The following is a 41,040-nucleotide window of genomic DNA, read 5'->3' as shown; positions in this document are numbered from 1 at the left end:
TGACGATCGGCGGGAACAGCCGGACGAGCTGCGCGAACCACGGCGCGACGACCACCATGAAGACCCCGCACGCGATCGTCGCCCCGTAGACGGCGGTGATGCCGTGCTCGGTGCCGATCGCGATCATCGGGCCGACCGCGGCGAAGGTGACGCCCTGCACGAGCGGCAGCCGGACCCCGAACCGCCAGAAGCCCACGGACTGCACGATCGTCGCGAGGCCCGCGACGAACAGGTCCGCGCTGATGAGGAACGCCAGGTCGGCACTGTCGAAGCCGAGCGCACCGCCGACGATGAGCGGGACGGCGATCGCGCCCGCGTACATCGCGAGCACGTGCTGCAGGCCGAGCGGCAGGAGTCTCGCGAGTGGTGGGACGGAGTCCACTCCGCCGTCACTCCGGGTCGTGCGCGGTGTCTTCTCGGTCGTCATGGCGTCCCCTTCGAGCGGTGGTCTCCCTGTGCTCCGGACGCTATGCAGCCCGTGTTTCCCCGGGATGACGGACGTGGGTCGCGTCGGTCACCGGGCTCCGGCCCGAAACGCACGCCGAGACGGACGGGAGGCCCGTGGCGGATGCGCCACGGGCCTCCCGTTTCGAACGATGTCGCGTCTACCGACCGATGGTCGACATGTCGGGGTAGCGGTCACCGGTCGGGACCGGCAGCGCCGACAGGCGCGACAGCTGGTCCGCGGTGAGGGTCAGGTCGGCGGCGCCGACGTTCTCCTCGAGGCGCGACACGCGCTTCGTGCCGGGGATCGGCACGATGTCGTCGCCCTGGGCGAGCAGCCAGGCGAGCGACACCTGCGCCGGGGTCGCGTCGGCCTCGGTCGCGATCTCCTTGACCGCGTCGACGATCCGCATGTTCAGCGCGAACGCCTCTTCCTGGAAACGCGGGTTCGCCAGGCGGAAGTCGTCGGAGTCCAGGTCGGACGGCTTCGTGATCGCACCGGTCAGGAAGCCGCGGCCCAGCGGCGAGTACGGCACGAGGCCGATCCCGAGCTCACGCAGGGTGTCGAGCACGTCGCCCTCGGGGTCGCGCGTCCACAGCGAGTACTCGCTCTGCAGGGCGGTGATCGGGTGGACGGCGTGGGCCTTGCGGATGGTCTCGGCTCCGGCCTCGGACAGCCCGATGTGCCGGATCTTGCCCTCCTGCACGAAGCCGGCGAGCTGGCCGACGACGTCCTCGATCGGGACGGCCGGGTCGACGCGGTGCTGGTAGTACAGGTCGATGTGGTCGGTGCCGAGGCGGCGGAGGGAGCCCTCGAGCGCCTCGCGCACGGACTCCGGTGCGGAGCTGATGCCGCGGCCCCGGGCGGGCGTCTCCTCGCCGGCGGTGTGGGTGATCAGGCCGAACTTCGTCGCGATCACGACGTCGTCGCGGCGGTCGGCGAGGGCCCGGCGGAGCAGGTCCTCGTTCGTGTAGGGGCCGTACGCCTCGGCCGTGTCGAACAGGGTGACGCCCAGGTCGATCGCGCGGTGGATGGTGCGGAGCGACTCCGCGTCGTCGGTGCCGGCGCCCGTGTAGAAGGCGCTCATGCCCATGGTGCCGAGGCCGACGGGTCCGACCTCGAGGTCTGCGAGCTTGCGTGTCTGCATGCTGCAGGTCTACTCCGGGTGCGCCGCTCGGAGGAAGGCACTGCCGGTGCCGGTCAGACACGGGCACCGTTCGTGTGGATCCTCCAAGGTCCACGCGGGGCAGCGCGGCTGGTACCTGGAGCAGACGTTCGTCCGTCGCGGAGCCGTCGTCGCCCGTGCCGTCGTGCAGGCGCGGTTCCTGCGACGCTCCGGCGGGACCGTCCCGATGACGGACCTGCTCGACGCCGTGGGCGGAGCACCAGCTGACCGCGACCTGCCCGAGTGGGTGCACGGGTGGGCGGGCGCCGTCCGGATCAGCAGCACCGCCTGACGGTCACGGAACGGCGACAGATCCCGGCTCCGTTGGATGGCGTCGCACCGCCGGCGCTACGCTGCGAGCACGGGGTGGATGCCCCGGACGGAAGGGGAACGTCATGGTCGTCATGTGGATCGTCGTCGGAGTGGTCGTGGCCATCGCCGCGCTGCTCACCGTGCTCGAGGTGCAGAACCGCCGTCGTGCGAAGCGCCTCGCCCACCTCGAACCGGTCGACCCGACCCTCGGCGCCCGCTCCCTCGCCGACGCCGAGGCAGCGCACTCGATGACCGAGGGCCTCGCGAAGTCCGCACACCCCGGCATCACCGGTGCCGGCGGGGGACTCGCCGGCTCGTGAGCCGCACGTCGACCCGGCGCGCCCTGCTCGCCGGGGGCGTCGGACTCGGGCTCGCCGGGGTCCTGGCAGCGTGCACCCGGCCGGGTCCCGCTCCCTCGGGCTCGCCGCGCCCGACTGCCAGCGGCTCCGCCGAGCCGACGAGCACACCGACGCCCGGCGGCCCGGACTCGTGGGACGCCCTCGCCGCCGCGGTCTCCGGCACGCTGCTCCGGTCCGGGTCGAACGGGTGGGACGGCGCACGCGTGCTCGAGAACCCGCGCTACGACGACGCCGACCCGCAGGGGATCCTCCGGGTCGCGGGGGTCGCCGACGTGCAGGCCGGCCTCGCGTTCGCGCGCACGACCCACACGCCCGTCGCACTGCGAGCGGGCGGGCACTCGTACACGGGGTGGTCGGCCGGCGGCGCCCCGGGCACCGACGTCCCGCGGTCGCTCGTGATCAGCACGCAGGACCTCGACGACATCGAACTGCACGACGACGACACCGTCACGATCGGCCCGGGCGCGCAGCTCGGGGACGTCTACGCCGCGCTCGCGAAGGCCGGTCGGGCCATCGGCGCCGGCTCGTGCCCGACCGTCGGCATCGGCGGGCTCACCCTCGGCGGTGGGGTCGGCGTGCTCGTCCGCTCGTTCGGGCTGACCTGCGACCAGCTCACCGGCGTGACGCTCGTCACCCCGGACGGCTCCGTGCACGAGGTCTCGACGTCCCGCGAACCCGACCTGTTCTGGGCCTGCCGCGGTGGGGGCGGTGGAACCGTCGGCGTCGTGACCGCACTGACGTACCGGACGCAGGCCGCGCCTCCCGTCCTGCTCTTCACCATCACGTTCGCGTGGTCGGCCGCCGCTGCCGTGGTGCGCGCCTGGCAGGACTGGGCGCCCACCGCCGACCCCGAGCTGTGGTCGACGCTCAAGCTGCTGAACGGCAGTCGGCACACCGCGCCGACGATCACCGTGACCGGCGTGTGGACCGGTTCGAAGACCGGCGCCGACACCTCCGTCGACGGTTTCATCGCCGCCACGGGCGCGAAGCCGCTGGCGCACACCGGACAGGAACTGACCTACGGCGCCGCCATGTCCGCGTTGGCGGGCAAGCCCCAGCGGGTGTCCGAGGCGGCGACCTCGTCGATCGGATCGACGAAGCTCACCGACGCACAGATCGACGTGCTCGTCGCGCATGCGGCAGCGGCGGGCGACGTCGACGGCAACCTGGAGGGCGGGGTCGCCCTCGACGCCCTCGGCGGCGTCGTGGCGGACGTCGGCCGCACCGACTCGGCGTTCCCGTGGCGGTCCGCGCTCATGACCGTGCAGTACACGGCGGTGTTCGCGGACGGCGCGGACCCCGCACCGTTCGACGCGTACGTGCGGGGGTTCCGCCGGGCCATGCGTCCAGCGTGGGGCGACGCGGCGTACGCGAACTACTGCGACGCGGCCATCACGGACCCGTCGGCCTACTTCGGGGACAACACCTCGCGCCTGCACCGCATCGCGGAACAGGCGGACCCGACGGGCGTGCTGGACCAGCCGAACTGGGTCTGACGCACGCACGAGTCTCGGGCCGGCCGGCCGGCCGGCCGGGCCGGGCCGTCCTACGATGACCGCATGGACATCGTCGACCTGGTGCTGCCGGACGCCGCGGCCTGGCGGACCTGGCTGGACGAGCACGAGGGCGACACCGACGGGGTGTGGCTCGTGCTCGCGAAGAAGGGCACCTCGGAGCCGACGAGCCTGACGTACGACCAAGCCCTCGACGAAGCGCTCTGCTCCGGGTGGATCGACGGGCAGAAGCGCGGCCGCGACGAGGCGACGTTCCGGCAACGGTTCACCCCGCGGCGGAAGGCCTCGCTCTGGTCGCAGCGGAACATCGGGCTCGTCGCGACGCTCACCGCCGACGGCCGGATGCGCGAACGAGGGCAGGCCGAGATCGACCGCGCAAAGGGCGACGGTCGGTGGGACCGCGCCTACGCCGGAGCCGCGAGCGCCACCGTCCCGGAGGACCTGCAGGCGGCGCTCGACGCCTCGCCCGCGGCAGCCACCCTGTTCGCCGAGCTCGACGCGACGAACCGGTACGCCGTGCTGCACCGGATCACGACGGCGCCGAGCGCCACGGCCCGGACCAACCGGCTGACCAAGCTCGTCCAGGGGCTCGAGCGCGGCGAGACGCCGTACCCCCGCCCGGACCGGCCGTAGCACCCGGGGGACATCCGTCCAGGACGGTTCGACGGAGCAGGCGTAGACCGGGGACATGACCACTGGCACCGACACCACCAACCGTCCGGCCGCCGCCTCCGGCACCTTCCGCATCGGGGGCGACCTCGAGGTGCACCGCCTCGGCTACGGCACCATGCAGCTCACCGGCCCCGGCGTCTGGGGTCCGCCGAAGGACCACGACGAGGCGATCCGCGTCCTCAAGCGCGCCGTCGAGCTCGGCGTGGACTTCTTCGACACCGCCGACTCCTACGGCCCCTACGTCGCCGAGGACCTCCTGCACGAAGCGCTCCACCCCTACGGCGACGACGTCGTGATCGCGACGAAGGCCGGGCTCACCCGGACCGGCCCCAACGAGTGGCCGCCGGTCGGCCGTCCGGAGTACCTGCGGCAGGAGGCGGAGATGAGCCTCCGCCGTCTGGGCCTCGAGCGCATCGACCTGTTCCAGCTGCACCGCATCGACCCGAAGGTCCCGCTCGAGGACCAGGTCGGTGAGCTGAAGAAGCTGCAGGACGAGGGCAAGATCCGGCACATCGGCCTGTCCGAGGTGTCGGTCGACGACGTCAAGGCCGCGCAGGAGATCGCCACGATCGTGTCCGTCCAGAACCTGTACAACCTGCAGAAGCGCGACGCCGAGGAACTCCTCGACTGGTCGACCGAGCAGGGCATCGCGTTCATCCCGTGGTTCCCGCTCGCGACGGGCGGCCTGACCGGCGAGGACTCGCCGCTCACCGAGATCGCCGAGCGGAAGGGTGCGTCGCCGGCGCAGCTCGCACTCGCCTGGCTGCTCAAGCGCTCGCCGGTCGTCCTGCCGATCCCCGGCACGTCGAGCGTCTCGCACCTGGAGGACAACCTGCAGGGCGCGACCATCGAGCTCACCGACGAGGAGTTCGAGGAGCTGTCGAAGCTGGGTTCCTGACCCGGGGTCGCGGACGCGACCGAACGGCGGACTGGAGGCCCGTGGCGACACCGCCACGGGCCTCCAGTCCGTTTCCTGGTTGCGGATGCATACGCAGTATGGGCATACTCCGTATGTCCATGGTGGACGAGAGACGGGGAAGTGTCATGAGCGTACGGATGGGCGTACTCGCGCTGCTGGTGGGGGGACCCGGGTACGGGTACCAGCTCAGGGGGGAGTTCGAGCACCGCACCGGCGGGAGCTGGCCGCTGAACATCGGCCAGGTCTACACGACCCTCGACCGCCTGGAACGCGACGGCCTCGTGGCCCGCGGCGACACCGACGACGACGGCCACGTCGTCTACACGGTGACCGACGCGGGTCGCGGGGAAGTGGCGCGCTGGTTCAGTGAGCCGGTGCCCGCCAAGCGCGGACGCGACGAACTGGCGATCAAGCTGGCCCTCGCCGTCACCGTGCCGGGTGTGGACGTCACCCGCCTGGTGCAGGTGCAGCGGGCCGCAGCGATCCGGAACCTGCAGGACCTGACCCGGCTCAAGCGCACGACCGATCCCGCAACGGACCTGGCGTGGTCGCTCGTACTCGAGTCGATGGTGTTCCAGGCCGAGGCCGAGGTGCGCTGGCTCGACCACGTGGAATCGACCGTGGCGCGGTACCGGCCGGACGAGCACCCGGCGGCTGACGCCGGCTCCTCGAACCCGACCGCTGCCGACGTCGCGCGGAGCGCACGGTGAACGCCGCACCGCTCCTGCAGCTCGACGCTGTCAGCGTGCACTACGGCTCCGGCGCCAAGGCCGTCACGGCCCTGGCCGGCATCGACCTGGCCGTCCAGCGCGGCGAGATGGTCGCCGTGATGGGGACCTCGGGCTCCGGCAAGTCGACGCTGCTCGCCTGCGCCGGCACCCTGCTGCCGCCCACGAGCGGCGAGGTCCTGATCGACGGTGCGTTCGTGTCCGATCGGCCCGCCAAGGAACTCGCAGCCCTGCGCCGTCGCCTCATCGGGTTCGTGTTCCAGGACTTCAACCTGATCCCCTCGCTCACCGCCGTCGAGAACGTGGCGCTGCCGCTCGAACTCGACGGCTGGAAGGCATCGCAGGCCCGCCGCGCCGCGGAACTGGCGCTCAACAACGTCGAACTCGCACACCGCGCCGACGCCTACCCGGACGACCTGTCCGGCGGCCAGCAACAGCGCGTCGCGATCGCCCGGGGCGTGGTCGGCGAACGTCGGCTCGTGCTGGCCGACGAGCCGACCGGCGCACTCGACTCGCAGACCGGCGAGGTCGTGCTCCGCATGCTCCGACGACACGTGGACGCCGGAGCCGGAGCGCTCCTCGTCACCCACGACGCCCGGCACGCTGCCTGGGCGGACCGGATCGTCTTCCTGCGCGACGGTCGCGTGGTCGACGAGACCGTGTACTCGGGCGTCGAACTCGCCCTGGCGGACCGGAACGCGTCGTGAGCCGGCGTCGGCGTCGGGGGACCGGCCGGACGCCGTTCGCCCTCCGACCGGCGCTCCGCCTGGGGCGTCGACTGGCCTTCGCGAAGGCCGGTCGTGCGGCACTGATCATCGCGCTCATCGGCATCCCGACCGCCGGGTTCGCCGCAGTGGCGGTCGTCGTGCAGTCGACGCAACCCACGGTCGAGGAGTCACTGGACTACGACCTCGGCAAGGCGGCGGCGCAGATGCGGGTGTCCGGACCGGACCTGCCCGGCATGCGGCAGGACCCGGTGCAGTGGCAGTTCACCGACTCGAAGCGGGACAGCCCGGTCACGAAGGCCGACGAGGACGCCCCGTTCGCGAACGTCCTCGCCCACGTGCCGGACGGTGCCCTGTCGATCCCGGTCGGAAGCACCCCCGTCGTGGTGCAGGGTCCGCGTGGCCCGGTGGGTCTGGCCGCGGTGGAGGGCAGCGTCTGGGACCCGTCCCTCGAGGGGCACTGGCGCGTCCTCGACGGCTCGGCTCCGACCGCACGCAACCAGCTCATGGTCACGCCCGCGACCCTCGACCGGCTCGGTGCGCACATCGGTGACACCGTCGACCTCACCGACCCCGTCACGAAGCGGTTCACGATCACCGGGACGATGCGCGACCTCGGCTCGGCACCGAGCGAGCAGGGGGTGTTCCTGCCCTGGGGGACGACGCTGTCGACGACCGACACCACCGACGACGTCGGCCTGAGCGACGTCACCGTCTACCTGCCGTCGGACGCCCCGACCTGGTCGGAGATCCGGCAGCTCAACGCGCACGGCATCGTGGTGCAGTCACGCCCCGTGGTCCTCGACCCGCCGGACGCCCGCCTGCCCGGCGGCCAGATGAGCTCCTCGCTCCTGTGGTACCTCGGTGCGATGGCGCTGCTCGGTGTCTTCGCGATGTTCGAGGTCGCACTGCTCGCCGGGGCCGCGTTCCTGGTCGGGACCCGGGCGGACACCCGTTCGTACGCGATCGTGACGAGCGTCGGCGGGGACAAGCGGTTCGTCCGGACGATCGTCGCCGGCTCCGGCCTCGTGCTCGGGTCGATCGGCGCGGTCCTCGGCGTCGCGGCGGGCACCGGGCTCGGCGTCGTGGTGTTCCGCCTGATCGACAACGGCGACGTCGTGTCGTTCCCGGGCCTGCACGTGCCCCCGCTCCTGCTGCTCGTGGTCGCGGCCGCCGGCATCCTGGCCGGGCTGGTCTCCGCCCTCGTCGCCGCTCGGGCCGCCACGCGCATCAACGTGCTCGCAGCGCTGCGGGGTTCGCTCCGTCCCGCGCCCGTCGACCGTCCGGCCCGCCGTCGGCGCCGCGTCTGGGGGCCGGCGCTCGTCGTCGCCGGCGCCGTGATGACGCTGGCCTGCGGCGTCGGGGTGCTCATGCTCAACGACCGCCCGGTGCAGGACGACCACTGGGCCTGGGTGGCCGGGGCCGGGGTCGCGCTCGGACCGTGCCTGATGCAGCTCGGCATCGCGATCTGCTCGCCGTGGCTCCTCGCCCTCGTCACGCGGCTGTCGTCGCGCCTCGGGTTGTCGGCGCGTCTCGCCGCACGCGATGCACGGCGCAACCCGGTCCGGACGGTGCCGGTGCTCGCGAGCGTGATGAGCGTCGTGTTCGTCGCGTCGGTGGTGATCACGTGGAGTGCGTCGAGCCACGCCCAGTACGTCCGTGGGTACGAGTACCGCACGGCCGTCGGAGTGGCGACGACCGAGGTGCAGCTGTCCAGCGAGGACGGTGCCTCCAGCGGTCACGACGCGGCGTTGACGGCACACGCGGCGAAGGTCGTGGCCCGGGTGTTCGACCACGACCGGATCCGGGTGCTCGGCGTGGCCGAGGGCTGGGCGGGCGACACCCCGTCGTCCGTGACGCTGCCGCACCGGTGGACGGACTTCGACTGCCCCGCGAACGACACCACCGGCTGCGCGTACTACCTCGACACCGCTGACGCGAGTACGCCGCACATCTGGACGGGCACCGTCGACGACTACGCCGTGCTCACCGGCCACCGCCCGTCGGCTGCCGTGCGGGATGCGCTCGAGGGCGGCAAGGCGGTGTCCCTGTGGCCGGAGTACGCCCACGACGGCGCGGTCCGCATCGACACGTTCCACGACCGCACGTGGGAGAGCCCGACGATCACGACGAGGACGAAGCCGGACGCCAGCGTGTCCATCCCTGCGGTGCTCGACGTGCAGTCGCCGCGGATCCAGGTCGGCGTCTTCATGACGAAGGCGACCGCTGCGCAGTACGGGGTCCCGGCCGTCGACGGCATGCTCGTCACGACGCTGCCCGGGGACATCGCCCCCGAACAGTGGGACGAGCTGAGTTCCGCCTGGCAGAGCTTCGGCGGTGCGGACCGAGCCCGGTGGGACGGCCCGCAGTTCGCCTACGAGGCCGGTCCGGTCGACAACGGCGCGCTCATCCGCGCGATCGTGCTCGCGCTGGCCGCAGCCGTGACGATCGGTGCGACTGCGGTGGCCATCGGGCTCGCACGGTCCGACGGGCGCCGAGACGACGAGGTGCTCGACGCGATCGGTGCTGCACCACGACTCCGGCGGCGGGTGTCGACCTGGCAGGCGGCGATCCTGGCCTCGGTGGGCGCGGTGATCGGCACCCTGCTGGGGCTGCTGCCGATGCGGGCGCTCACCCTGCGGTTCACGGAGCCCGTGGTGGGGACGAACCACATGCCGTTCGTGCCGGACTGGTCGATGCTGGCCCTGCTGGCGATCGGGCTGCCGCTGGTCGTGACGGCGGGGGCGTGGCTCACCGCGCACGGCCGACGCCGGGTGGCGGTGCGGCGGGCGCACTGAGGCGGGGCGGCACAGTGCGTGCTGCTGCCGCGGTGCGGCCCGGTCAGGCGCCGGGCTGCACCACCATGAGCACGGCGACGACGACCCACACCAGGTTGAACGAACCGACCAGCGCCGCGAGCTTCCGCGGCGAGCGCTCCGTCCCGTTGCCGCGGAGGACCTGGCGCTGCTCCGGCAGGACCCCGAGCGCGAGGATCGCCGCAGCCACGGCGGTCAGACCGATCGACACGAGCAGCCAGGCCTCGTCGAGCGCCCCGACCTCGAACGCCAGCGCCGTGCCGAACGTCGGGACGGCGAGCGAGATGATCGAGTACACGTGGCAGATCCGGTGCAGGACCGTCGCGACGGCTCGAGCGGCCTGGTCGTCCGGATCGGCGACGAGCGCGCGTGCGGGCTTCGGGAACGTGCTCCCGGCGACCGCGACGGGCCCGAGGGTGAGCAGCGCCGCCACGACGTGCACGGTGAGGAGGACGCTGGACATCCCTTCCAGCCTAGGGCGCGGCACTTCGCGAGCAGAAATGGTCGGGTGGCCCGACGGGACCCGACCATTTCTGCTCACGAAGTGCTCGGCAGACCGCTCCCGGCGAACAGCGGGCCGACGGCCAGCGTGCCCACGAGCCAGGCGACCGCGATCGCGTCGACAGGCCATACGGGCCCAAGGGACAGGTCGGATCCCGGCGCCCCGCGGATCCGGCGACGGCACAGGACCACCGCCACGGCCAGGCAAAACCAACCCGCCACCACGATCGGCAATTCGATCAGGAGTGGCACGATCCCGAGACCGACGGCCCACCACATCGCTGGGAGTGCGGATGCGACCGCCATGGCCAGGTACGCCAGGACGACCAGGCGAGTCTCGCGTCGGTCGAGCCGGTCGTCGTGCAGCCGAGGACGGCGCAGCACCCACACCGTCGCCGCGACGGCGTTGACGCCGACACCGATCCGCCCGAGGCCGAGCCCGACGAACTGCCCGAAGTCCCACCAGTTCGATCCGGATCCGGTTTCCGGTGCTTCGTACCCGGTGTGCCCGGCGAAGTGCAGGAGCACGAGTCCGCCCGCGACGCCGAGTAGGTACAGCGACCACGTCCAGCGGGGGAGTCCGAGTCGCCGGAGCGCCGCGGCGACGAACAGCACCGACGTCGGCATGAGCAGCATCAGGGCTGCCCAGGCTGCTCCGTCGAAGGCTCGTGGTTCCACGGACCGACGCTAATGGGACCGTCGAGCAGCTCGTCGAGTTGTCATTGCGACTCCAACCGCAGACACATCCTTCCGCTCACACAGCCCGCGCACCAGGCGGTCCACATATTTGATTTGGTATTCCAAACGCTCGGATGCTTGGATGCTGTGATGCGCCGCGGCATCCTTTCATCCCTGTTCATTGCCGCCGTCCTCGGGCTCATCGTTTGCCTTGCGACGCCAGGAGCACCTCGCAGCGAATCCCCTCGACGATGGACCGTGGCTGTCGTCGACGGGGGCGTCGATCGCTCGCTCCGTCTGGGCGCCCACGAGACGCTCTCATGGGCGGCCAACCCCGCGTGGGTGGCGACCCGACCTGCTGATCACGGGGCACAGGTGGCGTCAGTTGCCTTGGGTTCCAGCGACGACGAGTTCACCCTGTCTGAGGACGCCCCCGACCTCATCGATGTTCGTGTGTCATCTGCGGCAACACCAGCCACCCCTCAATCGATCGCAAGCGGACTGACTCATGCAACTGTCCGAGGCGCCGACCTGATCGTCGTCGCTCTGAGCACGGGGGAGGACTCCCCGCTCCTCCGGCAAGCGGTGCAACACGCAGACACGGCCGGTGCTGTGGTGGTCAGCAGTTTGCGCAACGAACTGGTCGGCACGGTTTCCTACCCGGCGGACTACCCCACGGTGCTCGCCATCTCGAGCATCGATGCCGCTGCGCGCCGATCGATCACCTCCCCGCGAGACGGTGACCTGAGCGATCTCGGTGTGGACGTCCTCGCACAGACAGCGGACGGACGCTCCCAACTGACGTCGGGAACGAGCATCGCGACGGCCTCCGCGGCTCGATCGATCATGCAATGTGCTGATCCAGATCACTCGGCCGAGCAGATCCTCAAGCTCGCCGAGCGCTCGGGGCTCAAAGACGACCGCCACGTCCCTGTGCTGCGGTGTCCGGAAAGGAACAAACGATGAAGATGCCCAGGATGGCCGTACCGGTCGGGTTCGCTGTCAGTGCCGCACTCGTGATCGCAGGAGTCACACCCGCGCGAGCCTCCACTGCGACCCCCGACACGGGACCTGTGGAGGTGTCCGTGCTCCAGACGGGCTCGGTAGCCGGTGAAGCGGAGATCACCACCTCCGTCGATTCGGAGCTCGGCTTCATCGGCGAAGCCGAGGTCCACGTTGACGAGTACCTGCTGGATGAGGTCAGCGTCACTGCCGAAGTTGCCGGGGCCCCGCAGACAGACACGTACTCGATCAGCGGGCTGACGATCGTCGACGACGAGAACTTCACTGCGACGTTGACTTCGGAGACCACTGGGGAGTCCGAGTACATCGACACCACCTCAGTCGAACCGCAAGTGCTTCCCCTGATCCTCGCGGTGGTCGCTCGCGTCGGCATACAGATGGCGATCCGGCAGTTCTCCAAGGTGGCCATCCAGAACGCCGCACGTCAGTTCGCGCTGTCCCTGAACTCGACGAAGTGGGCGCACATCATGGCGTCGAAGCACAACTGGCGGTACCTCCGGGCCACGACTCGGCAGAAGGTCGCGGACCTCATGAGCAAGGCTGTCGCGAACGGCAGGGCGTCGAAAACTCGGAAGCACATTGACTACGTTTGGCGACACAACAACCGAACGATCACAGTTCGAACGTCCTTGAGCGGCCACATCAGCAACGGATGGGTGAGATGAGCGAGATTGCACGACTCGTCGATACCGGAGCGATCGAAGCCGCCGTCGCCGAAGCTCAGGGGCTGACTCCCGACCGGGTCGCCGACCTGCTCTTCGCCTCGGGCGGCTTCGCTGTGGACATGGCTCCGTACGACGCGTTCGTCCGTCGCTGGTACGAGCGCCTCGACAGCCCGTACCTGCGCGCGGCGGCGGCCGAACGATTCGGGGATGCCTACCTCACCGAACTCGCGGGGGTGCCCGGAGGCGAGGAGTTCGCGGCCGAGCTGACCGAGGCCGCGCTCCGAGCCGTGATCGCGCATACCGGTCGGATGATGCGCGGGCCGGCCATCACCGACTGGGCAGAACCGCACGTCGCGGTGATGAGCACCGCCCGCGCGCGCTCCTGGCGAGAAGCGTCCATGGAGCTCGCGAAGGTGCACTTGCCGGAGTAACAGCGGGAGGCCCGCGGCGGCGGCACCGCGGGCCTCCCGTCCGTTTCACGGTGAGCAGGACGGGTCAGGTCTCTCTGCCGGACTCGACCATTCCTGCTCGTGAAGCGGCGAGCGCCGCGCTCACGCAAAATCGGCCAGCACCCCGCGGTTCACCGCTGCTCGATCGGCCCACCCCTCGGCTGACCTCGAGGGGTCGGCGGCGGGTGGCGGTGCGACGGGCGCACCGAAGTGATCACACGTTCTCGATCGGCACCTCGGCCAGCACGACCTCGTCGTCCATCGGGATCGCCCCCCGGATCCGCGGGAGCCCGTCGACCCACTCGACCGTCACCCCCGCAGCCGCGAGCCCTGCGACGCTCACGTCGATCCGGAGCAGGGGCAGCGCGAGGTCGCCGTACCGCTCGGCGACGACCTCGGACACCCGGTCCGGCGTCGTCGCGCGGACGTACCCGTCGGGTTCGAGCGGCACCCCGCGGGTCGCGACCTCGTACTCGCCGAACCCGCGGCTCATCTCCCAGTCGTCGGCGATCGCCACGTGACAGACCACATCGGTCATGGACCCTCCTCGTCAATGAAACGGGAGCGTATCATTACGGGTAGGCTGGTCTCGTGAACAAGCGAGGACGTCCGACCGCCGACGAGCGAGCCGCCCGCGACGAGCGGATCCTCGACGTCGCGACCGACCTTTTCCTCGAGCACGGCTTCGCAGGAGTCGCGCTCGATCGCATCGCCGCCGAGGCCGGGGTCACGAAGCGCACGCTCTACACGGCGATCGGCGACAAGCCCGCACTGCTCCGCGCGGTCGTCCGACGACAGCACACGTACGCGGACGGGCCCACCCGCGGCCTCGAGTCCACCGCGGCGTCGATCGGCGGCGCGTTGCTCTCGGACCGCGCCGTCGCCCTGCACCGGCTCGTCATCGCGGAGTCGAGCCGGTCGCCCGAGCTCGCCCGCGAGTTCCACGAGGCCGGCCCGCTCGCCGCCCAGCAGGCCCTGATCCGTGCCGGAGCGACTCCGGGGACCGCCGCCGAACTCTTCACGCTGCTGCTCGGGGAGCTCCACCGCGAGCGCCTGCTCGGCCTGGCTCCGGCGCCGACGGCGACCGAGGTCACCGCACGCGCCGCGCGTGCCGTCGCGGTGCTCTCGACGTGACCCGAGGGCGGACAGGAGGCCCGGTGCCAGCTGGCACCGGGCCTCCCGTCCGTCACGGCGTGAGCCGTGCTCAGGCGGGGTCGGGCAGCGCCTCCGCGTAGGTGCGGAACTCGCCGCGCTCGGCGTGGATCGCCCACAGCCGGTCCGCGATGGACTCGCCGGAGTGCTCCGGCTGCCCGTCGTCGATGCCGAACGGGATGATGAGCTGGCCGACGTGGACCTGCTCGTCGCGCACGGCGTCGTGCAGGAGCTGGGCGTAGGCGCTCTCCGCCGCGAACGCGACCGAGGTGCCGGTGACCCGGGCACCGGGCCGGACCGCACTGCCGCCGTTGACGAACAGGATCGTGCCGTGGCCGATCGCCCGCATGCCGGGCAGCACCTGACGGACCGCGTTGACCGAGCCGTAGACCGAGAACTCGATCGGGCCGACCAGGTCGTCGGCGGTGGTCTCGAGAACGGGGCGCATGTACTCCTTGGCGGGGAGCGGGCTGTACTGCAGCACCTCGATCGGGCCGAGCTGCTCGGTCGCGCGCTCGAGGGCGGTGCGGAGCGAGTCGCCGTCACGGACGTTCGCGGCGAACCCGGCGGCGGTGATGCCCTGCTCGCGCAGCGATGCGGCGAGGCCGTCCAGCCGGTCCTGGTTGCGGGAGATCAAGGCGATCGAGAAGCCCTCACGGCCGAAGCGCTCGGCGACGGCGAGCCCGAGGCCCTTGCCGGCCCCGATGATGGCGATGGTGGTCATGCGGAGTACTCCTCGTCGGTGACGTGTTCGAGCCAGGTGGTGGTGGTCGCCGGGTCGTCGGCGAGGTCGAGCATCGCGAGGTGCTCCATGTAGTCCGTCGGGGTCGCACCGTGCCAGTGCTCCTCACCGGCCGGCGTGTAGACGGTCTGCCCGGCCTGGACCTCGACGACGCCGCCGTCACGGGTCCCCATCCGCGCGACGCCCTCGGTGACGTGCAGGGTCTGCCCCTTGGCGTGCGAGTGCCACGCGGTCCGCGCGCCGGGCAGGAACCGGACCTTGGCGACGGTCATCGACTGGCCGTCCTCCTTCGGCGAGGCGATGGCGTCGAGGTAGACGTCTCCGGTGAACTGCTCGGCCGGGTTCTTGACGGTCGGCTGCTTCGGTTGGATCTCCATGACCCCGACGGTAGGCCGATGTGCGCACCGGAGGGAGGTGCCGACCGTACCCCTCAGCCGTTTCCCGAACACCACGTGTGTGATCGACGCACGATCCGGGAGGACCACCGTGGACAGCAGCGAACACCCGAACCTGAACCCGCACCAGCACCCGACCCCCACCCGCCCCCGACGCGCCTGGTCCGCCGCGGGCATCGCCGCGGTGGCCGCGCTCGCCCTCGGCGGCTGCGCCGACGCCGCACCGGACGACGACCGCGGCTCGTCGGCGAGCGCCCGGGCCACCGCCCCGGCCGACCTGCCGACCGGACAGACCGCGCCCGACGGCGACACCACCGACGTGGTCACGGGGCTCGAGGCACCGTGGTCCGTCGTCCGCACCGGCGATGACGGCGACGCCCTGGTCAGCGAGCGCGACTCCGCCCGGATCCTCGAGCTGCAGGACGACGGAACGACGCGCGAGGTCGGCACGGTCGACGGCGTCAGCCACGGCGGCGAGGGCGGACTGCTCGGCCTGGCCCTGCACGACGACGACCTGTTCGTGTACTCGACGGCCGACGACGGCAACCGGATCCAGCGGTACGACCTGACCGGCACCACGGGCTCGTGGGCGCTCGGCGACGCCACGACGATCATCGACGGACTGCCGTCGAACACGTTCCACGACGGCGGCCGGATCGCGTTCGGCCCCGACGACATGCTCTACGCCAGCGTCGGGGACGCCGGCGCGAGCAGCGACGCGCAGGACGAGGACTCACTCGCGGGCAAGATCCTGCGGCTCACCCCGGACGGCGACGTGCCGGACGAGAACCCCGTCGACGGGTCCCCGGTGTGGAGCCTCGGCCACCGCAACGTGCAGGGCATGGGCTGGTCGTCGGACGGCACGATGTTCGCGTCGGAGTTCGGCGAGAACACCCTCGACGAGTTGAACGTCATCGAGGCGGGGGAGAACTACGGCTGGCCAGAGGTCGAAGGGGAGGGCGGCGAGGACCAGGGGTTCGTCGATCCGGTGCAGCAGTGGTCGACGGACGAGGCCTCCCCGAGTGGCCTGACGGTCGTCGACGACACCGTGTTCGTGGCCAACCTGCGCGGCGAGGTGCTCCGGGCGATCCCTGCGGACGACCCGGGTTCGTCGACCGAGTACTTCCAGGGCGACTTCGGCCGGATCCGGACCGTGCTCGAGGGGCCGTCGGACACGCTGTGGTTCGTCACGAACAACACCGACGGCCGCGGTGAACCTGTGCAGGGCGACGACCGCATCGTGTCCGTGCCGCTGACCCGCGCCGCGGGGTGAGCCGACGGAGCGCTGCCACGGGGGTTCCGGCAGCCCCTCGCTCGCATGCTCCCCGGCCCGTTACCGTGACGACATGAACCACCGCGACGAAGCCCGCGACTTCCTGTCCAGCCGTCGCGCCCGCATCACCCCCGAGCAGGCCGGGGTCGAGACGTTCGGCACCCGCCGCAGGGTCACCGGGCTCCGGCGCGAAGAGGTCGCCCGGCTGGCAGGCGTCAGCATCGACTACTACACGCGACTGGAGCGGGGGAACCTGCAGGGCGTCTCCGACAGCGTGCTCGAGGCCATCGCCGGCGCACTGCAGCTCGACGCGGCCGAGCTCGAACACCTCCGAGACCTGTCCCGGCACCAGAACGCGACCCCGCGGCGGGCGGGCACGGTCGTGCCGGTCGCCGCGGTCCGCCCGGAGCTGCAGTACCTGCTCGACGTCATCACCGACGCTCCGGCGATGATCATCAACAACCGCCAGGACATCGTCGCCGCCAACGCCCTCGGCTACGCCATGCACTCGGACCTGGTGTCGGCGCCGGCCCGACCGATGAACTTCTCGCGCTTCATCTTCCTCGACCCCCAGGCGCGGAACTTCTACCAGGACTGGCAGCGGGCGGCGCACACGAACGTCGCGATCCTGCGGCGCGAGGCCGGCCGCACGCCGAACGACCGCGACCTCGCGGCGCTCATCGGGGAACTCTCGATGCGGAGCGACGACTTCCGCGCGCTCTGGGCCGCACACGACGTCCGGCGCCACTACGCCGGCGTGAAGTCCTTCCACCACGCCGTCGTCGGCCCGCTCGAGCTGCACTTCCAGACGCTCGAACTCGCCGAGGACCCCGGACTCGCGCTGACGATCTACCCGGCGACCCCGGGCAGCCCGACCGCCGACGCGCTCCGCCTGCTCGCTTCTTGGGCGGCGACGGAGCAGATCGCGGAACGCGCGCGCAGCGCGGTCAGCCCCGGATGAGCGGTGCCCCGCGGAGCGTCAGCCCCGGATGATGTCGTCCGCGATGCGTGCGGCGTCATCGATGGGCACCGCGAAGCCGATGCCGATGTTGCCGGAGGAGTAGCCGAGCGTCGCGATCGACGTGTTCACCCCCACGACGCGGCCGTCGAGCCCGACCAGCGGCCCGCCGGAGTTGCCGGGGTTGATCGACGCGTCGGTCTGCACGAGCGGCTGCGCCGATCGCTGCGAGGTCCGTTCGAGGGCGCTGATGATGCCCGAGGTGACGGTGCCGTTCAGGCCGAGCGGGGACCCGACCGCGATGACGGACTCGCCGATCCGCAGGTCGGCGCTGCGTCCGAGGTCGGCTGCGGGCACGGTCAGGCCGGTCGCCTCGATGACCGCGATGTCGCTGTCCTCGTCGCTGCCGACGACCCGGCCGTCGGTGCTGGTGCCGTCGGGCAGTACGAGCCGTACGGCCGACGAACCGTCGACGACGTGGTGGTTCGTCATGACGTGTCCGGCGTCGTCGATGACGAAGCCGGATCCGCTCCCGCCGGTCGTGCGGACCTGCACGACGCTCTGCAGCATCCGCTGGGCGGCGTCCTCGGCGTCGGTCGCAGTACCGCCGGACGAGCCGGACGTCCCCGACGAGCCGGACGTGCCGGACTGCTGCCGACCGGCCACCGGGGCGCTGACCGGGGAGTCCGGGGTGACGAGCAGGGCGCCGGTGACCCCCGCGGTGCCGCCGAGGACGAGCGCGGCGACGAGGACGGTCGCGGTTCGGCCGCCGCCCCGCCGCTCGCGGCGCGGTGCCGGCTCGTCGAACTCGGATCGGCGGGTGGCCGGGTCCGGTGGGGGGCCCTGGACGGGCGTGGGGACGGACGGGAGGCCCGTTGCGAGCTGGTCCCGGGCCTCCCGTCCGCCGTCTGGTCGCGCAGATCGCTCGGGCGGTGCGCCGGTGGACCAGTGCTGTGGACCTGCGGACCGGCCGATGCCGGGCGGGGTGTCACTCATGGTCGTGTCCTCGTGTTCAGACGATGCGGGCGAACCAGCGGAGGGAGAGCGCGCCGGCGGTGAGGGCGAGGAGCATGCCGAGCAGGGCGAGCCACGGCGTGATCTCGACGGGTTCCTCGTGCCAACCGATCGACGAGCCGATGTCCTGGTAGACCTCGCGGAGTTCGTCGGTGCTGGACGCCCGGTAGAACCGTCCGTCGGTCTCGTCCGCGAGCTGGCGGAGCGAGGTCTCGTCGACGGGGACGGCCTGCTGCGTCCCCCAGAGGTTCGCGACCCCGGAATCGGTGCCGTAGGCGATGGTGGAGACGGGCATGCCGGCTTCGCGAGCTGCTTCGGCGGCCGCGGCGGGTTCGCGCCCGGTGGTGTTCGCGCCGTCGGAGAGCAGCACGAGTCGCGCCGGGATGCGCTCCGGTTCCCCGGACCCGCCGGGGGTCGGGGACGGCGACGCCGAGCCGGTGGCACCCTCGTCACTGAGGCGGTCGACCTCGCCGACCGCCTCGAAGACGGCCTCGCCGATCGCCGTCCCACCGCCGCCGTCGTCCATGCCGGCGATGGCCTCCCGGACCGCTTCGTGGTCGCGGGTGGCCGGAGCCAGGACGTCCGCGCCGCCGGCGAAGGCGATCGCCCCGACGTTGAACGTCTCCGGCATCTCGGCGACGAAGGACTCGGCGGCGGACTTGGCGGCCTCGAGCCGGTTCGGGTCGACGTCGTCGGCCTGCATCGAGCCGGACGTGTCGATCGCGACGATGACCGTGGCACGCTCGTACGGCACCCGGACGTCGATCTCGGGGCGCGCACCGGCGAAGCCGAGGGCGGTCAGGCCGACCAGGACGAGCGCCGCGGGCAGGTGCCGACGCCACCGGGGCTGCTTCGGGACGAGCTTGTCGAGCATCGGCAGGGTCGCGAAGCGCACGGCGTACCGACGGCGTCGGCGCTGGACGAGCAGGTACGCCACGGCGAGCGCCGCCACCGGCACCAGGGCGAGCAGGAACCAGGGTGTGAGGAAGGTCATCGGGTCCTCCGTGCCGATCGGGCGGGCGTGCGGTGCCGGCGGTGGATGAAGCGGGTGAGTTCGCGGCCGAGGTCATCGTCGGTGCGCAGGACCAGGTGGTCGGCCCCGGCGGCGCCGACGGCGGTGGCGGTGGCCGCGCGGTGGGCGGCTGCTCCGGCGGCGTACGCGGTGCGGAGTGCCCGGTCCGAGGTGGCGACGACGCGCTGGGCGCCGGACTCCGGGTCGACGAAGACGACGTCGCCGACGTCGGGCAGGTCGAGCTCGCGGGGGTCGAGCACCTCGACGACGATGACCTCGTGGCGTGCCGACAGCCGACGCAGGGCGGGTTCCCACGGCAGCCGCGCGCTGTCGGTCGCCGGCTGGTCGAGCAGGTCACTGATGACGACCCGCAGACCGCGGCGGGGCGCCTGGGCGGCGAACACGCGGAGCGCTGCGGCCAGGTCGGTCGTCGGGACGCCGTCGCGGGGGCCCGGATCGGCACGGAGCACGCGGCGGGCGGTGGTGCGACCGGCGCGCGGAGGGGTCCAGCGGATCCCCTCGGTGCCGACGACGCCGAGTCCCACCCGGTCACCCGCGCCGGTGGTGAGCAGGCCGATCGCCGCCGCCGTCCAGGTGGCGACGTCGGCCTTCTCACGGTCGGTGGTGCCGAAGGCCATGCTCGGCGAGCGGTCGACCAGCACCCACGTCTCGAGGGCGTGCTCAGCGCGGGTGAGCCAGACGTACGGTTCGCCGGCGCGAGCCGTGGCGTTCCAGTCGATCCGGCGGACGTCGTGCCCGGGCTGGTAGCGCACGAGTTCCTCGGGGTCGCTGCCCGTGCCGAGGGACAGGCCCTGGTGGTCGCCGTGCACCGTGCCGTCGACACGGCGCCGGACGGTGAGCTCGAGGCGGCGGAGCCGTGCGGCGTCGCTCACGGCGTCGCCTCGTACGGGGTGGAAGCGGCCGCGGCGGGGGACTGCGCAGCTGGGGGGTACTGCGTGTCACCGCCCGCCGCGACCGCGCTCGGGTCCTCGGACGACGCGATCCGAGGCTGCGGGACGGCCGCGAGCACGGCCTCCACAGCGGTCCTGGGGTCGATCCCGTCGGCGACGGCGTCGAAGGTGAGCACGAGGCGGTGCGCGAGCACGTCGGAGGCGACGTCCGCGATGTCACCGGGCAGCACGTAGTCGCGGCCCCGGAGGAGCGCGAGCGCCCGGGCCGCGGCGACCAGGCCGAGCGACCCGCGAGCACTGACGCCGTACTCGAGCACTCCGTCGAGGGTGTGCACGCCGTACCGGTGCGGGTGGCGGGTCGCCATCACGAGCTGCACGGCGTACATGGCGACCGCGTGGTGCACGAAGACCTGCTCGGCTTCGGCCTGCAGCCGGACGATGTCCGGCACCGTCAGGATCTGCTGCGCGCGTGGCCGGTCGGCGCTCATCCGCTGCACGATGGTCAGCTCCCCGAGCTCGTCGGCATGGTCGACGTCGACCTTGAGCAGGAAGCGATCGCGCTGCGCTTCGGGGAGCGCGTACACGCCGTCGTTCTCGATCGGGTTCTGGGTGGCGAGCACGATGAAGGGGTCGGGGAGCCGGTGGGTCTGCCCACCGATCGAGACCTGCTGCTCGGCCATCGCCTCGAGCAGCGCCGACTGCACCTTGGCGGGAGCGCGGTTGATCTCGTCGGCGAGCACGAGGTTGGCGAACACCGGTCCGGGTTCGACGTCGAAGGTCTCGGTGGACGGCCGCCAGACCCGCGTGCCGACGATGTCGGACGGCATCAGGTCGGGGGTGAACTGCAGGCGGACGAAGTCCCCGCCGACGACGGTGGCCAGGGTGCGGACCGCGAGGGTCTTCGCGACGCCGGGGACGCCCTCGAGCAGCACGTGGCCCCGGGCGAGCAGCCCGATCATCATCCGCTCGACCATGGCGTCCTGGCCGACGACCACGTGCTTGACCTCGAACAGTGCGCGTTCGAGGACGGCTGACGCGGACGGCGTCGTGTACGGGTCGGCGTGGGCGGCTTCGGTCATGGTGTCCTCCTGTCGTTCGGGTGCGTCCCACTCCAGTCGCCAGGGGCGAAAACGACGGGAAGCCGGATCGAAACCGGACCGAAAAGGGGGAACGGACAGTACCTGTCAGTCGCCCAGCCGCCCTGGTTACCGTGAGGCATGCGCGTGCTGATGGTGGAGGACGAAGCCGGTCTGGTGACCGCGTTGCGCGTCGCCCTGCAGCGTGAGGGGTACGCGGTCGACGCCGCCGGCACGCTCGGGGACGCCCGCGGGAAGCTCGCCGTCACGGACTACGACATCGTCCTGCTCGACGTGAACCTGCCCGACGGCGACGGCTTCGCGCTGGCGGGCGAGATCCGCGCCGGGGCCGACGGGTCCGCCGGCACCGGACGGACCGGGCCGCGGATCCTCATGCTCACCGCCCGTGGGCAGCTGCGCGATCGGGTCCGCGGGCTCGACCTCGGTGCCGACGACTACCTGGTGAAACCGTTCGCGCTCGTCGAGCTCACCGCCCGGATGCGCGCACTCACCCGGCGCTCGGGCGAGGCCGCGTCCTCCGTGCTCGTCGACGGCCCGATCGTCGTCGACACCGCGCGGCAGCTCGCGCGCCGTGGCGACCGCGAACTCGCGCTGACCCTGAAGGAGTTCGGGGTGCTGCGGTACCTGCTCGGCCGTGTCGGCTACGTGGTGTCGGCAGAGGAACTGCTCGAGCACGTGTGGGACGAGAACGCCGACCCGTTCACGCAGACCGTCCGGGTCACGGTGGGCACGCTCCGCCGGAAGCTCAGCGTCGCGGACGAAGAGCCGGCGATCGAGACCGTCGTCGGCCGCGGGTACCGGCTCCGGGAACTCACCGAGGACGGCACCGGGGACTCGTCGACGCTCGGAGCGCCAGCCGCGCCGGTACGGGCGGTCGGCGCGGCCGGCGCTGCGTCGTGAGCGCGCTCGACCGGGCCAGGCGCGAGGTCGGCGACCGCCGGCTCCTCCGCCTGCCGGCCTGGGCACGCACGATCCGGATGCGCCTGACCCTGACGTACAGCGCCGTCCTGTTCGGGATCACCGCACTCGCCCTCGCCGCCGTCTACGTCGCCCTGTCGAGCACGGTCAGCGCCGAGCCCCTCAACCCCGTCACGGTGAAGAAGTTCTACAAGGCCGCCGACGGCACGATCGTCTACAAGCCCGGCGAGCAGTTCCAGGTCGCCGACCTCGAGACGGTGCAGCGCGCCGTCAACTACACGTCCCTGCAGTCGCTGCAGCAGTACTCGATCATCGCCCTGGTCGTGATGTTCGTCCTGAGCCTGGCGATCGGGTGGTGGGTCGCCGGCCGCGCGCTCCGCCCCGTCGGTGCGATCACCCGGGCGACGCAGGAGATCACCGCGACCGACCTGTCACGCCGCATCGACGCGTCAGGACCTCCCGACGAGCTGCACACCCTCGCCGACACCATCGACGGGATGCTCGACCGGCTCGACCGCGCGTTCCGGGCCGAACGGATGCTCGTCGAGGACGTCTCCCACGAACTGCGGAACCCCGTCGCCGTCGTGCAGTCGAACGTCGAGGCCGTCCTCGCCGACGACGCCGCCACCCCGGCCGAACGGCAGGCGTCAGCCGACGTCGTGCTGCAGTCCACCCGGCGGATGAGCCGCCTGCTCGAGGACCTGCTCGCGACCGCCCGCACCCGGTCCGAGGCCTTCACCGACCGCGACGTCGACGTCGCGCGGCTGGCCGCGTCCGCTGCTGCGGAGTACGGGATCCTGGCGAGCCGCCGCGACCTCACGATCCGCGAGCGGATCCACGGCGGCCCGGTGGTGTTCGCCGATCCCGACGCCCTGTCGCGCGCACTCGGTAACCTGCTCTCGAACGCCGTCCGGCTCGCACCCGTCGGCTCCACCGTGACGATCGGCGTCGGGAGCGTCCGCGGGTGGGCGTGGCTCGCGGTGCGTGACGAGGGCCCCGGCATCGCCGACGATGCCCGGCCTCGGGTGTTCGACCGCTTCTACCGGGAGTCCTCGGACGCCTCCACCGGCAGCGGCCTCGGGCTGTCGATCGCGCGCCAGATCGTGGAGAGCCACGAGGGCCGCCTCCGCCTCGAGAGTCGCGGCTCCGACGGGTCGACCTTCGTCATCTGGTTGCCGGAGCGCGCCGTGCCGGGCGCCCCGACGAGGACGGACGAGCCGCCGGACGGCGACCCGCTCGCCTGAGTGCCGACCCCGTGACGGCCAGGAGGCCCGTGGCGCCGCCGCCACGGGCCTCCTGGCCGTCTCCTGGTCGCGTCAGGCCTCCGGGATCACCCGCTCGAAGCGGCTCGTGTCCGCACCGTCGGGGTCCGGGCCGTTCCGGCGGCCCGTGTCGAGCGCGTCCAGGGCCCTGAGGTCGTCCTCGGAGAGCACGAAGTCGAAGACGTCGAAGTTCTCCGCGATCCGTCCGGGGTTCGTCGACTTCGGGATCGCGTTCCGCCCCTGCTGCACGTGCCAGCGGAGCATCACCTGCGCCGGCGTCTTGCCGTGCGCCTGGGCGATGGTCCGGATCGTCGGGTCGTCCATCACGCTGACCCGCTCGTCACCCCAGCCCGGGTAGAAGGTGATCCCGCCGATGGGGGACCACGCCTGGTCGAGGACCCCGTGCTCCGCGTCGGCGCGCTGCACGTCCGGCTGCGTGAAGTACGGGTGCAGCTCGACCTGGTTGAGCGCCGGGATGACGTCGGTCGCGTCGAGCAGCGACTGCAGGTGGTGCGGCATGAAGTTGCTCACGCCGATCGCTCCGACCCGACCGTCGGCGTACAGCGCCTCGAGCGCCTTGTACGCCTGCACCGTCCGTTCGAAGCGGTCCGGCGCGGGCTGGTGCAGGATCAGCACGTCGACGCGGTCGAACCCGAGCTTGCCGGTGGCCTTCTCGAACGCGTGCAGGGTCTCGTCGTAGCCGTAGTCGGAGACCCAGATCTTCGTCTCGACCACGATCTCGTCGCGGTCGACGCCGGAGGCGCGGATGCCCTCGCCGACCTCGCGTTCATTGCCGTACGCGGCGGCCGTGTCGATGTGGCGGTACCCCTCGACGTCCGTCGTCGGGGACGGACGGTGCACCTGGTACAGGTCGATGCGGTCGGTGCCGAGGCGGCGCAGGGAGTTTTCGACCTCCTGCATGATCCAGCGGCGCGAGCCCCCGGAGCGGTTCGGGCCCTCGCCCATCGGCATGAAGAACTTGGTGGCGAGGACGACGTCGTCACGGCGGCCCTTGATGGCCTTGCCGACGATCTCCTCGGAGATGCCGTCCGAGTAGGCGTCGGCGGTGTCGACGAAGTTGATGCCGGCGTCGAGCGCGCGGTGGATGATCCGGATCGAGTCCTCCACGTCGGCGTTCGCCCACGGACCGAACATCATGGTGCCCAGAGCGAGCGGGCTCACCTCGACGCCGGTGCGTCCGAGCTGGCGGTACTCCATGGTTTCCTCTCCGTGCCCGCGGGTCTCGCCGGGCACGGCTGCCACGCTAGGCCGGTCACCGACGGCGAAAGGGGGGAGGACCGTACCTCCCTCGGTTGGCGGTGCCGACGCGCAGGTCACGGGACACGTCGCGGGCAACCTGCACGTCGGGAACACCCGGCAGCAACTGCTCGACGTGCTCACCGTCCTGGTGCCGGTGATCGGCTACCCGCGGACGCTCAACGGGCTCGCCGCCGTGAACGAGGGCGCGCCTGCCGATTGACGCTCAGATCGCGAGCTCGACATCGTGACCGTTGACGGTCACGATGATCCGTGGGTTCTCGGCACCGGTCGCGGTGATGTAGCTGCGGAGCGTGGAGAGCAACATGTCTTCTCGCCGCTCCATCTGGGACACCGCGCCCTGACTGATGCCGAGCTCGTGCGCGATCTCGGCTTGGGTGCGCTTGCCGGCTTCGCGGACCATCGCGAGGCTCATCGCGTGGATGCGGTCGAGTTCGTCCGCTTCGACCTCGAGTGCGGCCACCGCGTCTGCGACGCCGGGGCGCTGCATCATCTGTTCGAGGCGGTCGTTCCCGCGTACGAAGTCTTCCTTGCCCATCATGCTTCCTCGGTCTCGTTCCGCCATCGGTTGATCAATCGATGTGCATGCGGCGACATTACCTGCGACTGATAATAGCTGCAACTAATATCGAGCGCAAGGGCAACGATGTGGTGGGGGTGCGGTCCTCAGACGACGAGGGGGCCAGCCACCTCGAGCCGGTCGTGGTCGACCTGCCAGCGGACGGCATCGAGCACCGTCTGTTCGGCGGTGAACGCGGGCGTGTAGCCGAGCAGACGGCGGGCCTTCTCGACGCTGAACACCTGGCTGCGTGACAGGTGCTCCCAACTGGCGCCAGCGTGCTCTGGAGTCGTGGTCTCGCGGAACCGGTCCCAGCTGACGGAGTGGAGCCGGGCCTCCTGGGCGAACCACGACGCTGCCAGGTGGGCGTACCCACGCGCGGTGAGCGCCGTCGGGGCCGTGATGAAGAAGTCTTCGCCGACCGCCGCATCGCGGCGTTCGACGGCGAGCTGGAAGGCCTGCGCGACGTCGTCGGCGTGCACGTGGGCCATCGTCTCGGCGCCGAGACCGGGGACCTCGATCGTCTCGCTGGCGGACAGCCTCGTCAGCACCGAGGGGTCGAGGTTGCCGAGCGGACCGATCGGCATCCAGCCCGGCCCGCTGATGTGGCCAGGGTGCAGCGTCGTCGTCGCCAAACCCCCTGATGCGGTTTCGTCCTTGAGCATCCGGGCGATCGCGTCCTTCTGCACTCCGTAGTCACCGAAGGGTGGCGTGAAGTCGTCCTCGGTGATCGGCAGCACACGGGATGCACCCGCGCGCCAGATCGAGCCGCAGTGCACCAGGTGCGTGCCGGTCCCGAGCAGTGATTCGACGAGGGCTTCGGCGGAGGCGACGGTGAAGCAGACGAGGTCGACGACGGCGTCGGCGCCGAGCGCGGCGATCCGCGTGCCGAACGTGCCGTCGCGGTCCTCCTGCTCGCGGTCCGCGCTGACGCGGTCGACCCGCTGCCACTCGGGGGAGTCGGCGTAGGGGGTACGGGTACCGCGGCTGACGGCGACGACCTCGTGACCGGAGCGGACGAGGCGGGGGACGAGGAACGTGCCGATGTGGCCGGTGGCTCCGATGACGACGATGCGCATGCGGCACACGGTAGGCCGAGCCGCTTCGGATCGTGAGCAGGAACGGTCGGGTGCCGATGGGCGACCCGACCGTTCCTGCTCACGAAGCGTGTGCGGCGCCGTGCCTCTGCCCGCTACGCGGAGGGCTCCGCGACGACGGCACGCATCGCGGCCTCGGTCGCGGCTGCGAGTGCTTCCGCCGGCTCCGACAGCAGGCTCTTCACGAAACGTGAGTCGTCGTCGGCGAGGACCTCGAACACACCTGCGACGGCGCCCTCGTAGGCCTGGGCAACCACGTCCTCCGGGCGGGACTTCGGGACGTCGAACCGGGCCCCCATCGCCGTGTCGACCATGCCCACGATGAGTCCCGTGACCGTGGTGCCCCGCGGTGCGAGTTCCACCCGGAGCCCGTTGGTCGCGGACCAGGCAGCCGCCTTCGACGCGGCGTACACGGTGGGGATCGGGGTCCACGCGGCGAGCGACAGGACGTTGAGGATCGCACCACCGCCGTTCGCCGCCAGGATCGGTGCGAACGCCGCCGACATCCGGATGGTGCCGAAGGTGTTCGTTGCGAAGACCCGCTCGAGGGACTCGTCCGAGGGTGCGGCGATGGAGGCGTCCGCCGCAGGCGCGATGCCCGCGTTGTTCACCAGCAGGTCGACGTCCGGCGCCGCCGCGGCTGCGGCCTCGATCGACGACGGGTCGGTGAGATCGAGCACGAGCGGCTGGACGCGGTCGTCCTCCCACGCGCGCGGCGAGCGAGCCGCCGCGTAGACCCGGCGCGCACCACCGTCGAGCGCCTGCCGGACGAACTCGGTTCCGAGGCCCCCGTTGGCGCCGGTGACGAGGACGGTGCGGTTCTCGAGCTGGTTGGACATGATCACTCCTGCAGTAGGCTGGCGAAACGGGGAATCTCCCCGGATCATTATGTGGGGATGGTCCCCACTTAGGTCAAGCCAGGAGTGCAGATGCGTGCCGATGCCCAGCGGAACCGGGACGCGATCCTTGCCGCAGCGCGCGAGGTGTTCGACGCCGACGGCATACTCGCGCCCATCGACGGCATCGCCACCCGCGCCGGGGTCGGGAACGCGACGTTCTACCGGAACTTCCCCACCCGCGACGACCTGCTCGCGGCCGTGATGGACGACAGCGTCCGCGCGATCATCGGCGACTCGGCGGGACTGGATGCCCTCGACGCCGACTCGGCGCTGCGCGAGTGGATGTTCCGACTGACGTGGCAGCTGCGCGTGTGGCAGAACCTGCCCTCGTGCATCGCCGACGCGATCGAGGACGAGGATTCCCCGATCCGGACGTTGTGCGCACGACTCACCGCGCGCACCGCGGAGCTGCTCGACCGTGCTCGGGCGGCGGGAACCGCGTCCGCGGTGGAGGCCGCTGCGGTGTTCGAACTGCTGACGACGGTGTCGTGGGGGGTCGACCGGTTCGGGGACGACGAAGAGCGAGCCCGGGAACGGGTCCGACTCGCGACCGCCGGAGTGCTCGCCGCGCGGTGAGGCGTGCCGCCCGCCGCCTCGCGCTGATCAGTCGGCGGTGATGACCTTCACGGAGCCGGCGATGGTCGCGGCGTCCTCGGCGAGCGCCACGACCGGGTCGGGCAGGCGCGTGGTGGCACCGACGAGCTTGCGGGCACCCCATCCGACGAACGACCCGACGATGGCGCCGACGCCTCCGAGGATCGCGCCCTCGATGCGCAGGTCGCGCTTGCCGGTCGTCCCGAGCGCGGCGCCGACGAGCGCGCCGGAGCCGATGCGACCGACGAGGCCGGCGGGGGAGATGCGGTTCGGGGTCATCGGCAGCTTGTCGCCGATGAGCTCACCGACGGCCGAGGCGACGAGGAGTCCGCGGCCGAGCGGGGTGCTGAAGACCTTCCAGTCCTGCCACGAACCCTTCAGCGAGGACCGGTCGTGGTTCAGCGCCAGCACCGCGAGCGGGGTGGCACTGCGGCCACCGCTCAGGATGCCGAGCACCAGGGTGCGGACCAGGGTGTGCTGCTCGTGCTGCTTGCTCATCGTGTCTCCAGTCGTGATCAAGTCCGACCGTACGCACGTGCGCCGCGAGCGCTCCGAGGGTCCTCACGGACTGCGGGTACTGAGCCGGCCCGAGTAGCGTCCGCCGCATGAGCAACGTCATCGTCTTCGGCGGCCACGGCAAGGTCGCACTCCTCACCACCCGCATCCTCAGCGAGCGCGGCCACACGGTCACCTCGGTCATCCGCGACGCGGACCAGTCCGACGAGATCCGTGCCCACGGCGGCGAGCCCCGGGTCGCGGACATCCAGCAGCAGTCCCTGACCGACTTCGCGGAACTCGTCCGCGGGCACGACGCCGTCGTGTGGTCCGCCGGTGCAGGCGGCGGGTCCGTCGACCGGACGTGGGCGATCGACCGCGACGCCGCGATCCTGTCGGTGCAGGGCGCGAAGCAGGCCGGCGTCGACCGCTACGTCATGGTGTCGTGGTCCGGGTCGCAGCTCGACCACGGGGTGCCGCAGGACGACGACTTCTTCGCCTACGCACAGTCGAAGGCGATCGCCGACGCCGTGGTGCGCGACTCCGGTCTGCAGTGGACGATCGTGGCGCCGAGCACCCTGACGGACGACGACGCGACGGGTTCGGTGGACTGGGACGGCTCCTCGACCGACGTGCCGCGTGGCGACGTCGCGCACGTGATCGCCGACGTGCTCGAGACCCCCGGCACGGCGGGCAACACCATCCGGTTCAACTCGGGATCGACGCCGGTGGCGGACTTCCTGCGTGCCGACGCGGTCTGACGGTCGGGCGCTGCCCGGAGCCGCGCGTCAGTAGATCGCCGCGATGCCGGTCATGTCACCGAGCCCGAGCGTCCGCGATCCGGTGTCGCAGTACCCGCCGGACGGCTCCATGACCTGACCGGTGCCGGTCTTCACGTGGCCGAGCCCGTACAGGTGCCCCCACTCGTGCGTGGCGACGGCCTGGGTGTCGAACCGGGCGCCTGAGCAGGTGGCCGTGGAACTCCACTTGTAGCTCGTGGCGTACCGCTGGTCGGACTCCTTGGCGACGCCGTTGCCGTCGTACCAGACGCACGTCACGCCGAGGGTCCCGGAGGGCAGCTTGCCCCACCCGACGACGCTGTAGCCGTTGCTCTTCGAGCACGCGCCCTTGTCGGTGAGCCCGGGTGCCTGGGTCGCCAGGCGCACGTAGGAGTTCCGCGCGGACGAGGTCACGGTGCGGTCGCACGACGAGATCGTGCCCGTCCACGCGTTCGCCGCCTTGCGCAGGGCATCCTTGGCGTACGACGACTTCTGGCCGGACTCGTTGTAGTACCACTGCACCGTGCTCGCCCAGCGGTACCCGTTCCGTGCGTTGGCCGTGCTGGTGCACTTGGTGGTGGCCGCGGTCGTGGCGGCCGGCGCGGCAGCCGCCGCACTGGCCGCGGCGCTCCGCGCCTGCTCCCGGCGGACCGCCGGTGCCGAACCGCTCCACGCCTCGTCGATGCGGACCGCGACACCCCCGGTGCCGGTGTTCGCGATGACGACCTCCGCCAGCTCGGGAGCACCCGGCGCCGCGGAGCTGCTCGCCATCACGCTCTCACCGGGGGCCGGCACGGCGAACGTGCGGCCGTCCGGCAACACGACCGTGCCGGACGCGACCGTGCACCCCGTCCGGAGCGTCTGCACCGAGAGCGTCCCCGCGGCGCAACGGCTGCCGGCCGCCGACGCGCTCGGCGTCGCCGCCTGCGCGGGTGCCGCCGTGGCGGTGAGGCCGACGACGAGTGCGATGACCGCCCCGGTGGTGAGCGTGTTCCTGACAGGACGCATGGTTGCCCTTCCCGCGGCGAGCCCCTGTGCCCGCCGTCCCTGATCGGGTCCATGCTCGCCGATGGGCACCCGTCAGGTCCAGGGCTGCGCCAACAGGACAGATGCTGCCCCGCCCACGCGTTCGGTCAGCGCAGCCGCTCGACCATCGGACACGCGAACGGATCGCGCGCCGCCAGACCGACCTCGTTGAGGTAGCGGACCACGATGACGTAGGAGTGCACCAGCGTCGTCTCGGTGTACGGCACGCCCTGGTCGGCGCAGTACCTGCGGACCATGTCCCGGGCCGCGCGCAGGTTCGGGCGCGCCATGCTCGGGAACAGGTGGTGCTCCACCTGGTGGTTCAGCCCGCCCATGAAGTACTCGACCCACGCGCCGCCCCCGATGTCGCGCGAGGTCAGGACCTGGCGTGAGAAGAAGTCCACGCGGCGGCCGGGTTCGATGACGGGCATGCCCTTGTGGTTCGGCGCGAACGCGATGCCCATGAGGAACCCGAACACGGCGAGCTGCACGCCGAGGAACGCGAAGGCCATGCCGACCGGCAGGAACCAGAACACGACCCCCAGGTAGAGCACGAACCGCCCGACGAAGACGGATCCCTCGGCCCACCGCCGCTTCACCGGGCCGCGGCTGGTGTACGTGCGGATCGACTGCCAGTGCAGGTTCACACCCTCGACCAGGAGCATCGGGAAGAACGCGTAGCCCTGCACCCGGACGAGCACGCGCAGGAAGCCGGTCCGGCTGGCGGCGTCCTCGGGCCGGAACGAGATCGCGTCGAACGAGATGTCGGGGTCCTTACCGACCGTGTTCGGGTTGGCGTGGTGCCGGGTGTGCTTGTTCATCCACCACGCGTAGCTGATCCCGGTCAGGAACGTGCCGGCGTAGCGGGCCGCTCGGTCGTTCCAGTGGTGCGACGCGAAGACCTGACGGTGTGCGGCCTCGTGGGACAGGAAGGCGAACTGCGTGAACAGTGCGCCCAGCACGCCGGCCACGATCAGCTGGTACCAGGAGCCGCCGAGCACGGCGAACGCCCCGCCCGTGATGCCGAGCAGCACGGCGAGCACGGCGATGAGACCCCAGTACCAGCCCGTCCGCCGGCCGAGGAGCCCCGCGGTGCGCACCTGCGCGAGCAGCGCGGTGTACGTCGAGGTGGTGTCGGCTCGGGGCGACCGTCGTTCGGTCTTCCGGTAGCCCGTCGGTACGACCAGTTCGTCGCCCATGGTGTCCTCCTGGATCCAGTGCTGCGCCTGCAACCGGGGTCCGGGGCTACGACTTGCTGGTGATCGTACGCCGGTCAGGACCGGGGATACACGGGATCAGGCGGGGAGGACCAGACGACGTTCGACGATCGCGCGGGCGACGTCGGCGAGCCGCTCCTGGTGGGACCGCGCGTACTGTCGCAGCAGCTCGAACGCCGCATCCGTCTCGACCGAGTGCGTGTACGCCACGAAGCCCTTGGCCTGCTCGATCACGACCCGACTGTCGAGGGCTCGCTGCAACTGCGCCTGCGTCAGCGCCGCGTGTTGCAGGGTCCGCTGCTGCAGGATGCTGATGGTCGCGACGTCGGTCAGCGCCTGCGCGGCCAGCGCGTCGTCACGGTTCAGCGCACCCTCGGTCTCGCGGAACAGGTTGAGCGATCCGAGCGTCGTGTCCCGCAACCGCATGGGGATCGCGTGCACCGACGCGTACCCCGACTCGGCGGACGCGGCGGCGAACGTCGGCCACCGGCGTTGCATCTCCGCCTGGTCGCCGACGGACACGGGACGCCCGGTCGCGAAGCACTCCACGCACGGCCCCTCGCCGGCGTCGAGCTGCAGGAGTCCGACGAAGCTCGATCGTTCACTGGTCGACGCCACGACCTCGAGCTCCTGGTTCTGGTTCGCCAGCAGGATGCCCGCGGCCGAGGCGTCGAAGATGTCGACGACGCTGTCGACCAGGTTCTGCAGCAGGTCGACGACGTCGTACTCGTCGACGAGGGTGTCGGTCAGTGTGACGAAGGTGTCGATGAGCCGGCGCTCGCGGGTCGGTGCCATGGGGCGTGCTCCTCAGTTCTCGGAACCGTACGGCCGGGCGAGGTCGATGCGGCGAGCGATGACGTCGTTCGAGACGTCGCGGACGGTGCGTTCGGTGGCGAAGGCGTGCGCCTGCAGCACGAGGAGGGCGTCGGAGACGTCCACCCCGAGCTGTGCTGCGACCATGCCGGTCGCCTGGTGCACCTCACGTCGGGAGTACCGGCTGGTCTCCATGTCGGCTCGCCCGTCCGCCGCCGCCGCGAGCAGCGCACCACGGAGCACCCGACGGGCGGCGACCTCGGTGAGTTCCACCGCGCCGCGGATCTGACCCACGGTCAGGGTGCGCTCGCTGTCCACGGACAGGTCGACCGCGCCGACCGGGATCGTCCCGATGCGCATCGGGAACGAGAACACGGCCCCGACCCCGGCGCGCAGGAGTTCCTCGAGTGCGAGCGGCCAACCGGTGTTCGTCGTGTTGGACAGGTCGGACTCCAGGACCGGGCGGCGAGTCGTCAGCGCCTGCCAGCACGGGCCCTCGCCGAGGTCGAACTGGATCTCGTCGATCCGCTCCGCTCGCGCGTCGCTCGCGCACACCGTCCCCGACCCGAGCGGGTTGCCGAGCGTCGAGATGCCGACCCCGGTGACGGGCAGCGTCGACAGGAACGGCGGGCACATGTCCGAGCCGTCAGGGGCGGCCTGCAGCGCGGTCACCGCCGTCGTGAAGTCGTTCATCAGAGGGACACCGTCCTGGTCCGGTTCGAACGCGGGGGCTGATCCGGTCCCCGCGTGCTGCCACGCTAGCGCAGTGCTCCGCAGCCGTCGCCTGCCCGGGCCGTCGAGGGCACGAGCCGTCGACGGCCCGGACGCCGTCACCCCGCGTTGAGTTGCGCGGGCTCCGGCACGAAGTGGATCCGCTCCGCCGCCCGCGTGACCTCGCGGGCTCGAGCCGCGCGGTCGTCGAACTCGATGCGGGCAGCGTCGCGGACCTGCTCCTTGTCGAACAGCGCGGCCCGACTCACGACGTCGACGATCGTCGCCACCACCGTCGCGAGACCGCGTTCGAGCTGGCCGAGGTTCGTGTTGCCGATGACGAGACGCCGGTCCTGCACGTCCAGCGTGACGTCGGGGTAGCCGGCGGTCACGAGCTGCGCGTGCCCTTCGGCACCGCGCAGGCCCGCCATCTCGACCGCGTCGGGTCGGCGGTTGAACACCGCCGGGACGTCGTAGTACTTCGCCGCCGTGGGCTTGCCGAGTTCGGTGGGCAGGCCGGAGGCCACCACACTCGTGAGCGCGAGCGGCGTCGAGGCCGCCTCGGACTGGTCCGTCATGATGACTCCCTTGGCGGCTCCCCGCGGGAGCACGAGAGGATCTCGGACTCGGTACGGCGACACCGTGGCGTCAGTGTGGGACCCGGGGATGTGAGCCCTCCCAGCCGACCGGCTGCGGGACGCGCCCCACCCCGCACGGCGGCGGGGCGCCGGGTGCGACCCCGGCGCCGCCCCGCTCAGGCGAACTGCGCGTAGAACGCCGACGGGTCCTGCGACAGCGACGCCTTCACCGCGCTGCTCCACTCGTCGACGACGACCTCGGCCGCGCCGCGCTCGACGCCGTCCAGCGCAGCCCGCGCCACGTCGGCCGGGTCGACCTTCGGTCCCTCGTAGCCGTCCATCATGTCCGTGTCCGCCGCGCCGAGGTGCAGCCCCTGCACGCTGATCCCCTTGCCGGCGAGCTCCAGCCGGACGGCGTTCGTCAGGTTCCACTCGGCGGCCTTCGCCGCCGCGTACGCACCGGATCCCGGGTAGACGAACCAGGACAGCGCGGACAGGACGTTCACGATGCCACCGCCACCGTTGCGCTCGATCACCGGTGCGAACGCACGGATCATCGCGAGGTTCCCCCAGTAGTGCGTGTCCATCTCGCGGCGCGCGTCCGTCAGGTCGTCGGTGAGCAGCGAGCCCGTCGTCGAGATGCCCGCGTTGTTCACGAGCAGGGTGACGTCGCCCGCGGCTGCGGCCGCCGCCGCGATCGACGCCTGGTCGGTGATGTCGAGCGGCAGCGCCACCACGCCCTCGACGTCGACGAGTTCCGGTCGGCGTGCGGTCGCGTAGACCTTGGTGGCCCCGCGCTCCAGCAGCTGCAGGGCGAAGCGGCGTCCGATGCCCCGGTTCGAGCCGGTGACGAGTGCGACCGATCCAGCGATCTCCATGGTGTCTCCTCCTGCCGTGCGGGTGTCTCCCGCAGCGGCTCGGTTACGCTAAGACCTCACATGGATGTCAGGGGCAAGCCCCGGATCGGAGTCGGCATGCGGATCGGCGACCTCGCCGCGGAGACCGGCGCCAGCGTGCGCTCGCTGCGGTACTACGAAGAGCAGGGACTGCTCACCGCGTCGCGGACGACCAGCGGGCAGCGCGTCTACGACGCCCCGGCGGTGGAACGCGTGCAGCTCGTGCAGCAGCTGTTCGCCGCCGGCCTGCCGAGCCGCACGATCGTGCAGCTGCTGCCGTGCGTGGACAGCGGCCACGCGACCCCGGAGTCGTTCGCGCTGCTCGTCGCCGAGCGCGACCGGATCACGGCGCAGATGGCAGAGCTCGAAGCGGCACGCGGCCGGCTCGACGAGGTCATCGCGATCTCCGAGCACCCGACCGCCGAGCACTGCCCGGCGTTGCGCGAGCCGGCGGACGGAGCGGTCGCGGCCTGAGACGGAACGGCAGAACGGACGGGAGGCACGGTGCGCGCCCGCACCGTGCCTCCCGTCCGCCACCTGGTCACGACCAGGGCAGCAGGTGCGGCGTCAGGGCTGGAACACCTGGATCTGGTCCAGCTCCGCGAAGCCGGTGCCCTTCGTGAAGGTCAGCGTGTTCGCGCCGGCCTTCAGGGTGACGGTCTTCTGCGCCCACCCGAAGCGCCCCCAGTTGACGGTCGGCGCGTAGCTGATCGTCCCGGCCGACGTCCCGTTGACGGCGAGCGCATGCGTGCTCGTCGCCCCGGTGCCGTTGTCGTACCGGACGTTGACGGTGTACGTCCCCGCGGTCGCCGCCTGCACCGTGAACTGCACGGAGCTGGTCGCGTTGTTGATGTTGCCGACCTTCGCGCCGCCGACGGCGTCGGCCTGCGTGACGGTGCTCGTGTCGTTCCGGACCGCGGACTCGGCCTCGTACCGCTGCGCGTTGATCGGGATCGACCCGACCCGCACGTCGTTGTAGGTCGTCGTCAGGTTCTCGACGTTCGTCGCCTGGTAGAGCGTCTTGCCGTCCACGCTCGAGTCGAAGCCCTGGGCGAAGCCGCTGAACGTGCCGCCTTCGGCGTCGCGGGCGTCGTACGTGACGGCGTAGGGCAGCTGCTCCCACGAGCCGGAGCCCTGGTTGCGGTTGACGACGAAGTTCTGCCCGCCGTCGATGTTGCCGGCACTGTCGAGCGACCACTTCGACGACACCACGATCATGCCGTTCGCGTTGCCCGTCGTCGGGACCCAGCGGACCTCGGGTGAGGAACCGACCCCGCGGCCGTCGGGCAGTGCGATCTTCGTGCCGATGCTCGTCTCCGGGCTCCAGGTGAGTCCGTCGGGCGATGTCTTGAAGTACACCGGCGCCGTGTTGTTCGTCTGGCTCGGTCGGTTGACGACCTCGAACGTCGCCACGTAGTTGCCGTTCGGGATCCGGGTGACCGTGATCATGCCGGGCCGGTCACTCTTGTTCGTCGGCGCCGAGACGTTCACCAGGCCACCCCAGGTGAGTCCGCCGTCCGTCGACCGTCGGTAGCTGACGGCCTGCAGGACGTTGTTCGCCTTCTGCCGTTCGTCGGAGAAGTAGGTCACGAGACCGCCGTTGGCGTCGACGGCGAGGGACGGCTCCCACACGGTCGAGGTGGTCGAGGTCGGACTCGGGTCGTAGGTGGCTGGGCCGCCGGTGTCGACGGTGCTCACGAACGACCAGGTGAGACCGTGGTCGAGGCTCTTGTACATGACCAGCCGGCTGCTCGACCGGTCTGTGGGCATGATCATCCCGCTCAGCAAGAGGGTCCCAGCGGGCATGGTGCCGAGCTGGATCGGGGTCTCGTACAGCGAGGGCTGGGCGGTGCGCGTGAGCGTCGGGAACTGCGCGCTCGGCTTGACGGTGGCGACGCGGCTCCACGAGGTGCCGTTGTCGGTGCTGCGGTAGATCGGGTAGACCTGCACCCCGTTCTCGAGCACCAGCTGGTCGAACGTGACGAACTGCTGCCCGTTCGCCGACCCGCTGTTCTTCAGGACGATGTTCTTCGCGTAGGTGGTCCCGGCAGCGCGGCCGCCCTCCGGGTTGAACGAGGAGCCCGCGGCAGGTGAGTACACGAGGGCTCCGTTGCCGGTCGTGACCGCCTGCGCGGGGGCGGGGCCGGTGACACCGGCGACGAGGGCTGCCGCAGCGGCGGCAGCGGTGACGACGAGCGCGAGCGTTCGGCGTCGACGAGGCGCCGGAGCGGCGCCGAGGCGGAGGGACATGGTGCTCCGTTCGGTCAGGTGGTGCGGTTGTGGTGCAGTGGTGGTGCGCGGAGACGGACGGGAGGCGCGGGACCGACCCGACCCGCGCCTCCAGACCGTCACTGGGTCGCCGACAGGGCCGCTGCCACGGCGCGTTCCTGTCGCGTGTGCGCAGCGAAGGCGTCTGCGACCGGGTTGCGGCGGCGGTCGAGGCCGCCGCCGCCGTCTTCGACGAGGTCGAAGAGGCCCATCGTGAGCAGGTGCTCCTGGCGGGGTGCGTCCGTGTGCCGCCAGGTCCACTCGTACATGTCGAACAGCGGCCACCAGGTGTACCCGACCACCGGGACGCCCTCGGCACGGAGCTCGTGCACGGCGGCCACCGAGTCGTCGAGCCAGCCGATGCGTTCGTCGACGGACCCGGTGACGCACGTCTCGGTCAGCATGACCGGAGCGCCGTACCGCTCGGCGTACGTGGTGAGGACGTCGCGGAGCCCCTCGACACCGGTGTCCTCGTAGGGCCGCGGGTCCGCGAACCCGCCGCCGTGGTGCACCCCAGACTCGAACACCTCGGTGGAGTGCAGCGGGTAGTAGTTGACGCCCATCACGTCCGGCCGGACCGCGTGCTGTCGGAACCAGTCCAGGTCCACGTCGGTGACACCGCCGGAGCGCAGCCGTCCGACGAGCGGATGGTGGTCGTCGACCCCGCCGGTCACGAGGTCCTCGACCAGGAACGTCTGGGCGCGGAGCCGCGCCACGGTGTCACGGTGCTCGGGGACGTCGACGTCGCCGACGTACCGGATACCGGCGTCGACGTGCACGAAGGTGGCGTCGTCACCGAGCTCACGAGCGATCGCGTGCTGGGTGGAGACGAACCCCTTCGCCAGGGCCGAGGCGATGCGGGCGGAGCCCTCGGCGCCGGTCAGGTACGGCGGCCAGTAGCCGTACTCACCCGAGAACAGGGCGTGGATCACGGGCTCGTTGACGGGCGTGTAGTCGGTCGCGACGTCGCCGTACCGCGCGGCGAACCGGGCCGCGTACTCCGTGACGTGCGCCGGGTAGTCGGGGTTCGCGAACTGGCCGTCGAGCCAGAGCGGTGTGCCGTAGTGCAGCAGGTCGATGACGGGCCGCAGGCCGGTCTCACGGAAGCGCTGCATGACACCGTCGACCCAGGACCAGTCCCAGACGCCCGGCTCCGGGGCCACCCGGTACCAGGGGACGCCCCAGCGGAGCAGCTCGGCACCGACGTCGACCGCCAGGCCGAGGTCGGCGGCGTACTGCCGGTAGTGGTCGGTGAGTTCGTACTCGTCGATGGGGCGCTCACCAGGCCGGGCCTGCGGGACGAAGGTGTCCTCGATGCCCAGGGCGAAGTGCAGCCGTCCGTCGTCGGACCAGTGCATGGTGTCTCGTTTCGTGGTGGGCGCTCCCCCGAGGGGACCGCGCGGTGTCGTCGTCACTTGAGCCCGGTGCTGGCGACGCTCTCGATGAAGCGCCGTTGCACGAGCAGGAACATGACGGCGAGGGGCAGCACGGCGATCAGGGCGCCGGCCATCATCACGCCCTGCGGGATGATGCCGCCGGGTCCGGTCAGCAGCGTCAGCCCCGAGGTGATGGTCCCCATGTCCTGGTCCGTGGTGAACACCAGCGGCCAGAGCAGGTCGTTCCAGTTGTTGACGAAGGTGAAGATGCCGAGGGTGAGCAGTGCCGGCACGGCGTTCGGCAGGATGATGCTCCGGAAGATCCGCCACTCAGACGCGCCGTCGATGCGCGCCGCGTTGTCGAGGTCGCGGGGGAGCGACACGAAGAACTGCCGGAGGAAGAAGATCCCGAACGCGTCTGCCGCCCGCGGGGCGATGAGACCGGCGAAGGTGTTCACCCACCCGAGGTCGGACACGAGCTGGTAGATCGGGATCAGGGTGGCCTGGAACGGGATCATCAGGCTGGCGATGATCACGATGAGCAGGACCCTGCTGCCCCGGAAGTCGAGCCGGGCCAGCGCGTAGGCGGCGAGCGCGTCGAACGCCAGCGCGAACACCGTCACCCCGCCGGCGAAGGCGAAGCTGTTCAGGATGAGCCGGCCGAACGGCAGCTGCGTGAAGATCGCCCGGAAGTTGTCGAGCGTCCACGTGTGCGGGAAGAGCGTCGGCGGGTAGGCGTTCACCTCGCTCGCCGGCTTGAACGCCGTGAAGACGATCACGAGCACGGGGAGCAGCACCGTGAGGGTGACGATGAGCACGGCGGCGAAACCGAGCCACCGCATCGACGGTGGGCGCCGGGCGACGGTCCTGCGCCGGACCGCGGTGGCCGGACGGGGGAGTGCGGTCATGATGCGGTGTCCTCTCCGCGCTTGCCGAAGAACAGGAACTGAACGAGGCTCAGCAGCAGGGTCGCGATGAGCAGCACGTACGCCAGGGCGGACGCGAAGCCGAGGTCGAGGTCCTTGAACCCGGACTGGTAGATCTGCATGACGATCGTCTCGGTGGACCGGTACGGCCCGCCGCCGGTCAGGACGTAGATCTGGTCGAACGCCTGCAGTGCGGCGATGAGCGCGACGATGACGACGAACGCCATGGTGTTGCTGAGCATCGGGAACGTCACGTTCGTGAACCGCTGGCGGCCGTTCGCGCCGTCCAGCTGCGCCGCCTCGTACAGGCTGGTCGGGATCTCCTGCAGCCCCGCCAGGAAGATGACCATGTAGAAGCCGAAGTTCTTCCAGACCGCGACGAGCACCACGGTCGGCATGGCGAGCGTCGGGTCCTGCAGGACGTTGCCGAGCCGGATGCCGCCCACCTGGAGCCAGTGGTTCAGCAGGCCGATCTGCGGGTCGAGCAGGTACGACCACGCGAACGCGGCGACCGCCAGGGACACGATGAACGGCAGGAACAGCGCCGAGCGGAAGAAGCCGCGGAACGGCAGCGCCGGGTGGTTGAGCGCCAACGCCAGCGCCAGCGCGACGGCGATCGCGACCGGGGTGAACAGCACCGAGTACAGCGCCGTGTTGCCGATCGAGCGGACCACGTCGGGGTCGGTGAAGACCCGGACGTAGTTCGCGAAGCCGACCCAGCTCGGGTCACCGAAGCCGCTGGCGTCGGTGAACGAGAGCCGCAGTGCCGAGAGCATCGGCCAGAGCACGAACGCTCCGAGGATGACGATCGCGGGTGCGAGGAAGCCGACGACGGTCGCACGGCGGCGGAAGGTCCCGTTCAGGGGAGTCCGGCCGCCGAGCTGTCGCGGGGGGCGGTACCGACGGCGTCGGCCGAGTTGCTGCGTGGTCACGAGGGTCCTCCGGGGGCCGCTGCTGCTACTTCAGGGCTGACTGCACGTCGACGTCGGCGGTGCCGAGCAGCGACTCGGGGTCGCCGCCCGCGATCGACTTCTGCGTCGCGGTGTCGAGGGCGGTGAGCACGTCACCGCTGTTCACGACGCCCGGGAGGAGCGGGATCGTCGTGCCGGGCAGACCGGTCAGCGCCGCGACGGTGGGGTTCGCGTCGACGTCAGCGGCGGTGACGTCGGTGCGCAGGGACGGCCAACCCGACCCGAGCGCCCACTTGGTCGCGACGTCCTTCTGGTTGAAGTACCGCAGGAAGTCCTCGGCAGCGGCCTGCTTCGGGTCGTCGGTCTGTGCCGTCACGCCGAGCGAGATGCCGATGGCGGAGGCCACCTGCGCCTTCGGGCCGGCCGGGATCGCGGCGATCCCGTAGTCGATGTCGGACGCCTTCGCGACGCCGGCCATCCACGGGCCGCCGATCTCCATGGCGGTCTTGCCGGCGGTGAAGAGCTTGTCGGCCGCGATGCCGTCGACACCGGTCGGCGAGATCTTGTCCTGCCGGATCGCCTTCGCCCAGTACTCGAGCGTCTCGACGTTCGCAGCGGAGTCGATGGTCGACTTCGTCCCGGCGTCGTTCGTGATCGAGCCGCCGTTGCCCGCGAACAGGCTCGGCCAGATGCCGTTGCCGACCGTCTGGTGGTCCGGCAGCACGAGCCCGTACTGCTCCGGGGTGCCGTCGCCGTTCTCGTCCTTCGTCAGCTTCTTCGCGTCGGCGACCCACTCGTCCCACGTCGTCGGGAACGCGTCGATGCCGGCCTCGGCGAAGAGCTTCTTGTTGTAGATCACGGACAGGGGGACGAAGCCGCTCGGGACGCCGTACTCCTTGCCGTCGACCTGCT

46 protein-coding genes and 1 pseudogene (2 of these 47 cut by a window edge) are annotated in these 41,040 nt (G+C 71.2%); 20 read left to right on the top strand and 27 right to left on the bottom strand.

Annotation, left to right across the window (positions count from 1 at the left end; all coding sequences use genetic code 11):
* Window positions 1-427: the beginning of a nucleobase:cation symporter-2 family protein gene (locus EDF63_RS18865; protein WP_221180526.1), read on the bottom strand. It extends 1,226 nt beyond the left edge of the window; 427 of the gene's 1,653 nt are visible here — the first part of the coding sequence; it begins with the start codon at window positions 425-427; its stop codon lies beyond the left edge, outside the window.
* 178 nt (window positions 428-605) lie between these two features.
* Window positions 606-1,592 (bottom strand): aldo/keto reductase, encoded by a 987-nt coding sequence (locus EDF63_RS04310; protein ID WP_123311488.1) that lies wholly within the window; start codon window positions 1,590-1,592, stop codon window positions 606-608.
* Between the two features lie 46 nt (window positions 1,593-1,638).
* Between EDF63_RS04310 and EDF63_RS04305 the strand changes: the two genes are divergently transcribed.
* The 8 genes from EDF63_RS04305 (at window position 1,639) to EDF63_RS04270 (ending at window position 9,637) form a co-directional block, all read left to right on the top strand.
* Window positions 1,639-1,902, top strand: a complete 264-nt coding sequence (locus EDF63_RS04305) for a hypothetical protein (RefSeq protein ID WP_185021285.1) — start codon at window positions 1,639-1,641, stop codon at window positions 1,900-1,902.
* A gap of 103 nt (window positions 1,903-2,005) precedes the next feature.
* On the top strand, window positions 2,006-2,242 hold the full coding sequence (locus EDF63_RS04300; protein WP_123311486.1) for a hypothetical protein: 237 nt from the start codon (window positions 2,006-2,008) through the stop codon (window positions 2,240-2,242).
* Window positions 2,239-3,777 carry an FAD-binding oxidoreductase gene (locus tag EDF63_RS04295; protein WP_123311484.1) on the top strand — a complete coding sequence of 513 codons (1,539 nt, stop codon included), beginning with the start codon at window positions 2,239-2,241 and terminating at the stop codon, window positions 3,775-3,777. Before EDF63_RS04300 ends, EDF63_RS04295 begins: the two co-directional genes overlap by 4 nt.
* A gap of 63 nt (window positions 3,778-3,840) precedes the next feature.
* Window positions 3,841-4,428, top strand: coding sequence for a YdeI family protein (locus EDF63_RS04290; protein ID WP_123311483.1), 588 nt, complete (start codon window positions 3,841-3,843; stop codon window positions 4,426-4,428).
* A gap of 55 nt (window positions 4,429-4,483) precedes the next feature.
* Window positions 4,484-5,365, top strand: a complete 882-nt coding sequence (locus EDF63_RS04285; RefSeq protein WP_123311481.1) for an aldo/keto reductase — start codon at window positions 4,484-4,486, stop codon at window positions 5,363-5,365.
* A 146-nt stretch (window positions 5,366-5,511) separates the two neighbouring features.
* A complete protein-coding gene (locus EDF63_RS04280) occupies window positions 5,512-6,096 on the top strand; it encodes a PadR family transcriptional regulator (protein ID WP_260232970.1) in 585 nt (194 codons plus the stop codon).
* The gene (locus EDF63_RS04275; RefSeq protein ID WP_123311477.1) at window positions 6,093-6,821 is read left to right on the top strand and encodes an ABC transporter ATP-binding protein; all 729 of its coding nucleotides are present in this window, start codon (window positions 6,093-6,095) and stop codon (window positions 6,819-6,821) included. The genes EDF63_RS04280 and EDF63_RS04275 overlap by 4 nt, the downstream gene beginning before the upstream one ends.
* A complete protein-coding gene (locus EDF63_RS04270) occupies window positions 6,818-9,637 on the top strand; it encodes an ABC transporter permease (protein ID WP_123311475.1) in 2,820 nt (939 codons plus the stop codon). Before EDF63_RS04275 ends, EDF63_RS04270 begins: the two co-directional genes overlap by 4 nt.
* Before the next feature lie 43 nt (window positions 9,638-9,680).
* On the opposite strand, the gene EDF63_RS04265 is transcribed toward EDF63_RS04270, so the two are convergent.
* Both EDF63_RS04265 and EDF63_RS04260 read right to left on the bottom strand, forming a co-directional pair.
* Window positions 9,681-10,118, bottom strand: coding sequence for a hypothetical protein (locus EDF63_RS04265; protein WP_123311473.1), 438 nt, complete (start codon window positions 10,116-10,118; stop codon window positions 9,681-9,683).
* 74 nt (window positions 10,119-10,192) lie between these two features.
* Window positions 10,193-10,834, bottom strand: a complete 642-nt coding sequence (locus tag EDF63_RS04260) for a hypothetical protein (protein WP_148061723.1) — start codon at window positions 10,832-10,834, stop codon at window positions 10,193-10,195.
* Between the two features lie 258 nt (window positions 10,835-11,092).
* Here EDF63_RS04260 and EDF63_RS04255 point away from each other — a divergent pair, with 258 nt between their 5' ends.
* From EDF63_RS04255 to EDF63_RS04245, 3 genes are read left to right on the top strand one after another with little or no spacing between them, the layout of a single operon-like run.
* Window positions 11,093-11,800, top strand: coding sequence for a S8 family serine peptidase (locus EDF63_RS04255; protein WP_185021284.1), 708 nt, complete (start codon window positions 11,093-11,095; stop codon window positions 11,798-11,800).
* Window positions 11,797-12,522, top strand: coding sequence for an SAR2788 family putative toxin (locus EDF63_RS04250; RefSeq protein WP_123311467.1), 726 nt, complete (start codon window positions 11,797-11,799; stop codon window positions 12,520-12,522). Before EDF63_RS04255 ends, EDF63_RS04250 begins: the two co-directional genes overlap by 4 nt.
* Window positions 12,510-12,953 (top strand): hypothetical protein, encoded by a 444-nt coding sequence (locus EDF63_RS04245; RefSeq protein WP_148061722.1) that lies wholly within the window; start codon window positions 12,510-12,512, stop codon window positions 12,951-12,953. The genes EDF63_RS04250 and EDF63_RS04245 overlap by 13 nt, the downstream gene beginning before the upstream one ends.
* Window positions 12,954-13,185: 232 nt before the next feature.
* Here EDF63_RS04245 and EDF63_RS04240 read toward each other — a convergent pair whose 3' ends face one another.
* On the bottom strand, window positions 13,186-13,509 hold the full coding sequence (locus EDF63_RS04240; protein WP_148061721.1) for a DUF952 domain-containing protein: 324 nt from the start codon (window positions 13,507-13,509) through the stop codon (window positions 13,186-13,188).
* A gap of 53 nt (window positions 13,510-13,562) precedes the next feature.
* On the opposite strand from EDF63_RS04240, the gene EDF63_RS04235 reads away from it, so the two are divergent.
* Entirely contained in the window at window positions 13,563-14,105 is a 543-nt protein-coding gene (locus tag EDF63_RS04235) for a TetR/AcrR family transcriptional regulator (protein WP_123311461.1), read from the top strand.
* 70 nt (window positions 14,106-14,175) lie between these two features.
* Here the strand turns inward: EDF63_RS04235 and EDF63_RS04230 are convergent, their stop codons facing one another.
* Both EDF63_RS04230 and EDF63_RS04225 read right to left on the bottom strand, forming a co-directional pair.
* Window positions 14,176-14,847, bottom strand: coding sequence for an SDR family oxidoreductase (locus EDF63_RS04230; RefSeq protein WP_123311459.1), 672 nt, complete (start codon window positions 14,845-14,847; stop codon window positions 14,176-14,178).
* Window positions 14,844-15,242, bottom strand: a complete 399-nt coding sequence (locus tag EDF63_RS04225; protein ID WP_123311457.1) for a cupin domain-containing protein — start codon at window positions 15,240-15,242, stop codon at window positions 14,844-14,846. Before EDF63_RS04225 ends, EDF63_RS04230 begins: the two co-directional genes overlap by 4 nt.
* 109 nt (window positions 15,243-15,351) lie before the next feature.
* Here EDF63_RS04225 and EDF63_RS04220 point away from each other — a divergent pair, with 109 nt between their 5' ends.
* Together EDF63_RS04220 and EDF63_RS04215 are read left to right on the top strand one after the other, a co-directional pair.
* Entirely contained in the window at window positions 15,352-16,533 is a 1,182-nt protein-coding gene (locus EDF63_RS04220; protein ID WP_260232969.1) for a sorbosone dehydrogenase family protein, read from the top strand.
* A 73-nt stretch (window positions 16,534-16,606) separates the two neighbouring features.
* Window positions 16,607-17,494: a helix-turn-helix transcriptional regulator gene (locus tag EDF63_RS04215; RefSeq protein ID WP_123311453.1), complete on the top strand. Its 888-nt coding sequence runs from the start codon at window positions 16,607-16,609 to the stop codon at window positions 17,492-17,494.
* An 18-nt stretch (window positions 17,495-17,512) separates the two neighbouring features.
* Here EDF63_RS04215 and EDF63_RS04210 read toward each other — a convergent pair whose 3' ends face one another.
* Genes EDF63_RS04210 through EDF63_RS04195 form a run of 4 tightly spaced genes read right to left on the bottom strand, consistent with a single transcriptional unit; the run spans window position 17,513 to window position 21,507 of the window.
* Window positions 17,513-18,487 carry a S1C family serine protease gene (locus EDF63_RS04210; protein WP_123311451.1) on the bottom strand — a complete coding sequence of 325 codons (975 nt, stop codon included), beginning with the start codon at window positions 18,485-18,487 and terminating at the stop codon, window positions 17,513-17,515.
* Between the two features lie 16 nt (window positions 18,488-18,503).
* Complete coding sequence (locus EDF63_RS04205; protein ID WP_123311449.1) at window positions 18,504-19,499, bottom strand: VWA domain-containing protein; 996 nt, start codon at window positions 19,497-19,499, stop codon at window positions 18,504-18,506.
* Window positions 19,496-20,410 carry a DUF58 domain-containing protein gene (locus EDF63_RS04200; protein WP_123311447.1) on the bottom strand — a complete coding sequence of 305 codons (915 nt, stop codon included), beginning with the start codon at window positions 20,408-20,410 and terminating at the stop codon, window positions 19,496-19,498. Before EDF63_RS04200 ends, EDF63_RS04205 begins: the two co-directional genes overlap by 4 nt.
* Window positions 20,407-21,507: a MoxR family ATPase gene (locus tag EDF63_RS04195; RefSeq protein WP_123311446.1), complete on the bottom strand. Its 1,101-nt coding sequence runs from the start codon at window positions 21,505-21,507 to the stop codon at window positions 20,407-20,409. The genes EDF63_RS04200 and EDF63_RS04195 overlap by 4 nt, the downstream gene beginning before the upstream one ends.
* Window positions 21,508-21,645: 138 nt before the next feature.
* Here EDF63_RS04195 and EDF63_RS04190 point away from each other — a divergent pair.
* Window positions 21,646-22,329 (top strand): annotated as a pseudogene (locus tag EDF63_RS04190) (response regulator transcription factor); the annotation flags it as partial.
* 92 nt (window positions 22,330-22,421) lie between these two features.
* Entirely contained in the window at window positions 22,422-23,687 is a 1,266-nt protein-coding gene (locus tag EDF63_RS04185; protein WP_221180525.1) for a cell wall metabolism sensor histidine kinase WalK, read from the top strand.
* A 72-nt stretch (window positions 23,688-23,759) separates the two neighbouring features.
* Here the strand turns inward: EDF63_RS04185 and EDF63_RS04180 are convergent, their stop codons facing one another.
* Entirely contained in the window at window positions 23,760-24,923 is a 1,164-nt protein-coding gene (locus EDF63_RS04180; RefSeq protein ID WP_123311442.1) for an aldo/keto reductase, read from the bottom strand.
* Between EDF63_RS04180 and EDF63_RS19100 the strand changes: the two genes are divergently transcribed.
* Window positions 24,811-25,185 (top strand): carboxymuconolactone decarboxylase family protein, encoded by a 375-nt coding sequence (locus EDF63_RS19100; protein ID WP_395871345.1) that lies wholly within the window; start codon window positions 24,811-24,813, stop codon window positions 25,183-25,185. The two genes, EDF63_RS04180 and EDF63_RS19100, sit on opposite strands and share 113 nt — an antisense overlap.
* A 3-nt stretch (window positions 25,186-25,188) precedes the next feature.
* On the opposite strand, the gene EDF63_RS04170 is transcribed toward EDF63_RS19100, so the two are convergent.
* From EDF63_RS04170 to EDF63_RS04160, 3 genes are all read right to left on the bottom strand, one after another.
* A complete protein-coding gene (locus EDF63_RS04170; protein ID WP_260232967.1) occupies window positions 25,189-25,524 on the bottom strand; it encodes a sigma factor-like helix-turn-helix DNA-binding protein in 336 nt (111 codons plus the stop codon).
* A gap of 125 nt (window positions 25,525-25,649) precedes the next feature.
* A complete protein-coding gene (locus tag EDF63_RS04165; protein WP_123311440.1) occupies window positions 25,650-26,621 on the bottom strand; it encodes an NAD(P)-dependent oxidoreductase in 972 nt (323 codons plus the stop codon).
* Window positions 26,622-26,734: 113 nt separating this feature from the next.
* Window positions 26,735-27,478 (bottom strand): SDR family oxidoreductase, encoded by a 744-nt coding sequence (locus EDF63_RS04160; RefSeq protein WP_123311438.1) that lies wholly within the window; start codon window positions 27,476-27,478, stop codon window positions 26,735-26,737.
* A 90-nt stretch (window positions 27,479-27,568) separates the two neighbouring features.
* On the opposite strand from EDF63_RS04160, the gene EDF63_RS04155 reads away from it, so the two are divergent.
* A complete protein-coding gene (locus EDF63_RS04155) occupies window positions 27,569-28,114 on the top strand; it encodes a TetR/AcrR family transcriptional regulator (RefSeq protein WP_123311436.1) in 546 nt (181 codons plus the stop codon).
* 27 nt (window positions 28,115-28,141) lie between these two features.
* Here the strand turns inward: EDF63_RS04155 and EDF63_RS04150 are convergent, their stop codons facing one another.
* On the bottom strand, window positions 28,142-28,651 hold the full coding sequence (locus EDF63_RS04150) for a DUF4126 family protein (RefSeq protein WP_185021283.1): 510 nt from the start codon (window positions 28,649-28,651) through the stop codon (window positions 28,142-28,144).
* Between the two features lie 86 nt (window positions 28,652-28,737).
* On the opposite strand from EDF63_RS04150, the gene EDF63_RS04145 reads away from it, so the two are divergent.
* Window positions 28,738-29,388 (top strand): SDR family oxidoreductase, encoded by a 651-nt coding sequence (locus EDF63_RS04145; protein ID WP_123311432.1) that lies wholly within the window; start codon window positions 28,738-28,740, stop codon window positions 29,386-29,388.
* A gap of 27 nt (window positions 29,389-29,415) precedes the next feature.
* Here EDF63_RS04145 and EDF63_RS04140 read toward each other — a convergent pair whose 3' ends face one another.
* From EDF63_RS04140 to EDF63_RS04115, 6 genes are all read right to left on the bottom strand, one after another.
* Window positions 29,416-30,414, bottom strand: coding sequence for a matrixin family metalloprotease (locus EDF63_RS04140; protein ID WP_123311430.1), 999 nt, complete (start codon window positions 30,412-30,414; stop codon window positions 29,416-29,418).
* A gap of 125 nt (window positions 30,415-30,539) precedes the next feature.
* Window positions 30,540-31,631: a fatty acid desaturase gene (locus EDF63_RS04135; protein WP_123312205.1), complete on the bottom strand. Its 1,092-nt coding sequence runs from the start codon at window positions 31,629-31,631 to the stop codon at window positions 30,540-30,542.
* 96 nt (window positions 31,632-31,727) lie between these two features.
* Window positions 31,728-32,444, bottom strand: a complete 717-nt coding sequence (locus EDF63_RS04130; protein WP_123311427.1) for a GAF and ANTAR domain-containing protein — start codon at window positions 32,442-32,444, stop codon at window positions 31,728-31,730.
* Between the two features lie 12 nt (window positions 32,445-32,456).
* Window positions 32,457-33,155, bottom strand: coding sequence for a GAF and ANTAR domain-containing protein (locus tag EDF63_RS04125; protein ID WP_123311425.1), 699 nt, complete (start codon window positions 33,153-33,155; stop codon window positions 32,457-32,459).
* 137 nt (window positions 33,156-33,292) lie between these two features.
* On the bottom strand, window positions 33,293-33,751 hold the full coding sequence (locus EDF63_RS04120; RefSeq protein WP_148061720.1) for a hypothetical protein: 459 nt from the start codon (window positions 33,749-33,751) through the stop codon (window positions 33,293-33,295).
* A 176-nt stretch (window positions 33,752-33,927) separates the two neighbouring features.
* The gene (locus EDF63_RS04115) at window positions 33,928-34,629 is read right to left on the bottom strand and encodes an SDR family oxidoreductase (RefSeq protein WP_123311421.1); all 702 of its coding nucleotides are present in this window, start codon (window positions 34,627-34,629) and stop codon (window positions 33,928-33,930) included.
* Between the two features lie 60 nt (window positions 34,630-34,689).
* On the opposite strand from EDF63_RS04115, the gene EDF63_RS04110 reads away from it, so the two are divergent.
* Complete coding sequence (locus EDF63_RS04110; protein WP_259586778.1) at window positions 34,690-35,121, top strand: MerR family transcriptional regulator; 432 nt, start codon at window positions 34,690-34,692, stop codon at window positions 35,119-35,121.
* Between the two features lie 93 nt (window positions 35,122-35,214).
* Here EDF63_RS04110 and EDF63_RS04105 read toward each other — a convergent pair whose 3' ends face one another.
* From EDF63_RS04105 to EDF63_RS04085, 5 genes are all read right to left on the bottom strand, one after another.
* A complete protein-coding gene (locus EDF63_RS04105) occupies window positions 35,215-36,897 on the bottom strand; it encodes a CBM35 domain-containing protein (RefSeq protein WP_123311417.1) in 1,683 nt (560 codons plus the stop codon).
* A 98-nt stretch (window positions 36,898-36,995) separates the two neighbouring features.
* A complete protein-coding gene (locus EDF63_RS04100) occupies window positions 36,996-38,273 on the bottom strand; it encodes a family 1 glycosylhydrolase (protein ID WP_123311415.1) in 1,278 nt (425 codons plus the stop codon).
* A 53-nt stretch (window positions 38,274-38,326) separates the two neighbouring features.
* The gene (locus tag EDF63_RS04095) at window positions 38,327-39,199 is read right to left on the bottom strand and encodes a carbohydrate ABC transporter permease (RefSeq protein ID WP_123311413.1); all 873 of its coding nucleotides are present in this window, start codon (window positions 39,197-39,199) and stop codon (window positions 38,327-38,329) included.
* Window positions 39,196-40,149 carry a carbohydrate ABC transporter permease gene (locus EDF63_RS04090; RefSeq protein ID WP_123311411.1) on the bottom strand — a complete coding sequence of 318 codons (954 nt, stop codon included), beginning with the start codon at window positions 40,147-40,149 and terminating at the stop codon, window positions 39,196-39,198. Before EDF63_RS04090 ends, EDF63_RS04095 begins: the two co-directional genes overlap by 4 nt.
* 25 nt (window positions 40,150-40,174) lie before the next feature.
* Window positions 40,175-41,040: the 3' portion of an ABC transporter substrate-binding protein gene (locus EDF63_RS04085; protein ID WP_123311409.1), read on the bottom strand. Its footprint extends 397 nt past the window's final position; the window shows 866 of its 1,263 coding nt (coding positions 398-1,263); its start codon lies off the right edge, out of view — the gene reads right to left on this strand; its stop codon occupies window positions 40,175-40,177.

The organism is Curtobacterium sp. JUb34, assembly GCF_003755065.1.
Classification (GTDB): Bacteria; Actinomycetota; Actinomycetes; order Actinomycetales; family Microbacteriaceae; genus Curtobacterium.
Note: the sequence above shows the minus strand (reverse complement) of the source record. Positions and strands in the feature narration are given on the sequence as shown.

Coding starts and splice junctions, on each gene's coding strand:
- EDF63_RS04120 (WP_148061720.1), bottom strand. CDS start 33,751: ATGACGGACCAGTCCGAGGCGGCCTCGACGCCGCTCGCGCTCACGAGT.
- EDF63_RS04160 (WP_123311438.1), bottom strand. CDS start 27,478: ATGTCCAACCAGCTCGAGAACCGCACCGTCCTCGTCACCGGCGCCAAC.
- EDF63_RS04230 (WP_123311459.1), bottom strand. CDS start 14,847: ATGACCACCATCGCCATCATCGGGGCCGGCAAGGGCCTCGGGCTCGCC.
- EDF63_RS04195 (WP_123311446.1), bottom strand. CDS start 21,507: ATGACCGAAGCCGCCCACGCCGACCCGTACACGACGCCGTCCGCGTCA.
- EDF63_RS04095 (WP_123311413.1), bottom strand. CDS start 39,199: ATGACCGCACTCCCCCGTCCGGCCACCGCGGTCCGGCGCAGGACCGTC.
- EDF63_RS04145 (WP_123311432.1), top strand. CDS start 28,738: ATGAGCAACGTCATCGTCTTCGGCGGCCACGGCAAGGTCGCACTCCTC.
- EDF63_RS04115 (WP_123311421.1), bottom strand. CDS start 34,629: ATGGAGATCGCTGGATCGGTCGCACTCGTCACCGGCTCGAACCGGGGC.
- EDF63_RS04105 (WP_123311417.1), bottom strand. CDS start 36,897: ATGTCCCTCCGCCTCGGCGCCGCTCCGGCGCCTCGTCGACGCCGAACG.
- EDF63_RS04205 (WP_123311449.1), bottom strand. CDS start 19,499: ATGACCTTCCTCACACCCTGGTTCCTGCTCGCCCTGGTGCCGGTGGCG.
- EDF63_RS04170 (WP_260232967.1), bottom strand. CDS start 25,524: ATGATGGGCAAGGAAGACTTCGTACGCGGGAACGACCGCCTCGAACAG.
- EDF63_RS04250 (WP_123311467.1), top strand. CDS start 11,797: ATGAAGATGCCCAGGATGGCCGTACCGGTCGGGTTCGCTGTCAGTGCC.
- EDF63_RS04110 (WP_259586778.1), top strand. CDS start 34,690: ATGGATGTCAGGGGCAAGCCCCGGATCGGAGTCGGCATGCGGATCGGC.
- EDF63_RS04310 (WP_123311488.1), bottom strand. CDS start 1,592: ATGCAGACACGCAAGCTCGCAGACCTCGAGGTCGGACCCGTCGGCCTC.
- EDF63_RS04245 (WP_148061722.1), top strand. CDS start 12,510: ATGGGTGAGATGAGCGAGATTGCACGACTCGTCGATACCGGAGCGATC.
- EDF63_RS04100 (WP_123311415.1), bottom strand. CDS start 38,273: ATGCACTGGTCCGACGACGGACGGCTGCACTTCGCCCTGGGCATCGAG.
- EDF63_RS04225 (WP_123311457.1), bottom strand. CDS start 15,242: ATGGAGATCCAACCGAAGCAGCCGACCGTCAAGAACCCGGCCGAGCAG.
- EDF63_RS04285 (WP_123311481.1), top strand. CDS start 4,484: ATGACCACTGGCACCGACACCACCAACCGTCCGGCCGCCGCCTCCGGC.
- EDF63_RS04180 (WP_123311442.1), bottom strand. CDS start 24,923: ATGGAGTACCGCCAGCTCGGACGCACCGGCGTCGAGGTGAGCCCGCTC.
- EDF63_RS04140 (WP_123311430.1), bottom strand. CDS start 30,414: ATGCGTCCTGTCAGGAACACGCTCACCACCGGGGCGGTCATCGCACTC.
- EDF63_RS19100 (WP_395871345.1), top strand. CDS start 24,811: ATGATCCGGATCGAGTCCTCCACGTCGGCGTTCGCCCACGGACCGAAC.
- EDF63_RS04130 (WP_123311427.1), bottom strand. CDS start 32,444: ATGGCACCGACCCGCGAGCGCCGGCTCATCGACACCTTCGTCACACTG.
- EDF63_RS04135 (WP_123312205.1), bottom strand. CDS start 31,631: ATGGGCGACGAACTGGTCGTACCGACGGGCTACCGGAAGACCGAACGA.
- EDF63_RS04165 (WP_123311440.1), bottom strand. CDS start 26,621: ATGCGCATCGTCGTCATCGGAGCCACCGGCCACATCGGCACGTTCCTC.
- EDF63_RS04290 (WP_123311483.1), top strand. CDS start 3,841: ATGGACATCGTCGACCTGGTGCTGCCGGACGCCGCGGCCTGGCGGACC.
- EDF63_RS04155 (WP_123311436.1), top strand. CDS start 27,569: ATGCGTGCCGATGCCCAGCGGAACCGGGACGCGATCCTTGCCGCAGCG.
- EDF63_RS04210 (WP_123311451.1), bottom strand. CDS start 18,487: ATGAGTGACACCCCGCCCGGCATCGGCCGGTCCGCAGGTCCACAGCAC.
- EDF63_RS04240 (WP_148061721.1), bottom strand. CDS start 13,509: ATGACCGATGTGGTCTGTCACGTGGCGATCGCCGACGACTGGGAGATG.
- EDF63_RS04265 (WP_123311473.1), bottom strand. CDS start 10,118: ATGTCCAGCGTCCTCCTCACCGTGCACGTCGTGGCGGCGCTGCTCACC.
- EDF63_RS04125 (WP_123311425.1), bottom strand. CDS start 33,155: ATGAACGACTTCACGACGGCGGTGACCGCGCTGCAGGCCGCCCCTGAC.
- EDF63_RS04280 (WP_260232970.1), top strand. CDS start 5,512: ATGAGCGTACGGATGGGCGTACTCGCGCTGCTGGTGGGGGGACCCGGG.
- EDF63_RS04300 (WP_123311486.1), top strand. CDS start 2,006: ATGGTCGTCATGTGGATCGTCGTCGGAGTGGTCGTGGCCATCGCCGCG.
- EDF63_RS04215 (WP_123311453.1), top strand. CDS start 16,607: ATGAACCACCGCGACGAAGCCCGCGACTTCCTGTCCAGCCGTCGCGCC.